Genomic DNA, 55,959 nt, shown 5'->3' on the forward strand with positions numbered 1-55,959 from the left:
GCGGTGGTGCCGAAGGTCACGGCGGTGGCTCCGGCGAGGTTGGTGCCGGTGACGGTGACGGCGGTGCCGCCGCTGACCGGGCCGGTCGCGGGGGCGATCGCGGTGACGGTCGGGCCGGTGTAGGTGAAGCGGTCGCCCGGGACGACGGGGGTGACGCCGTCGGGGGTGGTGACCCGGACGTCGACGGTGCCGATCGTGCCTGCGGGTGCGGTGGCGGTGCAGCTGGTGGCGGTGCAGGAGAGGGCGCTGGCTGCGGTGGTGCCGAAGGTCACGGCGGTGGCTCCGGCGAGGTTGGTGCCGGTGACGGTGACGGCGGTGCCGCCACTGGCCGGGCCGGTCGCGGGGGCGATCGCGGTGACGGTCGGGCCGGTGTAGGTGAAGCGGTCGTCCGGGACGACGGGGGTGACGCCGTCGGGGGTGGTGACCCGGACGTCGACGGTGCCGATCGTGCCTGCGGGTGCGGTGGCGGTGCAGCTGGTGGCGGTGCAGGAGAGGGCGCTGGCCGCGGTGGTGCCGAAGGTCACGGCGGTGGCTCCGGCGAGGTTGGTGCCGGTGACGGTGACGGCGGTGCCGCCACTGGCCGGGCCGGTCGCGGGGGCGATCGCGGTGACGGTCGGGGTGGGACGGGGGATGGTCAGCACGGTCACCGCGCCGGCGCCGAAGTCGGCCAGGTAGCCGCGCTTGCCGTCGGGGGTGATGGCCAGGCCGTACGGGTTGGCGCCGACCGGGAGGGTGGCGGTGACGGTGTTGTCGGCCGTCGCGACGACGCTCACCGTGTTGTCGTCGTAGTTGCTGACGAAAGCCTGCCGGCCGTCGGGGGAGACGGTGACGGCCAGCGGGTTGGCGCCCACGGCGACGGAACCGACGACGGCCCCGGCGGCGGTGTCGATCACCCCGATGCTGTGGTCGTCCCAGTTGGCGGTGTAGAGCCGGTTCCCGTCGGGCGTGACGGCCACGTCGAAGGGCGTGTTCGGGACGGTGATGGTGGCGGCGACGGTGTTGGTCGCGGTGTCGATGACCTGCACGGCCTTGTCACCGGGGTCGGCGACGTACAGCTTCTGGCCGTCGGGGGAGAGCGCCAGCCCGTGCGGCTCGGCGCCGACGGGGACGGTGGCGCTCACCGCGTTGGTGGCGGTGTCGATCACGCTGACGGTGTTGGCGTCGGCGTTGCTGACGTAGGCGTGCCCGCCGTCCGGGGCGACGACCACGTCGAAGGGGCCGGCGCCGACCGGGACGGTGGCGCCGACCGTGCGCTGGGCGGTGTCGACCACGCTGACGGTGTTCTCGGTCGCATGGGTGAGGTAGGCGTGCCGGCCGTCCGGGGCGACGGCGACCGCGTACGAGCCCGATCCGGTCTCCACGGTGGCGGCGACGGCGCCGGAGGCCGTGTCGATCACCTTGAGTGCGCCGGTGCTCTGGCTGGTGACGTACGCCTGGGTGCCGTCGGGCAGCACCGCGACCCCGGCGGGGTACGGGCCCACCTCGATGGTGCTGGTCACGGTGGGCGGTGCGTCCGCGAACGCCGTGCCGGCCGGGCACGTCACCAGCGCCCCCACGGTCAGTCCTGTCGCCAACAGGGCCGTCCAGGGTGTGCGGATCGAACGACGTGTCCTCACAGAAGCCTCCGGGGCTCATCACTTTCGGAATGGGCGGCTCCGACGGGAGGTGTGCGTCCCCCCGGAGCCGTGCACAGCGTAGGAGGTGCCCTGACGACGGGTCAGAACGTTGGGTGGATTGTCGTTTAATGATTGAAGTTGAAAAGTCCTGACATCTGCTGGCGGTGGCGAACGGGGCGCGGGCGGTCCGGACCGCACACTCCGCGCGCCCGACCCGGCCCGGGCGTGCGCCGGCGTCGCCCCGCCGCACCCGCTCGCGACAGCGCCGCGCCGGCCCCGCCCGCGGCAGCGCGCCGCACGGCCCGCCGAACCCGGCGGCCGTCGATCAGGATTCGAGAAGCGCCGGCCCCCGCGCCCCCGCTAGCGTGGCCGCCATGGGAAGCACCGCACCGGTGGACGGCGGACCGCCGCCGCGACCGCGCCGACTCGCAGGCACCGGGCGTGCTGCTCGACACTGGTCGGATCGATCCGGGCGAAGCCGAAGGGCACCGCGCAGGCGGCCCGCCCCACAGATGGAGACACGATGAGCAAGGCCACGAGGACCGGCGCGCAGTCGCCTTCGCCGCACACCGCCGACAGCCACGACCTGATCCGCGTGCACGGCGCGCGTGTGAACAACCTCAAGGACGTCAGCATCGAGATCCCGAAGCGCCGGCTGACGGTGTTCACCGGCGTCTCCGGCTCCGGCAAGAGCTCCCTGGTGTTCGGCACCATCGCCGCGGAGTCCCAGCGACTGATCAACGAGACCTACAGCGCCTTCGTCCAGGGGTTCATGCCGACGCTGGCGCGGCCCGAGGTCGACGTCCTCGAAGGGCTGACCACCGCGATCCTGGTCGACCAGCAGCGGATGGGCGCCGACCCCCGCTCCACCGTCGGCACCGCCACCGACGCCAACGCGATGCTGCGCATCCTCTTCAGCCGGCTCGGCAAGCCGCACATCGGCTCGCCCAAGGCGTTCTCCTTCAACGTCGCCTCGATCAGCGGGGCGGGCGCGGTCACCCTGGAACGCGGCGGACAGACCGTCAAGGAGCGGCGCAGCTTCAGCATCACCGGCGGCATGTGTCAGCGCTGCGAAGGCCGGGGCTCGGTCTCCGACATCGACCTCGGCCAGCTCTACGACGACTCCAAGTCGCTGTCCGAGGGCGCGATCACCGCCCCTGGCTACACCGGGGGCGGCTGGAACTCCCGGCTCTACGCCGAGTCCGGCTTCTTCGACCCGGACAAGCCGATCCGCCGGTTCACCAAGAAGGAGCTGCACGACTTCCTGTACCGCGAGCCCACCAGGATGAAGATCGCGGGCATCAACATGACGTACGAGGGGCTGGTCCCGCGGATCCAGAAGTCGATGCTGGCCAAGGACCGGGAGGGGATGCAGCCGCACATCCGGGAGTTCGTGGACCGGGCGGTCACCTTCACCACCTGCCCCGACTGCGACGGCACCCGGCTGAACGAGGGCGCCCGGTCCTCGAAGATCGGCGGGATCGGCATCGCCGACGCCTGCGCGATGCAGATCAGCGACCTGGCCGAGTGGGTCCGCGGCGTCGACGAGCCGTCGGTGGCGCCGCTGCTCGCCTCGCTGCAGCACACGCTCGACTCGTTCGCGGAGATCGGCCTCGGCTACCTCGCGCTCGACCGGCCCGCGGGCACCCTGTCGGGCGGCGAGGCGCAGCGCGTCAGGATGATCCGCCACCTCGGGTCCTCGCTCACCGACGTCACCTACGTCTTCGACGAGCCCACCATCGGGCTGCACCCCCACGACATCCAGCGGATGAACGGCCTGCTGCTGCGGCTGCGGGACAAGGGCAACACCGTGCTCGTGGTGGAGCACAAGCCGGAGACGATCGCGATCGCCGACCACGTCGTCGACCTCGGCCCCGGCGCGGGTACGGGCGGCGGCACGGTCTGCTTCGAGGGCACGTTCGACGAGCTGCGGGCCGCCGGCACCGTCACCGGCCGCCACCTCGACGACCGGGTGCTGCTCAAGGAGACGGTGCGCAAGCCCGACGGCGCGCTGGAGGTCCGCGGCGCGACGGCGAACAACCTGCGCGACGTCGACGTCGACATCCCGCTCGGGGTGCTCGCCGTCATCACCGGTGTCGCCGGATCCGGCAAGAGCTCGCTCGTGCACGGGTCGCTCGCACGGCTGTCCGGGGCCGCGGGCGAGGGGGTGGTCTCGGTCGACCAGGGCGCCATCCGCGGCTCGCGGCGGAGCAACCCGGCGACGTACAGCGGGCTGCTCGACCCGATCCGCAAGGCCTTCGCGAAGGCCAACGGGGTGAAGCCGGCGCTGTTCAGCGCCAACTCCGAGGGCGCGTGCCCCACCTGCAACGGCGCCGGCGTCGTCTACACCGACCTGGCGATGATGGCCGGCGTCGCCACCACCTGCGAGGACTGCGAGGGGAGGCGGTACGACGCGTCGGTGCTGGAGTACCGGCTCGGGGGCCGCGACATCAGCGAGGTGCTCGCGATGTCGGTGACCGAGGCCGAGGAGTTCTTCGGCGACGGTGAGGCGCGGACGCCGGCCGCGCACCGGATCCTCGACCGGCTCGCCGACGTCGGGCTCGGCTACCTCACGCTCGGCCAGCCGCTCACCACGCTGTCCGGTGGCGAGCGGCAGCGGCTCAAGCTGGCCACCCACATGGCGGACAAGGGCGGTGTGTACATCCTCGACGAGCCGACCACCGGGCTCCACCTCGCCGACGTCGAGCAGCTGCTGGGCCTGCTCGACCGGCTGGTCGACTCCGGCAAGTCGGTCATCGTCATCGAGCACCACCAGGCGGTCATGGCCCACGCCGACTGGATCATCGACCTCGGCCCCGGCGCCGGGCACGACGGCGGCCGGATCGTCTTCGAGGGCACGCCCGCCGACCTCGTCGCCGCCCGGTCCACCCTCACCGGCCAGCACCTCGCGCAGTACGTGGGCGCCTGACCCGGCCCGCCGGGCTCGGGGCCCGGGCCCGGCGGGTACCGGCCCCGGTACCCGCCGGCCCTACTCGTCGAGGGCCCGGCGGAGCAGCTCGGCCAGGTGCAGCGCGCGGCGGCCGTCCGCCAGCTGGTCGATCTGCGTCCGGCAGCTGAAACCGTCGGCGAGCAGCACCGTCCCGGGGGCCGCGGCCCGGACCTCGGGCAGCAGCACACGCTCCGCCACCGCGACCGAGACCTCGTAGTGGCCGCGCTCGAAACCGAAGTTCCCGGCCAGTCCGCAGCAGCCCGAGTCCAGCACCCGGTTCGCCAGCCCGATCCGGGCGTCGATCCGGCGGTCGGCCTCGGTGCCCAGGACGGCGTGCTGGTGGCAGTGCGTCTGGGTGATCGCCGTCCCGCCCACCTGCGGCAGCTCCAGGTCGGCCGCGAACTCGTCCAGGAACTCGGCGAAGGTCCGGGTGCGCCCGGCGACCGGCCGGCCCGCCGCGCCGAGCAGCTTGGGCAGTTCCTCGCGCAGGGTGGCGGTGCAGCTCGGGTCCAGGCCGACCACCGGGACGTCCGGGGGCAGGGCGCGCAGGCTGCGCCGCATCACCCGCCGGGCGGTGTCCAGCTGACCGGTGGAGATCCAGGTCAGGCCGCAGCAGACCGGCCCGGTCGGGAGCTCCACCGCGAAGCCCAGGTGCTCCAGCACCTCCACGGCCGCCCGGAGCACCTCGGGCTGGAGGTGCTCGGCGAAGGTGTCCGGCCAGAGCAGGACGCGCCGGCCGCCGGCCGGGGCGGGGCGCGCGGCGCGGTGGCGGCGGAACCAGCGGGTGAAGGTCTCCGGTGCGAACGCCGGGACGGCCCGGCGGCCGTCCACGCCGGCGAGCCGCTTGAGCGGCCCGGCGAGGGGCGAGCGGGCCAGCCGGTTGGCGAGGCCGGGCACCCGGGCGGTGCCGCGCAGCCAGAGCGGCAGCCAGCCCAGGGCGAGGTGGGGGGCGGGGCGCAGCCGGTGGCGGTAGTGCTGGTGGAGGAACTCGGCCTTGTAGGTCGCCATGTCGACATGGACCGGGCAGTCGCTCGCGCAGCCCTTGCAGCCCAGGCAGAGGTCCAGCGCCTCCCGGACCTCCTCCGAGCGCCAGCCGTCGGGCACCGCCTCGCCGCGCAGCATCTCCGCCAGCAGCCTGGCCCGGCCCCGGGTGGAGTGCCGCTCCTCGCCGGTGGCCATGTAGCTCGGGCACATCACCCCGGTACTGGTGTCCACGCACTTGGCCACCCCGACGCAGCGGTGCACCGCCTTGAGCAGGCTGCCGTCGTCCTGCTCGTACGGCAGCGCGAGCGGCAGGTCGCGCACCGGTCCGTCGAAGCGCAGGTCGGCGTCGAGCCGGCGCGGGTCGACCAGGTTGCCGGGGTTGAGCAGACCCGCCGGGTCCCAGATCCGCTTGAACCGGCCGAACAGGTCGATGACCGCCGGCGGGTACATCCGCGGCAGCAGCTCGGCCCTGGCCTGGCCGTCGCCGTGCTCGCCGGAGAGCGATCCGCCGTACCCGACCACCAGGTCGGCCGCCTGCTCCATGAAGTCCCGGAACACGCCGCCGCCGCGCGGCACGGTCAGCGGGAAGTCGATCCGCAGGTGCACGCACCCCTCGCCGAAGTGCCCGTACGGGACGCCGCGCAGCCCGTGCCGGCGCAGCAGCGAGCGCAGGTCGCGCAGGTAGTCGCCGAGCCGCTCGGGCGGGACGGCGGAGTCCTCCCAGCCGGGCCAGGCCTCGCCGCCGCCGGGGAGGCGGGTGACGATCCCGGCGCCGGCCTCCCGTACGCCCCAGAGCTGGCGCTGCTCGCCGGGGTCGGTGACCACGGCGGCGGTGGCGCCGCGCTCGCGGCCGACGGCCGCCGCGAGGGCGCGGGCGGCCTCCAGCGCCTCGGCCGCGGTCGCGCCACCGGTCTCCATGAACAGCCAGCAGTCGCCGGCCGGCAGCCGGTCCAGTGCCTGCGGGCGGCGGCCGGAGGCGACCAGGGCGGCGATCAGGTCGCTCGCCATGCCCTCCACGGTGAGCGGGCGCAGCGGCAGCAGCGCGGGCACGGCGTCGGCGGCGGCCGTCTCGTCCGGGTAGCCGGCCACCACCAGCGCGCGGGCCGCGGGCGGTTCCACCAGTCGGACGGTGGCGCCGAGCAGCAGCGCGCAGGTGCCCTCGGTGCCGGTGAGCGCGCGGGCGAGGTCGTAGCCGCGTTCGGGCAGCAGGGCGTCCAGCGCGTAGCCGGAGGTGCGGCGCGGCAGGTCGGGCATGCCCTGGCGCAGGGTGGCCAGGTTCTGCTCGGCGAGGTCCTGGAGGGCGCGGTGCAGGGCGCCCGCCGGGCCGGGCAGCGCGCGCAGCCGCCCGCGCTCCGCGGGGGAGAGCGGCCCGCCGACGGTCAGCTCGGTGCCGTCGGCGAGCAGCAGGTCCAGGGACTCCACGTTGTCGCTGGTGCGCCCCCAGACCACCGAGTGGGCGCCGCAGGAGTCGTTGCCGATCATGCCGCCGAGGGTGCACCGGCTGTGGGTGGACGGGTCCGGGCCGAAGCGCAGCCCGTACGGGCGGGCGGCGGCCTGAAGGTCGTCCAGCACCGTGCCGGGCTCCACCCGGGCGGTCCGGCGGTCCGGATCGACGGACCGCACCCGGTGGAGGTGGCGGCGGAAGTCGAGCACCACCGCGCCGGGGCCGACGGCCTGGCCGCCGACGCTGGTGCCGGCGCCGCGGGCGACCACCGGCACGCCGTGCTCCCGGCAGAGCGCGAGCGCGGCGCGGACGTCGTCGGCGTCGGCGGGTTTGACCACGCCGAGCGGCAGCTGCCGGTAGTTGGAGGCGTCGTGGCTGTACACCGTGCGCTCGGCCGCACCGAAGCGGACCTCGCCGCGCAGCGCGGCGGTCAGCTTGCGGGCGAGTTCGGCGCCGGCGGGCTGCTCGGTCACGGAGTGCCTCCCTGGCGGACGGGACCGCCCGCCGGGTGCCGGTCGGCTCCGGGGCGGTCATGTCGCCGATGATCCCAGCCGCCGGGCCCGGGCGCGGCCGGCCACCCCGGTGGAGAGCCGACGGTGCGTCATGCGGCACGCTACACGGCCGTGATCGCCGACAAGTCCGGTCGTCGGGGTGACACCGGGACCACCGCCCCCGGCCCGTACGTCGAGCGGCTCCGGGCACCGGCGGCCGAGCGGGCCGGGCGGTGACCGCCGGGCCGAGCCTCAGCGGGCGGGCTCCGGCGTCCCGCGCAGGCCGGCCCGGCCGGTCACCGCGGTGCGGGCGATGTGGGACAGCTTCGCCAGCTCGAACGCCGGGTACGAGCCGCCCGCCAGCAGGGCGAACTTCATCCCCTCCCGCCCGGCCGGTCGCCGGTGGCCGGCCGGCAGGAAGCGGCGGTGGTGTTCGGCGGCGCGCTGGAAGAACTGGGGGCGCTCGGCCCGTGCCACGCACCCGGCGAGCTCCAGGACGAACAGGTACTGCCGGATCATCCGGGTGAACAGGTGGGGGCGGACGGCTTCGAGCTCCGGACGGGCGTCCAGCAGCTCGAAGCTGCGCTCGTACTGGGCGAAGACGTCGAAGTGGCTGCTGCCGGGCGAGCCGGTGGGGTGCAGCGTGTGGCGGCGGCGCAGCTGCACGCACTCGCGGGGGAGCACGGCGATCCGCCGGGCGTCCAGCAGGGCCTGGTGCACCACCGGGACCTCCTGGTAGTGGCCGTCGGGGAAGGCCGACGCCCGGTCGGTCCAGCGGGTGCGGTTCAGCAGCTTGTCCCAGACGACCGGCGGGGCACCGAACAGCTCGGGGCGCTCCTGCGGCCCGAGGACGGCGGGGGTGGCCGTGTCCAGCAGGTGCTGCGCGCCGCCGGGCCAGTCCCGGCCGCCGTGCCGGCGGGTGTGTCCGAACTGCAGGACGTCGACCTCCCCGGTCTCCTCCAGGCGCTCGGCCAGCGAGTGGAAGGCGTCCGGCGGCATGGTGTGGTCGCTGTCCAGGAACAGCAGGTAGCGGCCGTGGGCCAGGGCGGCCCCGGCGTTGCGGGCGCGGCCGACCCCCACGGCGGCGCTGAGGTGCAGGACGGAGACGTCGGCGTGCCGGGCGGCGTAGGCGTCGGCGAGGTCCGCGGCGGTCTCGCGGGAGCGGTCCGCGACCAGGATGACCTCGAAGTCGTGCAGGGACTGGGACAGGAGCGATTCGAGGCAGTCCGACAGCTGTTTCTGCTGGTCGTAGGCCGGGAGCACGACGCTGATCAGGGGGGAGGGCATGCGCTGGAGGGTAGGAGCGGCGGCCCCGGCAGGCAACGGCCGCCGGCCGGGTGAACCTGACCAATCAGTGTCAATCGGACAGCGCGCGCGATATCTTCACGCCGCCTGCCGAGGGCGCGCACCCGGGCCGCGCGCCGGGCGCACGGATCGGCCTGCCGGGGACCGGTCGTGGAGCCGCCGGCAGGCGTGTGACCAGCGCCGATCCGGTCGGACGGTGGGGGCGCCGCCCCAGGGCGACGTCCCGGTGCCGGCACCGGCCGGGCCCGACGGGCCGACCGCGCGCCGATCAGTAGGCGTGGTGGACCTGCCAGAACTTCCACGCACCGCACGGGCTGCCGTACGTGGCGTTCATGTAGCTCAGGCCCCACTTGATCTGGGTGGCCGGGTTGGTCCGCCAGTCCGCGCCGGCCGCCGCCATCTTGGAGCCGGGCAGGGCCTGCACCAGGCCGTACGCGCCGGAGCTGGGGTTGGTGGCGGTCACCTTCCAGTTGCTCTCGCGCTCGATGATGTTGGTGAAGCACTTGAGCTGCCCGGCGGGCACGATCTGCGCCGCGATCTGCTGAGGGGTGCCGGTGACGGCGGAGCCGCCGTTCAGCGCCGGGCGCTGCTGGGAGCGTGAGGCCGCCGCGGCGGCGTCCGCCTTCGCCTTGGCCTCGGCCTGGGCCTTCGCCTGGGCCGCCGCGTCCGCCGCGGCCTGGGCCTGCGCCTGGGCTGCCGCGTCCGCCTGGGCCTGCGCCTCGGCCTGAGCCTGGGCCTGGGCCCCGTCGGCGGTCGGTGCCGCCGGGAGTGCGTCCGCGGAGACGGTGGTCGGGGCCGCGGCCGGCTCGGCGACCGCGCTGTCCTGGGGCAGGGCGAGCGAGAGGGTGGCGGCTCCGGCCAGGACGACGGTGGTCACGCCGGTGATCACGGAGTTGCGGCGGGCATGGCTGAGCGGCATGGAGCGGACATCCTCTTCCGTCGAGCGTGGGGCCGCGCCGGAGCGCACGGCGCCACGAGGCCCGTTCGGTGAGCGGGCCCGCTGCCGTGCGGGACGGCGGTGACACCCCGGCTGTCGGGACGGGGCGGGCGGGTCGCGCGGCGGTGGGACGCCCCGCGGCCCGGCGGCCTGCACATTCTTCGCAGAGTGCCGCGGCGGCGGCAACGAGCTCCGCTACTACGGTCGGTAGGAGCGACGGCCGCGTCCGGTCGTGGCCGGGGGTGCCGGTCCCGGTCACCCGCAGTAGGCGCAGGCGGACCGTTCGGGGCCCGGCGGCCGGGCCGTCCAGGGTCGGAAGTCACCAGCCGGCCGGGCTTCCGACGCCCCGGGCGCCGCAGCGGGCCCGGCCCGACCCGGGGGCCGGGCCCGATCGCGGGCGCCGCGGGGGCCGACGACTACCGACGGTAGTAGGGCGGCGGCGGCCTGTGGCAGGCCTCACAGCGCCCGGCCGCCGCCCCGGCGGCGGCCGGACGCGTGCCGGGTGCGCTACGGCGCGGAACGGTACGGGTTCTCGACGGACTGGCCACCGGGGTACGGGCCGCCGCCGTACGGGTTGCCCGGTCGGCCGGCGTCCCGGTGTCCGGCGTCCTCCCGGTACCCGTGGCCGGCGGCCGGATCGGGCCGACCGTCGGGTCCCTCGCCCTCCTGGTGGCCCTCGTCGCCACCGTCGCCCTCGGTCTCCTCGACCGGCACCAGGTCGCGGGCCAGCAGGGTCGCGCCCGCGACCGCGCCCGGCATCGCCAGCACCGTCAGCAGCGGGACCAGGAAGAGCAGGATCAGCGGGACGCCGAATCCGAGCGCCAGCGGCAGTCGCCGGCGCAGCAGCCGGATCCGCTCGGGCTGCGGCACGCCGCGCCGCTGCAGGGCCACCGCGGAGAGCTCCACGACCAGGAAGAACCCGGACACGCAGAAGCCGGCGACCGGCACCACGGTCTGGCCGACCACCGGGATGAACCCGCAGGCGAACAGCAGGATCCCGAAGGCGAGCACCCGGACCAGTACGTACAGGCTGTCCCGGGCGGAGATCAGCAGCTCGCGCCAGAGCGGGATCTCGGGCTTGGCGGGTGCGCCGCCCTCGGTCTCGTCCACCTTCTCGCAGAGGGACTCGTAGAAGGGCTGGCCGACCAGCAGGGTCACCGCGGTGAAGGTGACCAGGGCGATCAGCAGGCCGCCGCCGAAGGCGATCGCGGCGAGCGCGCCGCGCAGCAGGGTCTGCCAGGGGGAGCCCCAGCCGTCGGCGAACGGGGTGGCCCAGGCGGCCAGGTCGTCGGCCCGGGTGCTGAGCACCACCAGCGCCACCACGTACCCGACCAGGGTGATCAGCGCGGGGATCATCCCGAACCCCCACCAGCGCCCGTGCCGCGCCACCCACTTCTGGCCCTTGGCCAGGTACCCCATCCCCGCCACAAGATCTCGCATAGGGGGAAGGGTAGGGGACGCCGTCGGGCCGGTCACCCCCGGTCCGGCAGCGGGGGCCCGGGCCCGGTGGGGTGCCGGCCGGTCGCTCCGGACCGCCCGACGAACCGCCGGGCAGCCGGCCTGACGACACGTCCGGCCGCCCGCCCGGGGTGCGGGGCGGGCGGCCGGATCGGTGGGACCGGGCTTCGGCGGGTCCGGCTCGGCCCGGTCGGACGGGCGGGTGCTAGCCGGCAGCGGTGACCGCGGCCGCGGCCCGGCGCCGGCGGTCCACGACCGCGGCCGCCACCAGGACGACGGCCGCCGCGACCAGCGAGAGGTACATCTGGGTCCGGCCCTCGTGGTCGGTGAACATGTAGACCACGACGAACCCGATCAAGCCGATGGTGGCCCAGGTGAGGTACGGGTAGAGCCACATCCGGACGGTCAGGCGCTCGGGCGTCTCACGCTCGATGATCTTGCGCATCCGCAGCTGGGAGAAGCAGATCACCAGCCAGACGAAGAGCGCCACGGCGCCGGAGGAGTTGATCAGGAACTTGAAGACGGTGTTCGGCGACGTGTAGTTGAAGAACACCGCCAGGAAGCCGAAGACCACCGAGGACAGGATGGCCACCCGCGGCACACCGCGCGGGCTCACCCGGGCGAAGGCCTTCGGCGCGTCCCCGCGCCGGCCGAGCGAGAAGGCCATCCGGGAGGCGGTGTAGAGGCCGGAGTTGAGGCAGGACAGCACGGCGGTCAGCACGATCACGTCCATCACCCGGGCCGCGCCGGGGATGCCCACGTGCTCCAGCACCGCGACGTACGGGCTGCCCTTGACCGAGGCGTCGTTCCACGGCAGCAGGGTCACCACGATCGCGATCGAGCCCAGGTAGAAGACGCCGATCCGCCAGATCACGCTGTTGGTGGCCCGGCTGACGGCCTTCTCCGGGTCCGCGGACTCGCCGGCCGCCAGGGTGACGATCTCGCTGCCCATGAAGGCGAACACCACGGTCAGCATGCCGGTGAAGACCGCGCCGACGCCGTGCGGCAGGAACCCGCCGTTGCCCGTCAGGTTGGCCGTGCCGACGGCGCTGGTGCCGGGCAGCAGGCCGAGGACGGCCAGCGCGCCGATCACGATGAAGGCGATGATCGCCACCACCTTGATGCCGGCGAACCAGAACTCGAACTCGCCGTACGAGGCGACCGAGAACAGGTTGGTCGCGGTCAGCACGGCCATCACCAGCAGGGCGAACGCCCACTGCGGCACACCCGGCACCCAGGTGTTGAGGATCTTGGCACCCGCGGTGGCCTCCACGGCCAGCACCACGACCCAGAAGAACCAGTACAGCCAGCCGATGCTGAAGCCGGCCCACCGGCCGAGCGCCCGGTCCGCGTACGCGGAGAACGAGCCGCTCTGCGGGTCGGCGGCGGCCATCTCGCCGAGCATCCGCATCACCATCACCACCAGCACGCCGGCCAGGGTGTACGAGAGCAGGATGCCGGGGCCGGTGGAGGCGATGCCCGCGCCGGAGCCGACGAACAGGCCGGCGCCGATCACGCCGCCGATGGCGATCATGGACAGGTGCCGGTTCTTCAGTCCGGCCTTCAGGTGGCCGCCGTCCTGGCCGCCGCCCTGGGCGTCCGGAGGTCCCGCGGTCCGGGTGGTGGTTTCCGCACTCATCTGGAGGGTGCCTGTGCCTTCCCGCGCGGTCGGCCCCTTCGGCCTGTGGTGCCGGAGGGTGGGGGACGGATCCGCGCAATGCGACGCAACCTAACTTCTACTTCCGAGTATCGGAACAGCGCACCGCGGAACGTCCGCTCAGCGGACGCGTAAAGGCCAGGTCAGAGGCTGTTTACGAGTTGTCCGCGAAAGCTCAAATCTGACGCATTATCAGGCGAACCGGCATGATCCGGGCGTGATCCCACGGCCGGTCCGGGCGCGACCCCCGCCCGGCCCGGGTGTGATCCGGGCGGGCGCTCGGAGGCGCTGCGGAGGTCGTCCGGAGCCCGGGTCGGAGGTTGTCCGGGGGCCGGTCGGGAGGCGTCCGGCGGGGTGCCCATACTGTGGGGGTGAAGATCAGCGGAACGGATTCCGGGTCGGTGGCGGCGTGATCGTGGTCGTGGTGCTCGCCCTCCTGGTCGCGCTGGCCGTCCTCGGCCTCGTGCACTGGTACCTCTGGCGCCGCCTGGTGCGCGACGTCAGCGCCCCCGGCGGGCTCTGGCGGCGGACCGGCACGGTGCTGGCCGTCCTGCTGCCGGTGCTCGGGATCGCCGCGATCGTCGGCGGGCTGCCGATGGCCGTGGAGCGCTGGATCGCCTGGCCCGGGTTCCTGTGGCTGGCCGTACTGATCTACCTCCTGCTCGCCCTGCTGGTCGGCGAGGCCCTCCGGCCGCTGCTGCTGCGCCTGCCGGTCCGCCGGGGAGGCGCGCGACCCGTGCCGGCGGCCGGCCCCGCCGCCGGGGCCCCCGATCCCTCCGATGCTGCCGCCGTCGGTGCCTCCGGGGCCGCCGGTCCCTCCGAGCCGGCGGACGGCCCCGGAGCGGCAGCCGCAGCCGCCGGCCCCGCCTCGCCCGAGCGGCGCCTGTTCGTCGCCCGCACGGTTGCGATCGGCGCCGCCGGCGCCGCCGCGGCCGTGGTCGGCAACGGGACCTACGGTGTGCTGCGCGGCCCGCACCTCAAGCAGGTGACCGTGCCGCTCGCCAAGCTCCCGGCCCGGGCGGACGGCTACCGGATCGCCGTGGTCAGCGACATCCACCTCGGTCCGATCCTCGGCCGCGCCCACACCCAGCGGATCGTCGACACCATCAACGGAGCCCGGCCCGACCTGGTCGCCATCGTGGGCGACCTGGTGGACGGCAGCGTGCCCGAACTCGGCCGGGACGCCGAACCGCTGGCCCGCCTCCGGGCCAGGGACGGCTCCTACTTCGTCACCGGCAACCACGAGTACTTCTCCGGGGCGGCGCCGTGGGTGGACTTCGTCCGCTCACTCGGCGTCCACCCCCTGCAGAACGCCCGGGTCGAACTCCCCGGCTTCGACCTCGCCGGCGTCAACGACCTGGCCGGCACCTCCGAGGGCGAGGGCCCCGACTTCGACCGGGCGCTCGGCGACCGGGACCTCACCCGTACCTCCGTCCTGCTCTCCCACCAACCCGTCACCGTGCACGACGCCGTCCGGCACGGGGTGGACCTCCAGCTCTCGGGGCACACCCACGGCGGTCAGCTCTGGCCGGGCAACTACCTCGCCGCACTGGCCAATCCGACCGTCGCCGGACTGGAGCGCTACGGCGACACCCAGCTCTACGTCACCCGCGGCGCCGGGGCCTGGGGGCCGCCGGTCCGGGTCGGCGCCCCCTCGGACATCACCATCGTCACGCTGAGGTCGCTGCAGGCCTGAGTCCGGGTCCGGGTCCGGGGCCGCGGCAGGCCCGGACCGTGGGCGCCGTCGGCCGGGGTGCGCCCCCGCCTACAGCGCGCGCAGGCCGACCAGCGTGATCCGCCCGCGGTCGGCGGGCCGGCCGGTGAGGCGGGCGGCGACGAGCGCCGGGATGTCACTCTCCTGCGAGTAGCCCGGCAGGAGGGTCACGTCCGTCCACCGGACCCCGGGGGCGCCCGCCACCGTGTACGTCACCCGGTACGTGGTCCGCTCCGGGGGTGGGGCGCAGGCGCTCGGCGCATGCTCGTCCATCGGCGCCGACCTCTTCTCGACCGCGGTTCCCGGGACCCCTGCGGCCATTCTCGTCCGGTCGCCGCCCGCTGTCCTGGCCGGCGGCGCCGGGAGGGCCCCGGTGGCTCCCCGGCAGCCGCTCCCGCCCGACGGGGGCGCAGCCGCCACCGCTCCGCCGGCCGGCGAACTCACGGACCGCCCCGCGTTAGATCCGTCCGGGACCGGGCACCACGCCTGTAGGACCCGCCGCCGGCACGATCGGGAGGCGGCGGGCATCGAACGGACCCGGACCGACCTGGCGAGTGCGCCGGGGTCTGGAGGCGAACGTGATGGATCCGCAGATGACCGGGGGAGTGGCCGCAGGCCCCCCGAAGCAGCCGCACGGCCACTGGCTCAAGCGCGCCTGGAAGGCGGACGTCGGGCTGACCCCGACGGCGGCGGTGTTCCTGGTGGCACTGTCCCTGGGCCTGGTCCTGGTGGCCGTCCAGATGTCGTACACACCGCTGCTGGTGGTGTTCGCCGTGGTGTGGGCCGTGACCGTGATGGTCCTGTTCGGGGCGATCTCCCGCTGGATCAGCAACAGCCAGGGCCCCGGGCGACACCGGAAGGTGGCCACCGGGCACTGACCCGGCCGCGTCCCCGCCCGAAGATCCTCCGGACCGAACAGTCTCCGGAGGATCTTCGGGCGCGGCCGACCCGGGCCGGCCTCAGGAGGCGGGCGGCCCCATCCACACCGTGGTGATGTTGCAGAACTCCCGGATGCCGTGGCCCGACAGCTCCCGGCCGAAGCCCGAGCGCTTGACCCCACCGAACGGCAGGGCCGGGTGCGAGGCGGTCATCCCGTTGAAGAAGACGCCGCCGGCCTCCACGTCCCGTACGAAGCGCTGCTGCTCCGCGCCGTCCGTCGTCCACACGTTGGAGCTGAGGCCGAACGGCGAGTCGTTGGCCAGGTCGACCGCCTCGTCCAGGCTCGACACCCGGTAGACGGTGGCCACCGGGCCGAAGGTCTCCTCCAGGTGGATCCGCATCCGCGGGGTGATCCCGGACAGCACCGTCGGTTCGTAGAACCACCCGGCCGCCAGCGCTGCGTCCAGGCCGGCCGGGCGCCGGCCGCCGCACTCCACCCGGGCGCCGTGCGTGCGGGCGTCCTCGACGAGCTCCTCCAGGTCGGTGCGGCCCTGCTCGCTGGCCAGCGGGCCCACGTCGGTGCCCTCCGCCATCGGGTCGCCGACCCGCAGGCCCCGCATGGCCTCGGTGAACGCCGCCAGGAACGGCTCGTACACCTCCTCGTGCACGATGAACCGCTTGGCCGCGATGCAGGACTGCCCGTTGTTCTGGACCCGTGCCCTCACCGCCGTGGCGACCGCGGCCGGCAGGTCGGCGCTCGGCATCACCACGTACGGGTCGCTGCCGCCCAGCTCCAGCACCGCCTTCTTGACCTCGTCCGCCGCCGTCGCCGCGACCGCGCGCCCGGCCGGCTCGCTGCCGGTCAGGGTCACGGCCGCGACCCTGCGGTCCCGGATCACGCCCTCCACCGCCGCCGACCCGATCAGCAGGGTCTGGAAGCACCCCTCGGGGAACCCGGCCCGGCGGAACAGGTCCTCCAGCGCGACCGCCGTCCGGGGAACGTTCGAGGCGTGCTTGAGCAGGCCCACGTTGCCCGCCATCAGCGCGGGCGCGGCGAACCGGATCACCTGCCAGAACGGGAAGTTCCACGGCATCACGGCCAGGACCGCGCCGATCGGACGGTAGCGCACGTAGGCGTCGGCGGCGCCGGCGTCCGCGATGTCCTCCCGGCGCGGGACCTCGTCCGCCAGCAGGTCCGGCGCCCGGTCGGCGTACCAGCGCAGTGCCTTGACGCACTTGGCGGCCTCGGCCCGGGCGGCCGCCAGCGGCTTGCCCATCTCCTCGGTCATGGTGCGGGCGACGGCCTCCTGGTCCGCCTCCAGCAAATCGGCGGCGCGGTGCACCAGCGCCGCGCGCTGCTCGAAGGTGGTGGTGCGGTACTGCCGGAAGGCCGACTCGGCCCGGGACAGGCGCAGCTCGATCGCCGCGTCGTCCAGGGCTTCGAAGGTCTCCAGGATCTCGCCGGTCGCGGGGTTCACGCTGGCGATGGGCATGGCGGGCTCCCTGACGGGGTGGGTGACGGGGTGGGCGACGTGATGGCTGACGGGCGGTGCGGCGCGCGGCCCGCGCGGCCGGCTGCACGGTGCCGCGCCGCGGTCACTCGGGGATGGCCTCGGCTCGCGCGGCGGCCTCCCGGGTGCGGGCGCCCGATCGCGTGCGTGCCGCGGTGACCTGCCGGTTCGGGAACCGGTGCAGGTACTCCGCCTCCAGCTGGGCGGTGCGCGCCGTGTGATGGGCCAGCGCGTCGTCCGAGCCGTACAGGAAGGTCTCGTGCCTGGTGCGGTGCAGCTGCTCCAGCTCGTGCAGCAGCACCCCGTTGTCCAGGGCGTGCGGGGAGATCCCCTCGGGCTTGGCCCGGGGGCCGTCCGGGTGCCGCATGTCCGTACCTCCTCGGCGGTTGAACCTCCTTCTACCTTCTACCCGGGGCCCTCACTCCGCCGCCGGTGACCGGGCGGCGGGCTGGGCCGATCGGGTGTGATCCGGCGCGGGCCGCCCGCGGCGGGCGATCAGCGGGTATCGCACAGCGTGGTGGCGGCACGCCGCCGTCACCCTGCCGGGTACCTCTCCCGTCCGCCGACCGGACTCCCGACCCGACTCCCGACCCGACTCCTGATGTCCCGACTCCCGATTCCCCGACGCCGGACGGTGGGCAGTGATCCGAAGACTTCTCGCCCGGCTGGAACTCGCCTCGGTGCTGGAGCGGCACGACCCCAGCCTGGTGCTGGCCTCCTACTCGGCGGTCAACGCCGGCATCTCGCTGGCGGTGATGGCGGCACTGGCGCACTTCAGCCACGCGCCGTTCCTCTTCCCCTCGCTCGGGCCGACCGCGTTCCTGCTCTTCTACACGCCCACCGTGCCCAGTGCCTCGCCGCGCAACAGCGTCTACGGACACCTGATCGGTGTGCTGGCCGGCTACTTCGCGCTCACCGTCACCGGCCTGCGGGACACCCCGCCCGACCTGACCGACATCACCTGGGCCCGGCTGTGGGCGTCCGCGGTCGCGCTCGGGCTGACCTGCGGGCTGATGCCGCTGTTCGGGGTCGCCCACCCGCCCGCCGCCGCGACCACGCTGATCGTCGCGCTCGGCCTGCTGCGCACACCGCTGCAGCTCACCGTGGTGATGATCGCCGTGGTCCTGCTGGTCGCGCAGGGCCTGCTGGTCAACCGCCTCGCCGGCGTGGCCTACCCGTGGTGGCGGCCCCCGCCACCGGCCGCCCCGCTGCCCGCGCCGGCGTCGGGCGGGGTACGCGGCAGCGGGTCGTAGGATGGTTGCTTCCCTGCATCGCATCCCCGAGACCCGAATCGATCCACCATGCCGCTGCCCAAGGCCGAACTCCACCTTCATATCGAAGGGACCCTGGAGCCCGAGCTCGCCTTCGCCCTCGCCGCCCGCAACGGTGTCACGCTGCCCTTCGCGGACACCGAGGAGCTGCGGCGCGCCTACTCCTTCAGCGACCTGCAGTCCTTCCTCGACCTCTACTACGCGCTGATGGCGGTGCTGCGCACCGAGGACGACTTCGCCGACCTCGCCGACGCCTACCTGGCCCGCGCCGCCGAGCAGGGCGTCCGGCACGCGGAGATCTTCTTCGACCCGCAGGCGCACACCGCGCGCGGCGTGCCGATCGGCACCGTCGTCGAGGGCCTCTCGCGGGCGCTGGAGCGCGGTGAGGAGCGGTACGGCGTCAGCACCCGGTTGATCATGTGCTTCCTGCGCGACGAGTCGGCGGCCTCGGCACTGGAGACCTTCGAGGCGGCGCGGCCCCACCTGCACCGGATCGCCGGCGTCGGCCTGGACTCCGCCGAGGTCGGCAACCCGCCGGCGAAGTTCCGCGAGGTGTACGAGCTGGCCGCCGCCGCCGGCCTGCGGCGGGTCGCGCACGCGGGGGAGGAGGGGCCGGCCGAGTACATCCGCGAGGCCCTGGACGTGCTCGGCGTCGAGCGGATCGACCACGGTCTGCGCTGCCTGGAGGATCCGGAGCTGGTCGAGCGGCTGGTCCGCGAGCAGATCCCGCTGACCCTCTGCCCGCTCTCCAACGTCCGGCTGCGCTGCATCGACGCGCTCACCGACCACCCGCTGGGCCGGATGCTGGACGCCGGGCTGCTGGTCACCGTCAACTCCGACGACCCCGCGTACTTCGGCGGCTACGTGGAGGACAACTTCACCGCGCTGCGCGAGGCGCTGGCGCTGGACCGCGAGACCCTGCGCACGCTGGCGGCCAACTCCTTCAAGGCGGCCTTCCTGGACGAGCCGCGGCGCCGCGAACTGCTCGCCGAGGTGGCCGCGTACGAGTTCACCGACTGATCGGCCTCCCGGCGCGTACGGCGGCCCGGTGGTCGCCCTGCGCCGGGCCGCCGAGGCCCGTCGGCGGCGCTCAGGAGCCCGGGCGGGCGGCGAGCCTGGCCCAGACCGACTTGCCGCCGGGGAACGTGCGGACGCCCCAGGCCAGACTGAGCCGGGCGAGCAGGTGCATCCCGAAGCCGCCGTCCGCGCCGGGCTCCCGCCGGACCGGCGGGCACGGCGAGGAGTCGCCGACCAGCACGGTGATCCCGCCCGGCTCCGGGCGCAGTTCGAGCTCGGCCGGGCCGCCGGCGTGCCGGTGGACGTTCGTCACCAGCTCGGACACCAGCAGGACGGCGTGCGCGTACTCCTCGGCCGGGTAGCCCCAGTCCCGCAGGCAGTCCCGGGCGAGCGCCCGGGCGCGGGCGAGGGCGCCCTCCTCGGGCGGGATCCGCCAACTGCGGCCGGTGCCGGTGCCGGTGCCGGGTTCGGAGTGGGCGTCGGGGACGGTCTCGGTGCCGGGGCCGGCCCGGTTCGCGGTGGTGTCGGTCATGGCCGGGAGCCCTCTGCGAGCCCTGGTGACGCGGCGCGCGGGTTCGCTGGCCGCGGCCTTTCGCATCCGGGGGTCCGGCCGGCCGCACCGCGTGCCGCCGCCGCTCCCGGGCGCGGCGTCCGGGCCGTCCGTGCATCGTTCTCTGGCCGCCTCATCTCCGCCGTACCTCCTCGTTCGGTCCGTTCACAGGTGCGGACCGCCTACCCGCGCCGGACGCGCCGCACGCGCCCGAAAGTCCCTTTTGTCGGTCGGCGGCGAGGGACTCGCGGATCGGATCGGTTCCCGGTCGGAGAGGCGACGAGGGCGTGGCGGGCGCGTCCGTATTCCCCGCTTCGCCCGGACAATTCCACGAATAGCCCCCTCGGGCCCGGGCAGGCGGACGCCGACACCGATTGGGAGGTTCTCACCATGGTTCCGCTTCTTCTCGTACTTCTTCTGGCCCTGCTGCTCTTCGGCGCCGGGTTCGCACTCAAGGCGCTGTGGTGGGTCGCCATCATCGTCCTGGTGGTGTGGCTGGTCGGGTTCGTCGCCCGTGGGACGCACGCCTCCGGCAGCCGTCACCGCTGGTACCGCTGGTGAACCACCGGGAGGGTACGGCCCGGTAGGCGGGTCGGACGGCGAGCACGACGAGTACGGCAGTCCGGCCGGCAGGTGACGGCGGGCGGTGACGCGAGCGGGGCGCACCCGCCCGCGGGGGGCGCCCCCCGCCGCGGGGGGGGCGCGGCCCGCCGCCCCGCCCGTGGCCGCCCGCCGCCCGGCCGGGGGCGGGGGGGGGGCCCGCGGGCCGGGGCCCCGCCCGGGGGGGCCCCCCCGCTCGCGTCATGTCCGGCGTCGGCCGGGCTCGCCGTACTCGGCCGGGTACGGAGTGGGCTGGGGGGCAGAACTACGCAAACGTCACATAAGCCGCATACATGGTGAGTTTTGATTCTCGGTGCATGCCCCGCAGAACACGGGGTAGCCGCGGTCCAGGAGCGTTGTGCCCACCCGTGGCCCGCGTTCGACCCGAACCGGAAGAGGGATACCCATGGCAGTCCTTCAGGACACAGCACCCGTCGTCACTTCGGACCCGGCCACCGCGACGTCCGTCGAGGCCCCCGCCGGCCCCGCGCCGCGGATCGAGGACCCGGGTGCGGTCGCCCCCGCGGACGCCCGGGTGCTCTCCAAGGACCTCTTCCTCCGGTTGCGTGACCTGGAGGAGGGCACCCGTGAGTACTCCTACGTCCGCGGCACCCTGATCGAGCTGAACATGACGCTCGTGAAGTTCGCCGCCCGCCGCTTCAGCAACCGCAGCGAGCCGATGGACGACATCATCCAGGTCGGCACGATCGGCCTGATCAAGGCGATCGACCGGTTCGACCCGACGCGTGAGTTCGAGTTCGCCACCTTCGCGCTGCCCACCATCACCGGCGAGATGAAGCGGTTCTTCCGCGACACCAGCTGGATGGTGCACGTCCCCCGGGGGATGCAGGAACTGCGGCTGGCCCTGGCGAAGGGCTCCGACGAGCTGGAGCAGGTCCTCGACCGGCTGCCGACCACGGCCGAGCTGGCCGAGCACCTGTCGCTGACCGAGCGTGAGGTGATCGAGGGAATGAAGGCCGCCAACGCGTACAGCGCGCACTCCCTGGACGCCCCCTCGGAGAACGACGACTCCGGTTCGGGTTCCGGTGCCGGGCTCGGTGCCCGGTTCGCCGTGGAGGAGGCCGGCTTCGAGGCGGTGCTGCACCTGGAGACCCTCAAGCCGCTGATCGCGGCCCTGCCCGAGCGCGACCGCGCGATCCTCTCGATGCGCTTCGGCGCCGAGATGACCCAGGGCCAGATCGGCCAGGAGCTCGGCCTCTCGCAGATGCACATCTCCCGGCTGCTGGCCCGCATCCTCGGCAACCTGCGGACCGCGCTGCTGGCCGAGGGCTAGGAAGGGCACCCGTCCGGTCCGGGGCCCGTGGGCTCGGTGACCGGACGGTACGGGGGCCGGTGACGCCAGCGGCACCGGCGGAACGTGTGGAACGAGTCGAACGAGTGGAATCGACGGGTTCGGTGGAACCCGTGGTACCGCCCCGGACCGGGGCCGGGCCGGTCTCAGGCCGTACCGGCACCCGGTCCGCGGGCTGCCCGGTGCCGGAGGTGTGCAGCACGTGCCCCGGCGCCGCGCGATTGTATGGTCAGGCGGGAGAGTCGGTGCGTTGCCGACGACGAGGAACTGAGGGTGGACATGAACGATCCGGCGAACTCCGCCGCGACTGCGGCCCCCGGCGGGCCGGGAGCAGAGGTCCGGCGCACCGACGCCGGCGCGCTGGTCTGCTCGCTGGCGGGTGAACTGGACCTGGACGGTGTCCTCGCCGTCGGGCCGACCCTGGAGGAGGCGGTCCGTGCGGGCGCGCCCCTGATGGTCGTCGACCTCTCACGGGTCGGATTCTGCGACTCCTCCGGCCTCAACCTGCTGCTGCGCACCCGTACCGACGCGGACAGCGCCGGTACGGCACTGCGGCTGGCGGCCGCGCCCGACCAGCTGCTGCGCCTGCTGGAGATCACCGGCGCGGACCGGGTGTTCGCACTCGACCCCACGCTTGAGCTCGCGCTCGCGGCCCGTTGAGCGGGCCCGGGGCGCGTACGGCGGCCCTGGCCGTCCTCGGGGCGCCACCGAGGCCCGCGGCAGCCGACCGGGCGCCCGGGCAGACCTGCCCGAGTGGGACGCCTGGTGTTCTCCGGGCCGCAGCGGGCAGGCGTGACGGAGTACGGATCGGGCGGCGAGCCGCCGTACCGGCGCACTCCGCCGGATGCCGGGCCCGTGACCTCCCGATCCACCGACAGCGCCGAACCGCGGGGTGAGAACGTAGTGACATCCATCGACCCAGGGGCCGGCGGGCCGCAACGGGCGGGCCTGCCGAAGGCCGGCCAGCGCCGCCGCCTCGCCCTGGCAGCCGTTCCGGGCCCGGTCGGCCGCGGCCGGCACTTCGCCCGGCAGGCCCTGGAGGACTGGGGGTGGGCCGAGGCCGACACCCTGACCGACGACATCCTGCTGATCGTCTCCGAACTGCTCGCCAACGCGTGCATCCACGGCGGCGGGCCCCGCGAGCTCGTCCTGACCGCCTCCCAGGAGGGGCTGCGGGTCGAGGTGCTGGACCACGAGCGGGAGCTGCCGGTGCCGCGCCCGCCGCACCTCACCACCGCTCCCGGCGGGCACGGCCTGCACATCGTGGAGCGGCTCTCCGAGCGCTGGGGCGCCGACGTCCACCCGGACGGCAAGAGCGTCTGGGCCGAACTCGACGGGGCCCGCCTGCGCAGCCGCGAGCCCGCGGGCGCCGCCGGCGCGGACCCCGCCCGGGCGACCGTGCCCGGCCTCACCGGCCGGGGGGTCGACCGGGGCTCCATGCCCGCGGTCTGAGCCTCCGGAGCCGTGGGTCGGGTGCCGGGTGCCGGGTGTCGGGTGCCGGCACCCGGGGCTGCCGTGCCCTGCGCGGGCGCGGCGGAGTTCGGCGGGCCGAACCGGGATGCATGCGGAGGGCGGAGCCGGGCAGGCGGGATGGTGCGGCGGGGCGGTGTCGTCCCAGGTCCGGGACCGGCGGGTCCGGGACGGTCGGGAGTCAGGACCGGTACCGCCCCGCCGTCCCCGTACCCGTTCGCCCGCCGCCCGCCGCCGTCCGCGCGGCTGAGCCGCAGTCCCCACCGTCCGTCCCCGCGGCGCACCCCCGTCGGTGCGTCCCGTCGATCGCCGAGGTCCGATGATCCACCCTTACTCCGTGCTCCCCGGCTCCCCGGCCGGGCACCGCCCGAGCGCCCGGGGCGCGGATCCGCGCCGCTCGCCGCTTCGCTCCCGCCCGCGAGGTCGCCGTGACTAGCGCGCGGGAGCTGCCCGGGGAGCGCCCGGGAATGTCCGGGCGCCCGGTACCCCCTGCCGCACGAGTCGAGGCCGTACGAGCCGAGGCCGTGCCCGGTGTGCCGCGCCCCGGCGGGCGGGCGGCCGCGCGGGAGCGTGAGCTGCTCGCGGCCGTGGAGGAGTCCCGGGCCCGCTGCCGGGAGTTGCGGCGCCGCAACGCGCACCTGCGGGCGGAGAACCGCGACATGACGGCGCGCTACGCGGTGCTGTCGGCCGAGTTGGAGGAGACCAACCGGGGCGTGGTGGCGCTGTTCAGCGAGGAGCACCAGTTCGCCCTCAGCCTCCAGCGCACGTTCCTGCCGGCGGGCCTCCCCGAGTGGCCGGGGGTGGATCTGGCGGTGCGCTACCTCCCCGCGGCGGCGGAGAACGAGATCGGCGGGGACTTCTACGAGGCCGTCGCCACCCCCGACGGGCTGCTGATGGCGGTCGGCGACGTGGCCGGCCACAACCTCCAGGCGGCCATGGTGATGGGCGAGTTGCGGCACGCGCTGCGGGCCTACGCGAACGAGGGGCATCCGGCCGACGTGCTGTTGGAGCGGCTGGACGCCCTGCTCGGACGGCACCGGCCGGGGTGGACCGCGACGGTCTGCGTGGCCCTGCTGGAGTCCGCCACGGGCCTGCTGCACCTGGCCAACGCGGGCCACCTCCCGCCGTTGCTGCTCGGCGCGGACGGCCGGGCCCGCTACGTCCACGACCACGGTCCGCTGCTGGGGCTCGGCCTGCCCCAGCCGCCCGCGACCCGGCACGAGGTCGGCCCCGGCGACCGGCTGGTGATGGTCACTGACGGGTTGGTGGAGACCCGCGGGGTGGGCCTCGACGACTCGCTGGAGGAGTTCCGCCGGGCGGCCGCCGCCGGACCGCAGGACCCGGAGGCGCTCTGCGACCTCCTGTTGGAGGGCTTCGGGACCCACCAGGAGGACGACACCGTGGTCTTCGCCGCCCGGCTGACCGGCGGGTGACCCGGCTGGACCCGCCTGGATCGGGCCCCTGGACCTGCCCGTACCCGCCCGGACCCTTCCGCGGGTCGGGGCGGGCGGCCGGGAGCGGTCCGACGGAGCCGGGGGCGGGATTCAGTCGAGGGGCAGGTGGGCCCGGACGCGCTTGCCGCCCGCGTGCCGCTCGATGTCGTAGCGGCGGCACACCGCGAGGACGATCTCCAGGCCGTGCTGGCCGATCCGCGCCGGGTCCGGGGAGCGCGGCGCGGGGAGGCGGGCCTCGGTGTCCCAGACGGTCACCCGGATGTCGTCGACGGTGAGCTCCAGGTCGAGCAGGCAGGGGCCGGGCGCGTACTTGACCGCGTTGGTCACCAGCTCGCTGACGACCAGCCGCACCAGGCCGGCGAGCGCCGCGGTCACCGGGACCCCGTACCTCGTCTGGGCCTCGGCGAGGAAGCCGTCGGCGAAGGCGCGGGCCGCCGCCGCGGTGCCCGGCGCGCCGTCGTAGGTGGCGCCGGCCCGGAAGGCGAGGTCCGCCCCGGCATGCTCCGACACTGTTCCGAGTTCCGACACCGGCCACCGTCCCCGTTCGTCGCCCGGTGCACTCGCCGCCGGGCCTGCGCCATCGCCTACCCCGGATCGGCGAGGTCATTCCCCGGCCCTGCCCGGAGCGGCTCCGCCCGCTTTGTCCCCGCCCCTCCGGACCCGGGCCCTCGCGGTCAGGGCCGGTTGAGGACGGCGGCCGTCTCCAGGTAGAAGTTGTCGATGCTCTGGACGGCGCGGGTGAAGTCGTCGAGGTTGACGGGCTTGGTGACGTAGGCGTTGGCGTGCCGGTGGTAGGCGCCGCTGACGTCCTCGGGCGCGGCCGAGGTGGTGAGGACGACGATGGGGATCAGCTTGAGCTGCTCGTCGGCCTTGAGGACCTCCAGCAGTTCGCGGCCGTTCATCCGCGGCATGTTGAGGTCGAGGATGATCAGGTCGGGCAGCCGGGTGACGGACTCCCGGAGGTAGTCGAGGGCGGCGACGCCGTCCTCCGCCTTGACGATGGTGCGGGCCGTGCCCTGCTCGAACAGGGCCTCCTCGATCAGCATGGCGTCGGCGAGGTCGTCCTCGACGAGCAGGACGCTGTACGAGCGGGCTTGCGTGAGGGCGGCCATCAGGTGCTCCGGTTCTCGGGGGTGTGACGTGCGGCGGGGTTCGGGGGCACCAGTCCGGGCCAGCGCTGGCGGGCCGCCTGGCGGCTGATGGCGCAGGCCTGCCCGAGCTGCGGGTAGCCGGCCCCCGCGTCGGCGGCCTCGCGGGCCGCCTGGTCGGCGAGTCGCTCGGCGGCCTTCCGCAGGTGCATCAGGGCGTGCAGCCGGGTCAGCGCGTCGTGCTGCGGGTCGGTCTCCCAGGGCTCGCCGGGCTGTGGGCCGCCCGGGCTGTCGGCGGGCAGGGGCCGGAACGCCCGCGCGGCGAGGCGGCCGGCGAGTTCCCCGAGCGTCGCGTCCGCGAGGGCCGCGAGCTGGTCCTCGCCCATCAGGGTGGCGAAGCGGTCGGCTGGCATGTCAGCCACCATAGGTGACCGCCCGTCGGGCGACAACCAAAGTTGTCGGGCGGCGTGTAGGGTATGGCTGCCGCGAGCGACCTGCCGCAGGCGCGCTCGGACGAGGCGCACCCGCCGGTGGGTGCAGGATGAAGGACCCCATGGCCAGCCAGACCCCGGCGGGACCCCGCCCCGCCGCGACGGCGGCGCCGCACCGGCCGGGACCGGCCGTCGCGGCCGGAGCCGGCTGGAGCACCCGGCGGTGGCTGCGCGTCGGGGTGAGCGCCGCCATGGCGACACTCGTCCTCCTCGGGGCCCTGGGCATGTGGGTGTTCGCCCACTCCTCGGCGGTCAACAACCGGCTGGTCGACGTCAGCTCGCCGGCCCTGATCGCGGCCGTCCGGCTGGAGTCCGGCCTGGTCAACCAGGAGACCGGCGTCCGCGGCTACGGCCTCACCGGGCAGTCGGACTTCCTCGCCCCCTACCAGCAGGGCCTGGCCCAGCAGCGCGAGGCCGTCACCACCCTGCGGAAGCTGGCCACCGGCGACCGGGCCCGCGCCGACCTCGACCTCGTGCTGGAGCGCGCCGAGGCCTGGCAGGCCGAGGTCGCCCGCCCGGTCGCGGCGGCGCCCCCGGGCGCCGCCGTGCCCACCGCGGGCGAGCGGACCGCCGCCGGCAAGGCCTCCTTCGACGCGCTGCGCGCCGCGATGGCGAGCCAGCAGGAGCACCTGCAGGCCGAGCGGGCCGACGGCCGGGCGGCGCTGCAGTCCGTCCGCTCCCTGCGCAACGTCGTGTTCAGCGCCATCGCGGTGATCATCCTGGCGCTCGCCGTGCTGGTCTTCGAGGGGCTGCGCCGTGGCGTCACCCGGCCGCTGGAGCACCTGGCGGCCGACGCCGGGCGGGTGGCGAACGGCGACTTCAGCCACCCGATCACTCCGACCGGCCCCTCCGACCTGCGGGAACTCGCCTCGGTGGTGGAGGCGATGCGCCGCCGGCTGGCCCACGAGCTGGTCGCCAAGGAGGAGGCCCGGGAGGTGCTCGACGCCCAGGCGGCCGATCTGCGGCGCTCCAACGCCGAACTGGAGCAGTTCGCCTACGTGGCCTCGCACGACCTCCAGGAGCCGCTGCGCAAGGTGGCCAGCTTCTGCCAGCTGCTCCAGCGCCGCTACGGCGGCCAGCTCGACGCCCGGGCCGACCAGTACATCGATTTCGCGGTCGACGGCGCCAACCGGATGCAGACCCTGATCAACGACCTGCTCGCGTTCTCCCGGGTCGGCCGGCTGCACGCCAGCTACACCCCGGTCGACCTGGAGCAGGTCTTCACCCGGACCACCGACTCGCTCAGCATCGCCATCGAGGACAGCGGCGCCCTGATCACCCACGACCCGCTGCCCCGCATCAACGGCGACGCCACCCAGCTCGGCATGCTGCTGCAGAACCTGCTCAGCAACGCCGTGAAGTTCCGCAGCCCCGACCGGCCGCCGCTCATCCACCTGGAGGCGGTGCGCGACGGCGACCTGTGGCGCTGCGCGGTCACCGACAACGGGATCGGCATCGACGGCGACTTCGTGGACAAGGTCTTCGTCATCTTCCAGCGCCTGCACACCCGTGACGCCTACCCGGGCAACGGCATCGGCCTGGCCATGTGCAAGAAGATCGTCGAGTTCCACGGCGGCACCATCGCCGTCGACCTCACCCACACCCCGGGCACCCGCCTGACCTTCACCCTGCCGGCCGCGGCGCCGGCGCAGCAGCCGGACACCGCGCCCGAGGCGCAGGCCACCGCCGCGCCCGCGTCGCCGGACGCCCCCGCGGTGGACGGGAGCCCCGCCGAGGCCGGCGCCGCGGTGGCCCGGACGGAAGCGGGACGCTCGTGATCCCGGGGCAGCACAACAGGCCCGTTCCGCCGGCCACCGCTCATTCCGCCACCGCTCATTCCGCCACCGTGCCGGCGACCACCGTGCCGTCCGCCGCCGCTCTCCCCACCGGCGCGGAACCGGCCGGGCTGCGCGTGCTGCTGCTGGAGGACGACGCGGGCGACGCCCTGCTCGTCGAGGAACTGCTCGCCGACACCGACCTCGACCACACCCTGCGCTGGACGCCGACCCTCGCCCAGGCCGTCGCCGAGCTCCGGCGGGAGCCCGCGGACTGCGTCCTGGTCGACCTCCACCTGCCGGACGGCTCCGGCGTGGGCCTGGTCGCGGCCGTCCAGCAGGCCTGCCCCCGGGCGGCCGTGATCGTCCTCACCGGCCTGGCGGACTCCGGCGCGGGCGGTGCGCAGGCCGTCGCGGTCGGTGCCCAGGACTACCTGGTCAAGGGCCAGGTCGACGAGCACCTGCTGCAGCGCGCCCTGCGCTACGCCGTCAACCGCAAGCAGGCCGAACAGGCCGGCGCCGAGCTGCGCGAGGACCGGATCCGGGCCCTGGAGAACGCCCGGCTGGAACGCGGACTGCTGCCGACACCGCTGCTGCGCGGCACCACGGCCACCGCCACCACCCGCTACCTCCCCGGGCGCGAGCGGGCCCTGCTGGGCGGTGACTTCCTCGACGTGGTGGAGACGCCCGACGGCGCCGTGCACGCCGTCATCGGCGACGTCAGCGGCCACGGCCCCGACGAGGCGGCGCTCGGCGTCTGCCTGCGGATCGGCTGGCGGGCCCTGGTGCTGGCCGGCCACCGCGGGGTCGAACTGCTCGACCTGCTGGAACAGATCCTGGTCGCCGAGCGCAACCGCTCCGACATGTTCGCCACCTGCTCCCTGGTGACCCTCGCGCCCGACCGGTCCACCGCGACCCTGCACCTGGCCGGCCACCACGAGCCGCTGCTCACCGTCCCCGGCGAGGCGGACGACGGCCGCCCGCCGCGTACGCAGGAGGTGGCCGCGGCCCACGGCATCGCGCTCGGCATCGCACCGGGGCTGCGGCACTGGCCCGTCACCGGGCTGAAGCTGCCGCCGGCCGGCGCGCTGCTCCTGTACACCGACGGGCTGACCGAGGGCCACTGCGGCCCCGGTGCCGACCGGCTCGGCGCCGAGGGCCTGCTGGAGCTGATCGCGGCCGCGCCGCCCTCGGAGACCCCGGTCTTCCTGGACCACCTGGTCGACACCGTCCGCAGGCTCAACTCGGGACGGCACGCGGACGACCTCGCCATCCTGCACCTGGCGTGGACCGCCGGGGCGGAGCGCGCGGAGCCCGTCCGGCGCAGCGGCCCCGACCCGGTCGTACCCCGGGCCGCGGTCCGGTCCGGTCGTGGTGATCCGGGGGAGTAGAGGCCCCGGGAGCGGGGCAGGCGAGGAGGGTCCTTCGTGGTCTGGACCTTTTCGCCCGTAGCATGGCGCGGACCGGTCGCCGGCCGCGAAACGCGGGTCCGGACAGCCGGACATCGTTTTGACGAGGGAGTTTTCGGTGGCAGAACGTCAGGAATCCGAGCGACTGGTGAAGCAGCTCTCGCAGCAGGGCGACGCCTTCGTCGGCCGGTGGATCGAGAGTGTGTCCCACACGCTGCGCGGGCGACTGAGTGTCACGGAGCTGGACCGGGAGTTGCGCGAGCTCTACGCCGCGCTCGTCGAGGGCCTGCGGACCGGCGGGCTTGACTGGCGCGGCGAGGCCTTCTCGGAGGTGCGGGCCCTGCTCACCGAGCTGTCCCGGAACCGCGCCCGGCAGGGGTTCACCCCGACCGAGACCGCCACCGCCGTCTTCGCCCTGAAGGACCTGCTGGTCCCCGACGTGGACAGTTCGCAGGACGACATCGCCGCCTATCTGGCGATGAACCGGCTGGTCGACGCGCTGGGACTGTTCACCGTCGAGACCTACTCCCGGACCAGGGAGGAGATCATCGGCGCCCAGGCCGAGCAGCTCCTGGAGCTCTCCACCCCGGTGGTCAAGCTCTGGGACGGCGTGGTGGCCGTGCCGCTCGTCGGCACGCTCGACTCGGCCCGCACCCAGGTGGTGATGGAGAAGCTGCTGCAGACGCTGGTGGACACCGGCTCCGAGCAGGCGATCATCGACATCACCGGAGTCCCGGCGGTCGACACCGAGGTCGCCCAGCACCTGCTGAAGACCGTCGTCGCGGCCCGGCTGATGGGCGCCGAGTGCACGATCTCCGGTATCCGCCCGCAGATCGCGCAGACCATCGTCGCCCTCGGCATCCAGTTCGGCGACATCGTCACCAAGGCCACCCTGGCCGACGCGCTCAAGCACGCCCTGCGACAGATCGGCACCTCTCCGCAGGACGCCGCCGCCACCCTGCGGGGTGCGCGATGAGCGAGCGGGTGCCGGTGCTGCGGATCGGCGACGTCCTGCTGGTGTCCATCCAGACGGACCTGGAGGACCAGTCCGTCCTGGACCTCCAGGAGGACCTGGCGGCCCGGATCGTGGAGACCGGTGCGCACGGAGTGGTGATCGACATCACCGCGCTGGAGATCGTCGACTCCTTCGTCGGCCGGATGCTCGCCACCACCGCCGCGATCTCCCGGATCCTGGACGCCGAGACCGTCCTGGTCGGCATGCGGCCCGCGGTGGCCATCACCCTGGTCGAGCTGGGCCTGTCGCTGGGCGGCGTCCGCACGGCACTCAGCCTCGAACGCGGCCTGGCGTTGCTGGGCCGCACCGGCGGCGTCGGCGCGGGGCGGGCGTGACCGCGGGCGACGCGGGACCGGAGGGCGAGCAGCAGACCCTGCCGATCGCCTCCAACGACGACGTGGTGCGGGCCCGCCAGCTCGTCCGCACCCTGGCCCAGCAGTGCCGGCTCTCGCTCGTCGACCAGACCAAGCTGGTCACCGCGGCCAGCGAGCTGGCCCGCAACACGCTCGTCCACGGCCGCGGCGGCTCGATGCGGGTCGGGCTCGTCGACAAGGGCGGCCGCCGGGGCGTCAGCGCGGTGTTCCAGGACTCCGGGCCGGGCATCCCCGACCTGGAGCTGGCCCTGACCGACGGCTGGACCTCAGCCGGCGGCATGGGGCTCGGCCTCAGCGGGGCGCGGCGGCTGACCGACGAGTTCACCATCGACACGGAGGTCGGCCGCGGCACCGTCGTGACCGTCGTCAAGTGGACCAGGTGAGCCCCCCGATGCCGCCGGAGGCCCAGGACGTCGCGTGGTTCCGGGACTCCGAGTCCCTGCCCACCGCGGCCCGCGGCGCCGCCACGGCGCTGGCCCGCCGCGCCGGGCTGGGCGACCAGCGGGCCCACGAGGTGGGCCTGGCCGTGACGGAGGCCGCCACCAACCTCCGCCGGCACGCCGTCGACGGCTCCCTGCTGCTGCGGATCCTGCGGACCGAGCGCCACGCCGCGGTGGAGTTCGTCACCCTGGACAGCGGCCCCGGCATGCCCGACGTGCCGTACGCGATGACCGACGGCACGTCCTCGGCCGGCACCCTGGGCATCGGGCTGGGAGCCATCGCCCGGCTCGCCGACACCTTCGACGTGCACTCCCTCCCCGGGACGGGCACCGTGCTGGCCGCCCGCTTCTGGGGCCGCGGCGCCGCGCCCAGTACTCCGGAGGGGGCCACCCTCGTCGGCGGCCTGACCCGCCCGATCAGCGGCGAGGAGTCCTGCGGGGACGCCTGGGCGGCCCGCCCGGTCGACCCCGCCGACCCGTGGGGCGCGGTGCTCGTGATGTTCTTCGACGGACTGGGCCACGGTCCGCTCGCCGCCGTCGCCGCCGAGCAGGCCGTGGCCGTCTTCCAGGCCTCGGCGGCCGACCGGCCCGCCGAGATCCTGACCGGGCTCCACCGCGCGCTCAACGGCACCCGGGGCGGGGCGGCCGCGGTGGCCCGGATCGAGCCGGCCGCCGGGCGGGTGCTGTTCTGCGGCGTCGGCAACGTCAGCGGGTTCGCCGTCGACCAGGAGCGGCGGCACGCCCTGCTGTCGTCCCCCGGCATCGTCGGCCACCAGTTGCCCACCCTGCGCACCCACGAGCAGGCCCTGCCCCGGGGCGGCGCCGTCGTCCTGCACTCCGACGGGCTCACCGAGCGCTGGCAGCCCTCCGCGATGCCCGGGCTGCTGCGCCACATCCCGCTGGTCACGGCCGGCATCCTGCTGCGGGCCGCGGGAGTGCGCCGCGACGACGCCGGGGTCGTCGTGGTCAAGGGGAGCTGGTGACCACCCCGCCGGGCCTGCCGCTGCTGACCACCACGGTCGGCACCGAACAGGACATCTTCGCGCTGCGCCGCAGCGGGCGCACCGTCGCCCAGGCCCTCGGTCTGGACAACCAGGCCCAGGTGCGGCTGGCCACCGCGCTCAGCGAGCTCGGCCGCGACCTGCTCGGCGCCCGCGGGCTCGGCGCCTCCTTCACCCTGGCCGTGCGCACGGTACCGACCCTGGTCGTCACGCTCCGCTGGGAGGACGGGCGACGCCGGCCGGGCGAGGAGACCCTCGAAGCGGTCGGGCGGCTGCTGCCCGGCGGGATCGCGCCGTCGGAGCCGCCCGGTCGCCTGGTGATCGAGCAGCCGCTGCCCGCCGGCTCGCCGCCCCCGGTCGTGCTGGCCGAGCGGACCGAGCAGGTGCTGAGCGCCCAGCCGGCCGCCAACCCGATGGAGGAGCTCCGGGCGCAGAACCGGGACCTGATCGCGGCCCTGGAGGACTCCCGGGCCCAGCGCGAGGAGTTGCAGCGCCTCAACGAGGAGCTGGAGGCGACCAACCAGGGCGTGGTCGCGCTGTACTCGGAACTGTCCCAGGAGTTGGAGGACACCAACCGGGGCGTGGTGGCGCTCTACGCCGAACTCGACGACAAGTCGCGCCGGTTGCGGGCGGCGAGCGACGCGAAGACCCGGTTCTGGGCCAACGTCAGCCACGAACTGCGCAGCCCCGCCACCTCGGTGATCGGGCTGGCCAGGCTCCTGCTGGACACCGACGCGGACGAGGGCCGGCCGGCCGAGGAGCGACGCCACCAGCTGGCCCTGATCGGCGCCTCCGGGAGCACGCTGCTGGCGCTGGTGGACGAACTCCTCGACGTGGCCAAGGCCGAGTCCGGCCGGCTGGAGCCGCACTGGGCCCCGGTCGACCTGCGGATCCTGCTGGGACAGCTCCGCGGCACCATGCGCGGTCTCGTCCAGGGGCCCGGCGTGACCCTGGTGATCCCCGATCCCCACCGGCCGCCGGACCTGGTCAGTGACGACGTGATGCTGACCCGGATCCTGCGCAACCTCCTCTCCAACTCCCTGAAGTTCACCGAGCGGGGCGAGGTGCGGCTGGAGGTCGGCGCCGACCGGGCCGCGGACGGCACCGAGCGGGTCGTGCTGACCGTCACCGACACCGGTGTCGGCATCCCGGCGGAGGAGCAGGACCGGATCTTCGAGGAGTTCTACCAGGTCCGCGGGCCCCACCAGCGGGGGCACTCCGGTACCGGGCTGGGGCTGCCCTACGCCCGGCGGGTGTCCGAACTGCTCGGCGGCGGCCTCACCCTGGTGAGCGCGCCGGGCGCGGGCACCACGGTGACGCTGCGACTGCCGACCGCGCCGGCCGCCGACCGGCACGCGCCCGGCCGGCCCGCGGTCGGCGCCCGACTGGCCGTCCTGGTGACCGTCGACGACGATCCCGCCTTCCGGGCCGGTGTGCGCCCGCTGCTCGGCGAGATCGCCGAGCGCGTGGTCGAAGTCCCCCGCAGCGCGGACGCCCTGGCCGCCGTCCGGCGGGAGCGTCCCGACGCGCTGCTGCTCGACCTCTACATGCCCGACCTCGACGGTTACCAGCTGCTCGCGGAACTCGCCGCCGACCCCGAACTGCGGGACATCCCCGCCGTGCTCCTCACCTCGGCCCGGAGCGCGGACCTGGACCACGAACGCCTGGTCCACGCGCACGCGGTGGTCGAGAAGGCCGGACTCACCGCGGGGCGGCTGGCCCGCGCGCTGGCACCGCGCGACCCGGCCCGGAGCACGGCCGGGCCCGAGCCCGCCGCCCCGGCGGACCCGGTTCCCGGGCTACCGCCCGCCGCCACCCCGCCGCCCCCGACCGAACCGGGAACCGATCGATGACCGAGCAGTCGAACCCCGACAGTGCGGCCGCCAGTGTCCTGGTGGTCGACGACGACGACACCAGCCGCTACATCCTGGCGAGCTGGCTGCGGCGGGACGGCCACCGGGTGTCCGAGGCGGCGGACGGCGCCCAGGGCCTGGCACTGCTCGCCGCGGCGAGCGGCGCCGACCGGCCCGAGCTGGCCGTCGTCGACGTCAACCTGCCGGACATGAGCGGCTTCCAGGTCTGCGAGCGGATCAAGGCCGACCCGCTCACCGCCCACCTGCCGGTCATCCACGTCTCGGCCACCGCGATCGAGGTGAGAGACCGCGCGCAGGGCCTCTACCGCGGCGCCGACGCGTACCTCACCGAGCCGATCGCCCCCACCGAGTTCCTGGCCACCGTGACCGCCGCCCTGCGCTACGCCCGGGCCCGGCGCCGGGCCGAGCACCTGGCGGAGCGCATCGCCGTCCTCAACCGGGTCACCCTCGACGTGTACGGCGCGCACGACGCGTCGTCCCTCGCGGCCCTGACGGCCGCCGGCGCGGCCACCCTGATGTCCGCCCCCGCCGCCGTCCTGGTGCTCGACGCCGACGGCCGGGAGGCGCGGGCCGCGACCGCGGGGCCCGGTGCCGGGCCCCGCGCCTTCGGCGGGGCGGCCGCCCAGCTCGGCACCCTGCCCGAGGCCGCCGCCCTCCCGCAGGACGCCGGGACGACGACCTCCTTGCTGACCGCCGCCCACTGGGCCCGGCTCACCTCCTGCGAGGTCTTCGCGGGTGAGGGCGAGGTCGCCGTGATCATGGCGCGGACCTCCCCGGAGCGTCCGCCGGCGGTGCTGGCGGTGCCCGCCCGGGTGCTCGCGGACGGCGACGACCGCGACCTGTCCACCCAGCTCGCCCGGACCTGCGCCGTGGCCGTGGAGGCCCGGCGCGGCCTGCGCGAGGCGCAGGACCGCGCGCTCGCCCTGCAGCGCGTCCTGCTGCCGGGGCAGTTGCCGTCGGTGCCCGGAGTGCAGCTGACGGTCCGCCGTGTCCCGGTCGGCTCCGGAGCCGGGGCCGGGATCGGCGGCGACTTCCACGAGGCGATCGACACCCCGGCCGGGCTGCTGCTGGCCGTCGGCGACGTCGTCGGGAACCCGCCGGACGCGGTCGTCGTCATGGGCGCACTGCGGCACGCGCTGCGCGCCTACGCCATCGAGGGCCACGGGCCGCAGGCCCTCCTGGAGCGTCTGGACGCCTTCCTGACCCGCTTCCACCCCGGCTTCACCGCGACCGGGTGCCTCGCCCTGGTCGAGCCCGGCCGCCGCGCCGTCCGGATCGCCGACGCGGGGCACCTGCCGCCGATCCTGTGCGACCCCGACGGGACGGCCCGCCGGCTCGTCGCTCGGGGTACGGCCCTCGGGCTCGGCGCGGCCCACGGGCCGGCGGCGGTCCACCCGACGCCCGCCGGGACCACGCTGCTGCTCCTCACCGGCGGGTCGGTCGCCGATGGGTCGGTCGCCGACGGGTCGGGGGACGTTCCGGGCGAGCGGTTCGGTGACGCCCCCGACGCCCCGGGCCGGGAGGTCGCGAGCGGTCCTGACGGCCTGGAGCAGCTCGGCGACCGCCTGCTCGAACGGTTCGGGCGGGGCCGGCCCGACGGCGTCGCCCTGCTCGCCGCCCGCCTGGACTGACGCGCGGCGCCCGCGTGCCGTTCCCCCCGGTGCGCCGGGCCGGGCGGCGGATCAGTGGCCCTCGTGCGGCGGCAGTGCCACCGTGTCGAGGTAGAACGCGTCGATGCTCTGGGCGGCCCGGGTGAACTCGTCGAGGTTGACGGGCTTCGTCACGTAGGCGTTCGCGTGGTGCCGGTAGGAGCTGCTGATGTCCTCCGGGGCGGCGGAGGTGGTGAGCACCACGACGGGGATGTGCTGCAGGTGCTGATCCGTCTTCAGGACGTGCAGCAGCTCACGGCCGTTCAGGCGCGGCATGTTGAGGTCGAGGATGATCAGGTCGGGCAGCCGGCGCAGGTCGTCGCGCAGGTACTCCAGCGCCGCCACGCCGTCCTCGGCGCGGGTGATCGTCCGAGTGGTGCCCCGCTCGAACAGGGCCTCCTCGATCAGCATCGCGTCGGCGGCGTCGTCCTCCACGAGCAGGACGCTGAGCGGACGGGCCGGCAGGGGGACGGTCATCGGGGGCTCCGCTCGGTCGAGGGTCGAGGGTCGAGGGTCGGTGGGCGTCGGCGGAGGAGGACACGCCGGCGACGGGACATGCGCCCACCCTACTGGTCGGTTCCGGTGGTCGGGTCCGGCCCGGCGACAGCCGGTCGAGCAGTGCCCCGTGCTCAGCCGGCCGAGAACCCGCACACCAGGATCCGCCCGTCCACCGTGCCGACGAGCAGCCGCCCGGCTCCCGCCAGCGCGAGGGAGAGCGGGACGGTCGGAGCGCCGTCGACCGTCAGGCGGGTCCGCCAGTGCGGCGTGCCGTCCGCCGCGTCGAGGGCGACGACCTCGCCGGAGGTGAGGGCGGCGAAGACGGTCGCGCCGTCGGTGTCCAGCGCGGTGACGGTGTGGTCGGCGGTGAACACCCACTGCGCTGCGCCGTCCGGGAAGCCGCGCCGGACCACGAACGCGTACCCGGGCCGTCGGCCGTGGGGGTGGTGCAGCTCACCGGCGTGCACCAGGGCGCCCGCCGGGCCCGCGCCCGCGGTGAGCCGAACGGCCGGACCGCCGGTGAGGTGACCGCCGCGGTCGGTGTCCCATCCGAGGGGGAACAGCCGGCGGACCTCCGGCTCACCGCCGTCCGCCGCCGGTACGACGGACACCACCCACTTGTCCTTCCAGTACTTCTTCTTCCTGCCCTGGAGGAAGAGCAGTTCCGGGCTGTGCCGGACCGGGAAGTACTGGTTGGAGGAGTCGTAGCCCCCGACGACCGCGGCGGCGGGCTCCCGGTCGCCGGGGGTGAGCAGCAGGACCGGGGACTTCGGCCTGTCGTGGCGCGTGTCCCGGAGCGCGATGCGGCCGTCGAGGTCGGCCGTGAGGAAGGCGGGGAAGGGCACCTCGGCGGTGTCCAGGGTGCTGCCGTCGGCGAGCGAGAGCCGCTCGACGGTACTGGGGCGATCCTCCCAGGCCGAGCCTTTCCAGCGGGGTGGGCGGGACACGTTCACCCAGGCGGACTCCTCGCCGGGGCAGAGGTACAGCTGATGGCCGCCGTCGGGGTCGGGCACCGACCACTCGGCCTCCCCCGAGGGCAGCCGGCTCTCCAGCTTCACGCCCTCCAGAGCGGCCAGCACCCGGCCGTCGGCCGTCGCCTCCACCGCCCAGACCTGGCGCCGCGGGGACCAGCGCCGGCCCCGGGCGGCGCAGAGTGCGGCGAGCTCCGCCCGGGCCGCCTCCTGCGTGGGGTTCCGCTCCGCACCGTCGGGGTCGTGGCCGGCCCTGGCCCGTGGCCCGCCGAGCTCGCGGTACGTGACGCTCCCGGGGGCGACCCGGCTCCAGTCCTCGCGTTCGAGGACGGCGGCGAAGCCGTGGGTGAACGGATCCTCCGTCGCGTCCTCGTCGGGCGGGGCCACGACCAGTTCGAGGGCGCGGCCGTCGGCCCGCCAGTGCACCCGGCGTACTTCGCGACGGTGGTCGAGCGCGGAGACCACGCTCCCGTCCGTCAGGTCGACGAGCAGCAGTTCACCCTCGAACTGGTAGCCGCCGTCGTAGGCGCCGGTGCCGACGGCCAGCAGCGGCAGGCTCGGGTGGAAGTCGACCGAGTTCACCGGCCAGCGGGTGACGACGACCTGTCGACAGTCCAGCTCCGGCAGTCCGTAGACGCCGACCCGATGGCCGTCCCAGCCGCCGACCTGGCGGCCGGACCAGAAGAGGTCCCCGAGGTGGCCGCCGACGGCGATCTCTCCCCTCGCCTCGCAGCGCACGGTCACCAGCGGCTCGCCGACCTCGGCGAAGGGGACGCCGCCGAGAACGCGGTGGACGGACAGCGGCTCGGGCATCGGCGCTCGCATCGGCTCGGGTGTCGGACGGCCTCCGGACGGATCACCGGCATCCTCGCACGCCGGCTCCGCCCGTCCGGCGGCCGGAGGGGTGCGGACGGGCCCCGGCGTGCGGGGAGCGTGCGCGAACGGTGCGGACCGCGCGCAGGTCGCCCGCCGGCGGAGTGCCGGCGCCGGCCGGGGGTAGCCGCGCACCGGTGGCCCGCGCCGGCGTTCCACGCCGGCTCGACCATGCCCCGCGCGGTCGTGGGTCCGGGTCGCCTCCGCCTCGCCGGCCGCCTCCGGGCGGGCGGCGCACTTCCCGAGGGAGCGTCCGGATGACCAACCTCTCGCGCCTGCCCGGCGCCTTCGACCACCACTGGGACTGGCAGCTGCACGCGGCCTGCCGGGGGCTCGACAGCAGCGTGTTCTTCCACCCGCCCGGCGAGCGCGGCGGCGCCCACGACGCGCGGGAGGAGGCGGCCCGGCGGATCTGCGTGGGCTGCCCCGTCCGGGAGTCGTGCCTGCGGCACGCGCTGGCCGTCCGCGAGCCGTACGGCGTGTGGGGCGGTCTGACCGAGGACGAACGCCACGCCCTGCTGCGCCGGAGCGGCCGGGCCAGCCGGTCGGCCGCCTGACGCCGCACTCCTCGGCGGAGCCGGCCGGTCCGGGGCGCACGGCCGACGGCCGGCCCGGCCCCGAGGAGTCGGGGCGGGCCGGCCGCCGGCCGCGGACCGCCGCCGGGCGGTGGCGGCGCCGGGTCAGATCAGGGTCCGCCAGTAGTACCAGAACCGGTTCAGGATCAGCAGCACGATCACCGCGTACCAGAGCACCGGCACCAGCCAGTGGTAGCGCGCCGCCTCCCGGACGGCCGGGCGCAGCCGCGCGGACACCGGGATCACGCCGTTCCTGAGGTTCTGCAGGGTGGTGTACCAGAACAGCGGGATCACCGCGGCCCAGACCAGCATGCAGTAGGGGCAGAGCGCCCCGATCCGGTACAGCGTCTGGGTCATCAGCCAGGTCGCGAAACCGACCCCGAAGACCGTGCCGGCCTGCAGGCCGAGCCAGAACCACCGCCGGTAGCGGGCTCCGGCGAGCAGTCCGGCGCCGACGGTGATCACCACGGCGAAGCCGGCCAGGCCGATCAGCGAGTTGGGGAAGCCGAACGCCTCCGCCTGGTCGCTGCCCATCACCGAGCCGCAGCTGATGATCGGATTGATGTTGCAGTTCGGGACGTACGACGGGTCCTGGAGCAGGCGGATCTTGTCGATGGTCAGGACGACCGAGGCGGTCAGGCCGAGCGCGCCGGTGACGACCAGCAGCCAGGCGAAGGCCCTGCCGGCACCGATCGGCCCGCTGCCCGCACGGGTGGCGTCGCCGGTCGCCGGGCCGGCGGCGGTCATCCGATCGCCTGCTTCACCAGGGCGGTGTACTGGTCCGGGGTGACCGCGGCGCCGTTGCTGAAGACCTCCAGCTTCTTGCCGTCCAGCTTCACCGTCGGGGTGCCGGTGACACCGCTCTTGTCGAAGGCCTTGGACACCTCGGAGGCCCAGGGGGCGTAGGTGCCGTCCTGGACGGCCTTGACGAAGGCGTCGGTCTTCAGGCCCGGCACCTTGCCGGCCAGGTCCAGCAGGTGGTCGGTGTCGGCGAAGGCGTCGTCCCGCTCGTCCGGCTGGTTGGCGTAGAGCACGTCGTGGAACTGCTTGAACTTGTCGACGCCCTCGTTGAGCGCCGCGCCGGCGGCGGCGAGCGCGGTGCGCGAGCCCTTGCCGCCGAGGCCCTTGTCGAGGAAGGTCGCCAGGTGGTACTCGATCTTGTACGTGCCGCTGTCCGCGAGCGCCTGCATGGTCGGCCCGTCGGTGGTCTCCAGCTGCTCGCAGTAGGGGCAGCGGAAGTCCTCGTAGACCTCCAGCGTGTGCGCGGCGTCCGCCTTGCCGTACGTCACCACGGTGCCGTCGGCGCTGGTGGCGTTCGCCGGTACGACCAGCGGGCCGGCCTGCGCGCCGCCGTCGGAGCCGCCCACGGCGAAGGCGACGCCCGCCGCCAGCGCCAGGACGGCCGCCGAGGCGGCCCCGACGATCGTGCGCCGGCGGATCTTCGCGGACCGCTCGGCGCGCTGCCGCTCCTGGCGCAGCCGCTCGGTGGCGGCCCGGCCGCCGGGCTTGGGGGTGCCGTTGCGGCCGTTGTCCTTGGTGCTGTTCTTGCTCATGGGGAGGTTCGTCCTGTGCTCGTTCGGAGGTCGGCTGGCGCGCGGGCGGCCCGCGGGGGTGCGGGCGGGCCGGGCGCGGCGGGGCGACCGCTGAGCGCGAGGGGTCTCAGCAGGCCGGTGCGAACACCGGCGGGCCGCGACGGACGGCCGGGCCGAGCAGCACGTCGACGGCGGGTACGTACGCCCGGCTCGCCGGCGGGAAGGGCACCCGCGCCACCGGACGGGCCGGCACCGGCGCGGCGAGCAGCCGCAGCAGGCGGCCGGCGGTGGCCGTCGCCCGGTGCTGCAGGAAGTCGCGCAGGGTGCGCAGCGACTCGGCGAGGCCGGTGAGCGCCGCGTCCGCGCGCCGCAGCCAGAACGCCGCGATCAGGGCGATCAGGGTGTGCACCAGCAGGAGCAGCAGCCCGCCGACGGCCGTCGGGACGCCGGCGCCGGGCCCGCCGGTGCCCAGCGGGCCTCCCTGGCCGGTGCTCCCGACCAGGAAGGCGCCGACCGAACCGCCGCGGCAGACCAGTGGCTCGAAGACGTGCGGCCCGGCGCCGCCGGCCCCGGGGCGGCAGGTCGCCTGCGCGAGGTCGAAGAGGACGGACAGGGTGAGCTGGAGCGGCAGGAAGACGCCCGCGATCGCGGCGAACCCGCGGATCCGGCCGCCCAGGGCCAGGGCCACCGCGAACACCGCCCCGCCCGCCAGGGCGAGGACGGTGACCGGCAGCGGCCGGCCGGTGACCAGCACCTGGCCGAGCGCGGCGAGCAGCACGACCAGCGCGGCGAATACCGCCGCGCGGAGCGTCCTGGTGGCCGGCCTGCTGTCCATTTGTCCGAGTCTGCCACAGGGTGGGATGCGAACCACCGGCCCTGTGAAGATCCTCACGGCGCTGCCGCCACCCCGCCCGGCCGGGGCTCCCGGGCCGGCGGGCTGCGCGGGCGGGGCGGCTGCGGGAGACTTTCCCCATGCCGGAGCTGCCGGAAGTCGAGGCCCTGAGCGCGTTCCTGGGCGAGCACCTGGCCGGCCGTACGGTCGGCAGGATCCACCCGGTCGCGGTGAGCGCGCTCAAGACGTACGCGCCGCCGCTGTCCGAACTGGAGGGCCGCACCGTCGACGCGGTGACCCGGCACGGCAAGTTCCTGGACGTCACGGCCGGCGACCTGCACCTGGTCGTGCACCTGGCGCGGGCCGGCTGGCTGCGCTGGCGGGAGAACCTGCCGCCCGAGCCGCCGCACCCCGGCAAGGGGCCGCTGGCCCTGCGGCTCCACCTCGCCGATCCGGCCTCCACCGGGTTCGACCTCACCGAGGCGGGCACCCAGAAGCGCCTGGCGGTGTACTGCGTGCACGATCCCGCCGAGGTGCCCGGGATCGCCCGGCTCGGCCCGGACCCGCTGGACCCGTCCTTCACCCGGGAGGTCCTCGCCGGACTGCTGAGCGGTGAGCGGCGCCGGCTGAAGGGCGTCCTGCGCGACCAGGGGGTGATCGCCGGGGTGGGCAACGCCTACTCGGACGAGGTGCTGCACGCGGCCCGGATGTCGCCGTACAAGCTGGCGGCGAGCCTCTCGGAGGAGGAGGTGACCGTGCTGTACGAGGCGCTCGGCGGCACCCTGCGGGAGGCGGTGGAGCGCTCGCGGGGGCTGGCCGCCGGCCGGCTGAAGGCGGAGAAGAAGAGCGGTCTGCGGGTGCACGGGCGGGCCGGGCAGTCGTGCCCGGTCTGCGGCGACACGATCCGGGAGGTGTCGTTCAGCGACTCGGCACTGCAGTACTGCCCCACCTGTCAGACCGGCGGCAAGCCGCTCGCGGACCGCAGGATGTCGAAGCTGCTGAAGTAGCCGGCGGGCCCGGCGGCCGGTGCGCCGGGCCCGGGTGGCCGGCGGGCCCGGCGCGCCGGCCGCGGGGTGGCTACTTCTTCCGGGCCACGCCCGACCAGTAGTAGGCGCTCTCCGGTTCGGCGGCGGGTTCGCCGTCGGGGAGCCAGGCCAGGACGGGCGCGACGCCGGGCTCCAGCAGCTCCCAGCCGTCGAAGAAGCGCGCCACCTGCTCGCGGGTCCGCGGGACGAGGGTCATCCCGCCCTGCCGGGCGGACTCCTCGACCCGGCGGACGGCCTCGGGGTCGAAGTCCTGGGTGGGGTGGGTCAGGGCGATGCAGCTGCCGGAGGGGAGGGCGTCGCGCAGGGCGGCGACCTTGCCCCACGGGTCGTCCTCGTCGGCGATCAGCATCAGCACGGCGATCAGCAGCAGGCCGACCGGCTGCTCCAGGTCCAGCGTCGAGGTCAGCGCCGGATCGGCGAGCAGTTCCTCGGCCCGGCCCAGGTCGGCGTGGATGTAGCTGGTGCGTCCGGACGGGTCGCCGACCATCAGCGCGCGGGCGTGTGCCAGGACGATCGGGTCGTTGTCGACGTAGACGACCCGGGCCTCCGGGACGATCGCCTGGGCGATGTCGTGCGTGTTGGGGGAGGTGGGGATGCCCGTGCCGAGGTCGAGGAACTGGCGGATGCCGTGCTCCCGCACCAGGTGGCGCACCGCGCGGCCCTGGAAGGCGCGGTTCTCCTTGGCCATGGTCCGGATGCCGGGGATGGCCTGCTCGATGGCTTCGCCCATGGCCCGGTCGGGGGCGAAGTTGGTCTTCCCGCCCAGCCAGTAGTCGTAGATCCGCGCGGAGTGCGGCTTGCTGGTGTCGACGCCGTAGCGCTCCCAGTCGCTCACCTCGCCGCGGTCGCCGTCGTCCGCCTGCGCCAAAGCCTGACTTGTCGTCATCACTACATCCTCTGAGGGCAGATCATCACACTGCGGGTCAGGGTAGCGGTCTTGGCTGGACCCGGGGGTTGATTGAGCCGTCCGGGTGGTGAATTGCCCGCCGTGATCCGCATGGCGGGAGGGAGGGGCGGCGACTGGGCAGAGATTCGGAATGTTGTCCGATCGTCAGATTTACACGCGAAGAGTGCTGTTGGCTGCGGCCGGTGCGGCCCTGTTGTCGGTGAGCGGGTGCGGTCGCCCGCCGTCCGACCAGGGCGACAGCACCGCGTGGCCCGATTCCGGGGCCTTCGGCGCGGGTCTGGACACCGGCGCCGTTCCGGCCGGCGCCGCCGGCGGGCCGCTGGGAGCGGCTCCGGATCCGGTACCGAACCGCGCGTCCGCCCCCGACGCCGTGTCAGCACCGGCGTCCGGGCCGGCGTCCGCGTCCGGACCGGCGTCCGCGTCCGGGTCCGGCCCGGGGGCCGGGTCCAGCCCCTCCCGTGGTTCGGGGGCGAGCCCGCATCCGGGCCAGAGTGCGAGTGCGGGTGCGGGTGCGACCGCGGGTGCGGGTGGGAGTGCGAGCGCGACCGCGGGTCCGAGTGCGAGTAGCGGTCCCTCGCCGACCGCGCCCGCCCCGGCCCCGGCGCGGCGGGCGCTGGACCAGGCGCAGAACCGGCCGGTCAGCGAGTTGTCGCCGGACCGACGCGTGGTCGCGATCACCGTGGACGACGGGCCCGACCCCCGGTACACCCCGGCGGTGCTGGCGCTGCTGCGGCAGTACCGGATCAGGGCCACCTTCTTCGTGATCGGGCAGAACGCCGCCGCGTACCCCTCGCTGATCCGGGCCATCGCCGAGGACGGCCACCACCTGGCGAACCACACCTGGTCCCACCCCGAGCTCCGGCGGCTGTCCGAGGCCAAGGTGCGCTCCGAACTCCAGCGCACCTCGGACCTGCTGGAGCAGGCCACCGGCCGGCCCACCACCTGGTTCCGGGCGCCGGGCGGGGACTGGTCCCCGGTTGCGTTGAAGGTCTGCTCGGAGCTGGGGCTGCGTCCGATGAGCTGGTCGGTCGACCCGGTGGACTGGGCGCGCCCCGGCACGTCGGCCATCACCTCGCGGGTGCTGGGCGGGGTGCGCCCAGGCGCGATCGTCCTCAACCACGACGGCGGGGGAGACCGGTCGCAGACCGTGGCGGCCCTGCGGGCCTACCTGCCGGCGCTGATCGACAAGGGGTACGCCTTCACCGCGCCGTCCTGACCGGGCCCCGGCCCGGCCCTGACCCTGGCCCGGGTCCGGGGGCCGGCCGGCGACGGTGTCAGCGGGAGGCGGCCGCGATCGCGCCGAGGAGTTCCGCCCACGGCGTCGGCTCCAGGCCGAAGGTCTCCCGGGCGGCCGTGGAGTCCATCACGAACGGGGCCCGCAGCTGGTACGCGGTCTCCTTGAGGGCCCGCACGGTCGGGTTGAACAGGCCGACCGCGGTGAGCACGGCGTCGGGCAGGCGGTTGACCTCGACCGGCGGCAGGCCGGCGGCCCGGCAGAAGTCGGCGACCACCTCGCGCTGGGTCCGGGGCTCGTTGGTCGGCACGTGCCACGGCCGGCCCCAGGCGCGCTCGTCGCCCCCGACGGTCACCAGCAGCCGGGCGGTGTCCTCGGTGTACGTCCAGCTGTGGGTGGTGTCGGGATCGCGCATCACCTGCACGGCCCGGCCGGCCAGGGCCCGGTCGAAGACCCGGGCGTCGATGGCGCTCAGGGCGCCGGGGCCGAGGTAGTCGGAGCTGCGCACCTCGGTGGTGCGGATCCGGCCCGCCTCGTGCAGGGCGTGGGCGTCCTGCCACATCCGGGCCCGGATCCGGCCCTTCACGGAGTTCGGGTTCAGCGGGGTCTGCTCGGTCATCGGGCCGGTGACCGCGCCGTAGCCGTAGAGGTTGCCGACCGAGGCCAGCACGGCGCCCGAACGCTCCGCGGCGACCAGCAGGGCGGCGGCCAGCGGCGGCCAGTCGGTGGCCCAGCGGTGGTAGGCGGGGCCGGCGCAGTTGTAGAGCACGGCCGCGCCGGCCGCCGCCTCGGTGAGCGCGGTCGCGTCGGAGGCGTCCAGCCGTATCCGCCGGACCCCGGGCAGCGGGACCGTACCCGCGCCGGAGCGGGTCGCCACCGTGACCTCCTCGCCGCGGGCGGCCAGCAGGCGGGCGGCGGCGGTGCCGACAGGGCCGGCGCCGACGATCAGGTGCTTGCTCACGGATGACTCCTCGGTTGGTGGTGACCGGCCCGACGGCCGGTGGGTGACGGCTGTCGGGTGACCGCCGGCGGCTTCGGCGAGAACACTGTTCTCGCTCGATGACGAGAGTGGCGGACGGCGGGCACACGTGTCAAGAACACTGTGCTCGTTCATCAACGGTGTTCTTCTTCGGATACGACGTTCTCCGATGTTGCGGGTGTTCTCGTCGACTGCCAGGATGGGCGCATGCCCACCGCCCCCAGAACCCTCACCGCCCGTGAGCGGGCCCGCATCGAGTTCACCCGGGACATCAAGGAGGCGGCCCGCCGGCAGCTCGCCGAGCACGGGCCCGCGGGAATCTCGCTGCGCGGGGTCGCCCGCGACATCGGACTGGTGTCGGCCTCCGCGCTGTACCGGTACTTCCCCGGGCGGGACGCCCTGCTCACCGCGCTCATCGCGGACGGCTACGACTCGCTCGGTGACGCCGCCGACGCGGCCGCCGAGGCCGCGGACGCGCAGGGCCACCTCGACCGGTGGGTGGCCGTCTGCCACGCCGTGCGCGACTGGGCCCTCGCCCATCCGCACGAGTACGCGCTGATCCACGGCTCGCCGGTGCCCGGTTACACCGCGCCCGAGGACACCAGGGAGCCGGGCACCCGTGTGCCGTTCCTGATCGGCGGCCTCTTCGCCCGGGCCGCGCAGGACGGCGCCTACCACCCCCTCGACGGTCTCCCCGTGCCGGCGGACGCGCACCGGGCGCTGGCCCCGCTGCTCGGCCGGCTGCCCGAGGGGATCCCCGACGACCTGGTGATCGCCGGTCTGACGGCCTGGACGTACCTCTTCGGCGCCGTCTCCTTCGAGGTCTTCGGGCACCGCGCCGCGATCGTCGCGGACCACCGGGCCTACTACGACCACGAGGTGCGGCGGCTGGGCATCCTCGTCGGGCTCGGCCCGGCGCCCGCGGCCGGGGCGCGGCCGACGACGACCGGGGCCGGGGCGGACGGCGCTGCGCCCCCGCCGGCGCAGGACGCGACGGGCTGACCGGGCAGCGGCCCCGGAGACGGTGGCCGCTCCGTCGGCACTCGGCACTCGGCATTCGGCGGACGCGGGCCGGCACTCAGGTCGGGGGTGGACCGGACCCGCCGTCAGAGAGCCCTTGTGCGGGCGGCATTCCAGGATCGACCGCTGCGGTCGACAGGTACGGGAATTGCAGCTAAACCACCCGAAATGGTGAAAGAGAAGAACCGTTTCGCCAGAATTCCGGCACCTAGGGTGAATCTGCACCGCACCACTGCGAAAAGGACCACCTCTCATGCGTCTCCGCAACGCCGCGATCGCCGCCGCCAGCGCCGTCACCCTCGTGCTGGCCGTCCCGGGCTCCGCGACCGCCAGCTTCGGCGAGTTCCGCTACACCTACCGCGACGCCGGCGACCAGCGGAGCGGACGGCTGGTCGGCCCGCCGAGCGGAGTCTGCGTCAACCTGCCGGAGGCCAGCGACGAGGAACCGGCCTACGCGCCGGGCAACCGGACGGTCTCGACCGCCACGGCCTTCCTCGACTTCGACTGCGCGGGCGAGCGCTCCCACGTGCTCAGGCCGGGTGCCGGTGCCCCGGAGCGGCTCGCGGTCCGCTCGGTGATCTTCTCCTGACCGCGGGGCGCGTACTGCTCGCGCCGCGCACGACGGCCCCGGCCGCTCCCGGCTCGGCGGGGGAGCGCGACCGGGGGCGCGGATCCGGGGGAGGGCCGCCGAGCGGTCGCCTCCGCACAGGTTCCGCACATTTTCCACCGACCGGCGCACAGCCGACGTGCGGACTGCGACACTGTCGAAACCCGGGGCGGCCCCGGGTGCCATGGCAGCGGGAGTGTTCGTGCGGATCGGGCGGGCGCAGCTCAGCTCCCGGAACAGTCGGGTCGTCCTCGTCGTTGCGGTGCTGGCCCTGGTGGCGGCCGGTCTCGGCATCCAGCGCGCACTCGGCGACGACCCGGGCGGGCCGGGCGCGGGTGCCGGGAGCGCCCGCCCGACCGGCCACCGGCTGGTCGTCCCCGCGCCGTTGACCGCCACCGACGGAACCGGCGCCGGCTACACCCTCACCGTGCGGACCACCGTCCGTACGGCGGAGGGGGCCCCCGAGGTCCGGCGGATCGCCGAGCAGCTCGCGGCCGGCCTGCGCCGCTCCACCGGGCTGCCGCTGCCGGTCGGCGCGGCCGACGGCGCCCGCGGCGGCATCGAACTGGCGCTGGACCCGCAACTGCCCGCGGAGACCGGCCCCGAGGGCTACCGGCTCTGGGCCGACGGCGAGGGCGTGCGGATCACCGCCCGGACGGAGGAGGGGCTCTACCGGGGCACCCAGACGCTCCGCCAGCTGCTCCCGGCCGCGGTCGAGAGCCGCGCCCCGGCCACCGCCGACTGGACGGTCGCGCCGGTCACCGTCACCGACCGCCCGCGCTACCCCTACCGCGGCGCGATGCTCGACGTGGCCCGGCACTTCTTCTCCGTGGACGAGGTCAAGGCGTACGTGGACCGGCTGTCCCTGTACAAGTTCAACCACCTGCACCTGCACCTGACCGACGACCAGGGCTGGCGCCTGGCCGTGCCCGGCCGGCCGGCGCTGACGGCGATCGGCGCGGCCACCGAGATCGGGGGCACCCCCGGCGGCTTCTACACCGAGACCGACTACCGGGAGATCGTCCGTTACGCGCAGGAGCGCTACCTGACGGTCGTCCCCGAGGTCGACCTGCCCGGCCACACCAACGCGGCCCTCACCGCCTACCCCGAACTCGACTGCTCGGGCGGGCCCGCGCCGCAGCCCTACTTCGGCAACGCGGTCGGCTTCAGCCTGATCTGCCCCACCGACGAGCGCACCTACGCCTTCACCGGCGAGGTGATCGCCTACCTGGCCTCGATCACCCCCGGGCCGTACCTGCACATCGGCGGCGACGAGGTGAAGACCCTCGCGCCGGCCGGCTACCAGGAGTTCGTCCGCCGGGTGGCGGCGCAGGTCCGGGCCGCGGGCAAGGTCCCGTTCGGCTGGAACCAGGCGGCCCCGGTCGGCGGCCGGGAGGGCGTGGGGCTGCTGGAGTTCTGGAGTACGGACGGAGCGAGCGCGGCCGAGATGGCGGCGGCCGTGGGGCGCGGCGCGCAGGTGGTCATGGCGCCCGCGGGCCGGGCCTACCTCGACATGAAGTACGACAGCGCCACCGCACTGGGGGTGCGCTGGGCGGGCACCGTGAGCGTGAGCAACGCCTACTCGTGGGACCCGGACACCGAGCTGGCGCTCCCGGCCGGCGCGGTCGCCGGGATCGAGGCACCGCTCTGGACCGAGACCCTGCCCGGCCTGGCCGAGGTCGACCTGATGGCCCTGCCCCGGCTGCCCGCGCTCGCCGAGATCGGCTGGTCGGCGCAGTCCGCGCGCGACTGGGAGGGCTTCCGGCTCCGGCTGGCCGGCCAGGGCCCGCGCTGGGAGGCGGCCGGCTTCGGCTTCTCCCGGCGCCCGGAGATCCCCTGGCCGTAGCGGTGGCCGTGGGTGTGGTCGCGGCTACGGTCCCCGTCTCCCCCGCCTCCCCCGTCTCCCGAGCCTCCCGGCCCCCGGCTCCCCGGCTCCCGGCCTCCCGGCCTCCCGCGCCGGCGGGCCGGGCCCCTCGGCGTCGGCGTAGCGTGGTCGGGAGAGAGAAAAGCCGGATCGACGCTCCGCCGAGCCTGCCCCCGGGTGGCCGCAGGACCCGCCTCCCCCTCGCGGCCCGACGGCTCGGGCCGGTCGGTCCTAGGAGGAGCGATGACCGTACGGGAGCTGGACCAGGCGAAGCAGGAGGCCTTCGCGGGACGGATGGTGCAGGTGCTGAACGACGCCTGCCTGGCCCTGATGTGCAGCCTGGGCCATCAGGGCGGGCTGTTCGACACCATGGCGGGCCTACCGCCGTCCACCTCGGAGGAGATCGCGGCCGCTACCGGGCTGCAGGAGCGCTACGTACGGGAGTGGCTGGGCGCCATGGTGGTCGGCGCCATGGTGGAGTACGAGCCCGGGGCCCGGACGTACCGGCTGCCGGCCGAGCACGCGGCCTCGCTCACCCGGGCGGCGGGGCCGGACAACCTGGCCGCTCTGATGCAGGACTTCGCGATGATGGGCGAGGTGGAGCAGCGGGTGCTGGACGCGTTCCGCAACGGCGGCGGAGTGCCGTACTCCGCGTACCCGAAGTTCCAGGAGCTGCAGGCGGAGGAGTCCTCCCGGGTCTACGACGTGGCGCTGGTGGAGAGCATCGTCCCGGTGGTGCCCGGGCTGTCCGAGCGGCTGGTGGAGGGCATCGACGCGATCGACATCGGGACGGGCCAGGGCCATGCGGTCAACGTCCTCGCCAAGGCCTATCCAGGGAGCCGGTTCCGCGGGCTGGACATCTCGGAGGAGGGCGTCGCGGCCGGCCGGGCGGAGGCGGCCGCGCTGGGCCTGCACAACGCCTCCTTCGAGGTCGGCGACTCGGCGGAGCTGTCCGGTGCCTACGACCTGATCACCGCCTTCGACGTGATCCACGACCTGGCCCGGCCGACCCGCACGCTCGCCGCCGTCTCGGCCGCGCTGCGCCCGGGCGGGGTGTTCCTGATGGGGGACGTCGCGGCCTCCAGCAAGCTGGAGGAGAACATCGAGAACCCGTTGGCACCCACCCTCTACACCTTCTCGGTCTTCTACTGCATGACCGTCTCGCTGGCCCAGGGCGGCGAGGGGCTGGGGACGGTCTGGGGTGAGCAGACGGCGCGGCGGATGCTCGCCGAGGCGGGGTTCACCCGGGTGGACACCCAGCAGGTGGAGGGCGACATCCTGAACATCTACTACGTGGCGCGGCGCGATGACGCGGCATGACGGACCATGGCAGCACATGGTGGCGCGTGACAGGGCATGACGGGGCATGACGGCGCAATAATTATCATGAACATTTCATAGCGGGCGAATGGAGTGCTGCCCGCCGGGACAGGACGGAAGGCAGACCTGACGTCAGGTCACCCCGTCCCAGCGATCCTGGAGGACACACGTGCGCAAGAGGCTGATCGTCTCTGCCGCCGGCGCCGCCGCCCTGCTGCTCGCCGTACCCGCCGCCGCCGCGCCGGCCGCCCCCGGCGCGCCCGGCATCGGCGACCCGTACTACCCGACGTACGGGAACGGCGGCTACGACGTGTCGCACTACGACATCCGGCTGACCTACCAGCCGGCCACCGACCGGCTGGAGGGCACCACCACCATCCTGGCCACCGCCACCCAGGACCTCACCCGCTTCAACCTCGACTTCGCCCTGGACGTCAGCCAGGTGCTCGTCAACGGCCGCCCGGCCGCCTACGCCGCCACCGGCGAGCAGGAGCTGGAGATCACCCCGGCCGTGCCGCTCGCCAAGGGCGCGGCGGCCACCGTCGTCGTCCGGTACGCCGGCACGCCGTCGCAGGAGTCCCGGTACGGGTTCACCGCCTGGCTGCGCACCCCGGACGGCGGGATCGCCGCGGGGGAGCCGGAGTCGGCCTGGTGGTGGTTCCCGAGCAACGACCACCCCGCCGACAAGGCCACCTTCGACGTCTCCGTCCAAGTCCCGGACGGCACCCAGGCGATCAGCAACGGCACCCTCGTCTCGCAGACCTCCCGGCTCGGCTGGACGCGCTACAACTGGCGCCAGAACAAGCCCCAGGCGACCTACCTGACCACCCTCGCCGTCGGCCGGTTCGAGCTCAGCACCGACACCACGCCCGGCGGTCTGCCCGTGCTCAACGCCTACAGCAAGGACCTCGGCGACAACGCCGGCGCCGCCCGCGCCAGCGTCCAGCGCACCGGCGAGGTGGTCGACTGGCTGAGCGGCTGGTTCGGCCCGTACCCGTTCGGTTCGGCCGGCGGCTACGTCCCCAACGTCACCACCGGGTACGCGCTGGAGACCCAGGGGCGGGTCTTCTACAGCCCCCGGCAGTTCGCCGCCGGGTCCAACACCTCCGTGGTCGTCCACGAGCTGGCCCACCAGTGGTACGGCGACAGCGTCTCGCTGGAGCGGTGGAGCGACATCTGGCTCAACGAGGGCTTCGCCCGCTACGCGCAGTGGCTCTGGTCCGAGCACGAGAACGAGGGCACGGCCCAGGAGATCGCCGACTACGTCTACGCCCTGCACCCCGCCGGCGACGCCTTCTGGAACGTCAAGCCCGGTGACCCGGGCCCGGACCGGCAGTTCGACGCCGCCGTCTACGACCGGGGCGCGCTCACCGTCCAGGCGCTGCGCAACGCCGTCGGGGAGGACGCCTTCCGGCGGATCCTGCGGGACTGGCCGACCGAGCACCGGTACGGCAACGCGACCATCGCGGAGTTCCAGCGGTTCGCCGAGCGGATCGCCGGGAAGCCGCTGGGGGACCTGCTGAACACCTGGCTCTACACGGCGGGCCGGCCGGCCGCCGCGCCGTCGCCCGCGCCGTCTACCTCGCCGGCGCAGGCGGGCGCGGTGCCGCCCGCCGCGGGTGCTCCGAGTGCCGGGGGTGGTGCGTCCGCCGCCGCGGCCCGGCCCTCGGCGGACGGGGTGCCGGAGCCGCGGTCCTGGAAGCAGATCCGGGCCACCGACGGAGTCCACGACCACGCGGAGCGGCACACCCGATAGACGCTCCCGGCCGCCCGGTGACGGTCCGTCGACTCGGCGGCCCGCCACGGCCGAGCGGCCCGCCGCTCACGCCGTGGCGGGCCGCTCGGCCGTCACCAGGTAGTAGTCGAGCAGCCCCTCCCGCCAGGCGGCCAGGAAGTTGCGGGCCCAGTGCCCCGGCGGCACCGCGCCGCCCGCGAGGTAGCGGTCGAAGCCGGGCCAGACCGCCGGGCCGATCGAGCGTACGGCGGGGGCGGCGAACCCGGCGGCCTCCAGGGCCGTGGCGAAGCCCGTGATCGGGTGCGGTACGTCCAGCCCGTCGGCGAAGCTGGCCAGCAGTTCGCGCAGCGGGCCGGCCGCGGCGGGCCCGCTGGTGAAGAAGGTCGTCACCACCAGCCGCCCGCCCGGCCGGAGCACCCGGGCCGCCTCGCGGGCGAAGCCCGGCAGTTCGGGGAAGTGCTGGGCCGCCTCCACCGAGTACACGCCGTCCAGGGCGCCGTCCGCGAACGGCAGCCGGTCGGCGGCGCCGATCGTGTAACCGAGGCGGTCCGGCGAGGCCGCGAGCGCCCCGGCGTTGGCCTCCCGCGCCCGGGCCACCTGCTCGGGGTGGATGTCGACGCCCGTGACGGCCGCGAAGTCCAGTTCTCCCACCGCGAGCGCGCAGCCCAGCCCGCGCCCGCAGCCCACCTCGGCCAGCCGGCTCGCCGGCGGGTGCGGGAACTCGGCCAGCACCCGCCGGTACAGCGCCTGCTGGCTGCGCACCCGGTCGGCCCGGGTCGGCGTGCCGGCCGCATCGAAGCCGCTCCAGTCCCCGAAGTTGATGTACCCACCGGCGAAGGAGGCCGCCGTGCTGAGGTCCTCCGGCCCGTAGACCCGTCGCACCGCCGGCGGAATCGCGTCCTGGCTCACCCGTACTCCGATCCTCGTCACCGCTCGGGCCCCTAGCCCGTCCGAGAGGAGTACGTACCCGTCCGGACACTCCCGCGACACCACCCCGGGCGAGCCTTCACCGGCGGGCGGCAGCGGCCCGGCCGGTCCGCGGGGGTCGCGGCGCCGGTGGCGCCGGGGCGGGGGCGGCCCGGCGGCCCGGCGAGGCGGGCGGGAGCGCGGCCCGGCCGGGCGGGGTGCCGCGCCGGCCGGGGAGCGGCGGGGTGTCAGTTCCAGGCGGAGACGGACAGGCGCAGGCGGGCGTCCGGGCCCAGGATCGGGCAGGTGGTGGACGGCAGCCGGATGTGTGCCAGCCAGGCGCCGGCCGCCGGGTCCTCGTCGCCGATCGGCGCACCGGTGGGCCGGTGGTCCCGGATCGCGCCCCGGCTGACGGAGTTCCAGGCGGCCCAGGTCGCCGGGCGGCCGGCGTCGTCGGTCCCGACGTCGATGATCAGGATGTCGTCGAAGTCGGCGGCCTGCTCCAGGTGGTCCAGGAACCGGAACAGCCCGTGGTGCTGGCGCAGCGAGAGCAGGCGCAGGTGCAGCGCGTAGCGCAGAGTGTCGGCGCCCTCCGGCCGGGACAGCCCGGTGGACAGGAAGGTGCTGGTCAGCGGGACGTCCACGGTGGCGCCCCCGGCGGTGGGCGGCAGCTGGATCGGGCACCAGTGGGCGGCCACCTGCTCGTGGGTCACCACCACCAGCCCGCGGACCGACAGCTTCACCTCCGCCTGCCAGCGGACGTCCTCCTCGGCGGTCACGTCGAGTCCGGTCAGGGCGGCGTCGACCCTGAGGTCGCCGAACAGGAAGCGGCGCAGGTTCTGGTACCCCTCCTCGGAGTTGACCAGACCGTAGCGGCCGCTGTGGCTGCGGTGCACGTAGGCGCGGTGGGCCCCGGGCACCTGGGCGTTCTCGATCCGGACGAGGCCGTCGCTGCTCGCCCCGACCGCTGCGGCGGACAGGCCGTGGGCGACGTCGTAGTCCGTCGGGTCGGTCCCCACCAGGCAGAAGACCCGCTCGCGGGGGAACGCGTCGGGGCCGTCCGGCATCTCCCGGGCGTGCCAGTCCTCCCCGGGTCCGTCCGGGTCGAGCTGCGCCCGGGGGGTGAGGTACTCGTACATCCGGTGCGGGCCGAAGACGTCGGACCCGTCCACCCCGAGGGTGTCCCGGACCTTCTCGAAGAGTCCGAGGCCGACGTCGAAGGTGATCCCGCCGTGCGGCGTGCCGTAGGTGAAGAGCTTGTCGACGTAGTCGCCGGGCCGGCGGCCGGGCCGCTCGTCCGGAATGGTCTTCTGCAGCAGGCAGCGGGCGATCAGGCCGCCCATCGAGTGCGCCACCAGGTGCACCCGTGGCGCCCCCGTCCGCTCCTGGAGCTTCTCGATGAGTGCCAGCAGGTCGAGGGCGGCGGCCTCCAGCCGGTACTGCTGCGGCTTGTCGCCCCAGGTCCCCGAGGAGGTGTCGTAGAAGCGGTGGATCCAGATGCTCTCCGGCGGGATGTCGTGGTGGCTGTCGAGGTAGGCCATCTGACCGCCGTCCACCAGGATCTGGTAGCCCTCGTCCAGGTGCAGGCGCAGCAGCGGACTCTCGAACTGGTAGAAGACCGGGGCGTCGTCGAAGCCGACCCGGACGTGGGTCGAGCCCTCGTTGAACCCGTAGAACGGGTCGGTCACGGCCTGCTCGATGCCGGAGGTGCCCCCGGCGTAGCCGCGGATGTACACGATGGGGAGCCTGGCGCCGGGCATGGTCAGGACCCCCCGTCGCGCGGCCCGCCGCCGGTCGGGCCGGTGCCCGTGGGCGCGGCGGTCGGCTGCTCGGTCGGCCGCTGCGGCGCGGGTAAGACGGTGCCGGCGCCGGGACTGCGAGACTCGGCGCGGGCGGCCGGGACCGCCGCCGGATTCGGTGCGACTCGCCGTTCCATGGCGTGCCTTCTCTCCGCGGCCGGCCCGCCGGGGCGCCCGCCGCTCCGCGTTGGCGTTCGCTCCCTTCCAGTGTGGGAGTGCGGCCACGGCTTGTCGCGCGCAGCGTGGTGTGTGGTGCGCGCAGCGTGGCGTGTGGCGTGTGGCGTGTGGCGTGTGGCGTGTGGCGTGTGGCGTGTGGTGCGTGGGTTGTGGCGTGTGGCGTGTCGTGTGTGGAGGTCCGCGCACTGGGGGAAAGGTCACACCCACGCCGTTCGCCCGCCGGCACACCGCCGGAGGGGAGAGGATTCCCGGGGCGCGGCGGGCTCCGACGGTCGGCCGCGCAGGCGGGACGGCGCCGCATCCACGGGGCCGGGCGGGCCCGGCCCCCGGGAAGGGTGACCGATCCCGGCGTGCCGGGCCGAACCAGGGAGCGACGCCGATGACCGCGTACCCGGACCAGCACCCGACAGCGCGGCCGGCGCCGACCCCGGGCCGACGCGCGGCCGGCGGCGACGAGCGCCCCCGGCTGCGTGCGGTACCGGGCCGGCGCCTCTCCGGGCTGCCCCAACTGGCGAACGCCGGCCAGGAACTGAGGGACCAGCTGGACGTCGTCGCCGCCGTGCTGCCGTTCAAGGTGAACACCTACGTGGTCGAACAGCTCATCGACTGGAGCCGGGTGCCGGACGATCCGCTCTACCGGCTGACCTTCCCGCACCGGGACATGCTCCCCGCCGCCGTGTTCGACACCGTCGCCCGGCTGATCGCCCAGCGGGCGCCGAAGGACAGGATGGCCGCCGCCGTCACCGCGGCCCGCCGAGCGCTCAATCCCCACCCCGGAGAGCAGTTGTCGGCCAACGTCCCGACCCTGGAGGGTCGACCCGTCGACGGGCTGCAGCACAAGTACCGCGAGACGGTGCTGCTCTTCCCGGCCCAGGGCCAGACCTGCCACGCCTACTGCGGATACTGCTTCCGCTGGGCCCAGTTCGTCGGCGACGGCGACCTCAGGCAGTCACTGGCCGGGCCGGACCGCGCCGTCGCCTACCTCAAGGGTCGGCCCGAGGTCTCGGACGTGCTGTTCACCGGCGGCGACCCGATGATCATGTCGACCGCCCGGCTCGCCGAGTACGTGGACCCCCTGCTCGCGCCGGAGTTGGGGCACCTGCGGTCCATCCGCTTCGGCACCAAGGCGCTCGCGTACTGGCCCTACCGCTTCACCACCGACCCGGACGCCGACGACCTGCTACGGCTGCTCGAACGCTGCGTCCGTGCCGGCCGGCACGTGGCCGTGATGGCACACGTCAGCCACGTCCGCGAACTGGAGACCGACGCCGCCCGGGCGGCCGTCGCCCGGATCCGCGCCACCGGAGCCGTGATCCGCGCCCAGGCGCCCCTGGTGCGGCACGTCAAC

At 74.8% G+C, this 55,959-nt stretch carries 50 protein-coding genes (1 of these 50 only partly in view); 28 read left to right on the top strand and 22 right to left on the bottom strand.

Annotated elements, in window-relative coordinates:
• The coding region (locus tag ACFTWP_RS31045; RefSeq protein WP_380268272.1) for an IPT/TIG domain-containing protein at positions 1-1,616 on the bottom strand (1,616 nt) is incomplete at its 3' end.
• Positions 1,617-2,139: 523 nt separating this feature from the next.
• On the opposite strand from ACFTWP_RS31045, the gene ACFTWP_RS31050 reads away from it, so the two are divergent.
• On the top strand, positions 2,140-4,545 hold the full coding sequence (locus ACFTWP_RS31050; RefSeq protein WP_380268273.1) for an ATP-binding cassette domain-containing protein: 2,406 nt from the start codon (positions 2,140-2,142) through the stop codon (positions 4,543-4,545).
• Between the two features lie 60 nt (positions 4,546-4,605).
• Here ACFTWP_RS31050 and ACFTWP_RS31055 read toward each other — a convergent pair whose 3' ends face one another.
• The gene (locus tag ACFTWP_RS31055) at positions 4,606-7,467 is read right to left on the bottom strand and encodes an FAD-binding and (Fe-S)-binding domain-containing protein (RefSeq protein ID WP_380268274.1); all 2,862 of its coding nucleotides are present in this window, start codon (positions 7,465-7,467) and stop codon (positions 4,606-4,608) included.
• Between the two features lie 123 nt (positions 7,468-7,590).
• On the opposite strand from ACFTWP_RS31055, the gene ACFTWP_RS31060 reads away from it, so the two are divergent.
• Entirely contained in the window at positions 7,591-7,722 is a 132-nt protein-coding gene (locus tag ACFTWP_RS31060; protein WP_380268275.1) for a hypothetical protein, read from the top strand.
• Between the two features lie 15 nt (positions 7,723-7,737).
• Here the strand turns inward: ACFTWP_RS31060 and ACFTWP_RS31065 are convergent, their stop codons facing one another.
• From ACFTWP_RS31065 to ACFTWP_RS31080, 4 genes are all read right to left on the bottom strand, one after another.
• Positions 7,738-8,772 (bottom strand): glycosyltransferase family 2 protein, encoded by a 1,035-nt coding sequence (locus tag ACFTWP_RS31065; RefSeq protein WP_380268276.1) that lies wholly within the window; start codon positions 8,770-8,772, stop codon positions 7,738-7,740.
• A 286-nt stretch (positions 8,773-9,058) separates the two neighbouring features.
• Entirely contained in the window at positions 9,059-9,709 is a 651-nt protein-coding gene (locus ACFTWP_RS31070) for a lytic transglycosylase domain-containing protein (protein WP_380268277.1), read from the bottom strand.
• A gap of 525 nt (positions 9,710-10,234) precedes the next feature.
• The gene (locus tag ACFTWP_RS31075) at positions 10,235-11,167 is read right to left on the bottom strand and encodes an EI24 domain-containing protein (RefSeq protein WP_380268278.1); all 933 of its coding nucleotides are present in this window, start codon (positions 11,165-11,167) and stop codon (positions 10,235-10,237) included.
• Positions 11,168-11,390: 223 nt separating this feature from the next.
• Complete coding sequence (locus ACFTWP_RS31080) at positions 11,391-12,824, bottom strand: amino acid permease (RefSeq protein ID WP_380268279.1); 1,434 nt, start codon at positions 12,822-12,824, stop codon at positions 11,391-11,393.
• Between the two features lie 427 nt (positions 12,825-13,251).
• Between ACFTWP_RS31080 and ACFTWP_RS31085 the strand changes: the two genes are divergently transcribed.
• On the top strand, positions 13,252-14,538 hold the full coding sequence (locus ACFTWP_RS31085; protein WP_380268280.1) for a metallophosphoesterase: 1,287 nt from the start codon (positions 13,252-13,254) through the stop codon (positions 14,536-14,538).
• A gap of 69 nt (positions 14,539-14,607) precedes the next feature.
• On the opposite strand, the gene ACFTWP_RS31090 is transcribed toward ACFTWP_RS31085, so the two are convergent.
• Entirely contained in the window at positions 14,608-14,829 is a 222-nt protein-coding gene (locus ACFTWP_RS31090; protein WP_380268281.1) for a hypothetical protein, read from the bottom strand.
• A 320-nt stretch (positions 14,830-15,149) separates the two neighbouring features.
• Here ACFTWP_RS31090 and ACFTWP_RS31095 point away from each other — a divergent pair, with 320 nt between their 5' ends.
• Positions 15,150-15,434 (top strand): hypothetical protein, encoded by a 285-nt coding sequence (locus tag ACFTWP_RS31095; RefSeq protein WP_380268282.1) that lies wholly within the window; start codon positions 15,150-15,152, stop codon positions 15,432-15,434.
• A gap of 81 nt (positions 15,435-15,515) precedes the next feature.
• On the opposite strand, the gene ACFTWP_RS31100 is transcribed toward ACFTWP_RS31095, so the two are convergent.
• Both ACFTWP_RS31100 and ACFTWP_RS31105 read right to left on the bottom strand, forming a co-directional pair.
• A complete protein-coding gene (locus ACFTWP_RS31100) occupies positions 15,516-16,928 on the bottom strand; it encodes an NADP-dependent succinic semialdehyde dehydrogenase (RefSeq protein ID WP_380268283.1) in 1,413 nt (470 codons plus the stop codon).
• A gap of 103 nt (positions 16,929-17,031) precedes the next feature.
• Positions 17,032-17,313: a DUF6158 family protein gene (locus ACFTWP_RS31105; protein ID WP_380268284.1), complete on the bottom strand. Its 282-nt coding sequence runs from the start codon at positions 17,311-17,313 to the stop codon at positions 17,032-17,034.
• A 274-nt stretch (positions 17,314-17,587) separates the two neighbouring features.
• Between ACFTWP_RS31105 and ACFTWP_RS31110 the strand changes: the two genes are divergently transcribed.
• Entirely contained in the window at positions 17,588-18,199 is a 612-nt protein-coding gene (locus ACFTWP_RS31110; protein ID WP_380268285.1) for an HPP family protein, read from the top strand.
• Positions 18,200-18,247: 48 nt separating this feature from the next.
• Positions 18,248-19,237 carry an adenosine deaminase gene (locus tag ACFTWP_RS31115; protein WP_380268286.1) on the top strand — a complete coding sequence of 330 codons (990 nt, stop codon included), beginning with the start codon at positions 18,248-18,250 and terminating at the stop codon, positions 19,235-19,237.
• A 70-nt stretch (positions 19,238-19,307) separates the two neighbouring features.
• Here the strand turns inward: ACFTWP_RS31115 and ACFTWP_RS31120 are convergent, their stop codons facing one another.
• On the bottom strand, positions 19,308-19,766 hold the full coding sequence (locus tag ACFTWP_RS31120) for an ATP-binding protein (protein ID WP_380268287.1): 459 nt from the start codon (positions 19,764-19,766) through the stop codon (positions 19,308-19,310).
• 408 nt (positions 19,767-20,174) lie between these two features.
• On the opposite strand from ACFTWP_RS31120, the gene ACFTWP_RS31125 reads away from it, so the two are divergent.
• The 5 genes from ACFTWP_RS31125 to ACFTWP_RS31145 all read left to right on the top strand — a co-directional run bounded on the left by ACFTWP_RS31125 (position 20,175) and on the right by ACFTWP_RS31145 (position 24,599).
• On the top strand, positions 20,175-20,345 hold the full coding sequence (locus tag ACFTWP_RS31125; RefSeq protein ID WP_380268288.1) for a hydrophobic protein: 171 nt from the start codon (positions 20,175-20,177) through the stop codon (positions 20,343-20,345).
• 445 nt (positions 20,346-20,790) lie between these two features.
• The gene (locus ACFTWP_RS31130; RefSeq protein ID WP_380268289.1) at positions 20,791-21,678 is read left to right on the top strand and encodes a SigB/SigF/SigG family RNA polymerase sigma factor; all 888 of its coding nucleotides are present in this window, start codon (positions 20,791-20,793) and stop codon (positions 21,676-21,678) included.
• 297 nt (positions 21,679-21,975) lie between these two features.
• Complete coding sequence (locus tag ACFTWP_RS31135; RefSeq protein WP_380268290.1) at positions 21,976-22,356, top strand: STAS domain-containing protein; 381 nt, start codon at positions 21,976-21,978, stop codon at positions 22,354-22,356.
• 243 nt (positions 22,357-22,599) lie between these two features.
• Positions 22,600-23,148: an ATP-binding protein gene (locus ACFTWP_RS31140; RefSeq protein ID WP_380268291.1), complete on the top strand. Its 549-nt coding sequence runs from the start codon at positions 22,600-22,602 to the stop codon at positions 23,146-23,148.
• Between the two features lie 542 nt (positions 23,149-23,690).
• Complete coding sequence (locus ACFTWP_RS31145) at positions 23,691-24,599, top strand: PP2C family protein-serine/threonine phosphatase (protein ID WP_380268292.1); 909 nt, start codon at positions 23,691-23,693, stop codon at positions 24,597-24,599.
• A gap of 111 nt (positions 24,600-24,710) precedes the next feature.
• Here the strand turns inward: ACFTWP_RS31145 and ACFTWP_RS31150 are convergent, their stop codons facing one another.
• The 3 genes from ACFTWP_RS31150 to ACFTWP_RS31160 form a co-directional block, all read right to left on the bottom strand.
• Positions 24,711-25,130: an ATP-binding protein gene (locus ACFTWP_RS31150; protein ID WP_380268293.1), complete on the bottom strand. Its 420-nt coding sequence runs from the start codon at positions 25,128-25,130 to the stop codon at positions 24,711-24,713.
• Between the two features lie 164 nt (positions 25,131-25,294).
• The gene (locus ACFTWP_RS31155; RefSeq protein ID WP_380268295.1) at positions 25,295-25,732 is read right to left on the bottom strand and encodes a response regulator; all 438 of its coding nucleotides are present in this window, start codon (positions 25,730-25,732) and stop codon (positions 25,295-25,297) included.
• Positions 25,732-26,121: a hypothetical protein gene (locus tag ACFTWP_RS31160; RefSeq protein WP_380268296.1), complete on the bottom strand. Its 390-nt coding sequence runs from the start codon at positions 26,119-26,121 to the stop codon at positions 25,732-25,734. The genes ACFTWP_RS31155 and ACFTWP_RS31160 overlap by 1 nt, the downstream gene beginning before the upstream one ends.
• A gap of 140 nt (positions 26,122-26,261) precedes the next feature.
• On the opposite strand from ACFTWP_RS31160, the gene ACFTWP_RS31165 reads away from it, so the two are divergent.
• The 8 genes from ACFTWP_RS31165 (at position 26,262) to ACFTWP_RS31200 (ending at position 35,718) form a co-directional block, all read left to right on the top strand.
• The gene (locus tag ACFTWP_RS31165; RefSeq protein WP_380268297.1) at positions 26,262-27,977 is read left to right on the top strand and encodes an ATP-binding protein; all 1,716 of its coding nucleotides are present in this window, start codon (positions 26,262-26,264) and stop codon (positions 27,975-27,977) included.
• A gap of 68 nt (positions 27,978-28,045) precedes the next feature.
• Positions 28,046-29,365 (top strand): PP2C family protein-serine/threonine phosphatase, encoded by a 1,320-nt coding sequence (locus tag ACFTWP_RS31170; protein ID WP_380268298.1) that lies wholly within the window; start codon positions 28,046-28,048, stop codon positions 29,363-29,365.
• A gap of 136 nt (positions 29,366-29,501) precedes the next feature.
• On the top strand, positions 29,502-30,359 hold the full coding sequence (locus ACFTWP_RS31175; protein ID WP_380268299.1) for an STAS domain-containing protein: 858 nt from the start codon (positions 29,502-29,504) through the stop codon (positions 30,357-30,359).
• Positions 30,356-30,733 (top strand): STAS domain-containing protein, encoded by a 378-nt coding sequence (locus tag ACFTWP_RS31180; RefSeq protein ID WP_380268300.1) that lies wholly within the window; start codon positions 30,356-30,358, stop codon positions 30,731-30,733. Before ACFTWP_RS31175 ends, ACFTWP_RS31180 begins: the two co-directional genes overlap by 4 nt.
• A complete protein-coding gene (locus tag ACFTWP_RS31185) occupies positions 30,730-31,155 on the top strand; it encodes an anti-sigma regulatory factor (protein WP_380268301.1) in 426 nt (141 codons plus the stop codon). Before ACFTWP_RS31180 ends, ACFTWP_RS31185 begins: the two co-directional genes overlap by 4 nt.
• A gap of 8 nt (positions 31,156-31,163) precedes the next feature.
• Complete coding sequence (locus ACFTWP_RS31190; protein ID WP_380268353.1) at positions 31,164-32,195, top strand: ATP-binding protein; 1,032 nt, start codon at positions 31,164-31,166, stop codon at positions 32,193-32,195.
• Positions 32,192-34,066 carry an ATP-binding protein gene (locus ACFTWP_RS31195; RefSeq protein WP_380268302.1) on the top strand — a complete coding sequence of 625 codons (1,875 nt, stop codon included), beginning with the start codon at positions 32,192-32,194 and terminating at the stop codon, positions 34,064-34,066. Before ACFTWP_RS31190 ends, ACFTWP_RS31195 begins: the two co-directional genes overlap by 4 nt.
• Positions 34,063-35,718, top strand: a complete 1,656-nt coding sequence (locus tag ACFTWP_RS31200; protein WP_380268303.1) for a SpoIIE family protein phosphatase — start codon at positions 34,063-34,065, stop codon at positions 35,716-35,718. Before ACFTWP_RS31195 ends, ACFTWP_RS31200 begins: the two co-directional genes overlap by 4 nt.
• A 51-nt stretch (positions 35,719-35,769) precedes the next feature.
• Here the strand turns inward: ACFTWP_RS31200 and ACFTWP_RS31205 are convergent, their stop codons facing one another.
• Positions 35,770-36,213, bottom strand: coding sequence for a response regulator (locus ACFTWP_RS31205; protein WP_380268304.1), 444 nt, complete (start codon positions 36,211-36,213; stop codon positions 35,770-35,772).
• 152 nt (positions 36,214-36,365) lie between these two features.
• Positions 36,366-38,030 carry a hypothetical protein gene (locus tag ACFTWP_RS31210; protein WP_380268305.1) on the bottom strand — a complete coding sequence of 555 codons (1,665 nt, stop codon included), beginning with the start codon at positions 38,028-38,030 and terminating at the stop codon, positions 36,366-36,368.
• A gap of 305 nt (positions 38,031-38,335) precedes the next feature.
• Between ACFTWP_RS31210 and ACFTWP_RS31215 the strand changes: the two genes are divergently transcribed.
• Positions 38,336-38,635 (top strand): WhiB family transcriptional regulator, encoded by a 300-nt coding sequence (locus tag ACFTWP_RS31215; protein ID WP_380268306.1) that lies wholly within the window; start codon positions 38,336-38,338, stop codon positions 38,633-38,635.
• Positions 38,636-38,758: 123 nt separating this feature from the next.
• Here the strand turns inward: ACFTWP_RS31215 and ACFTWP_RS31220 are convergent, their stop codons facing one another.
• The 3 genes from ACFTWP_RS31220 to ACFTWP_RS31230 all read right to left on the bottom strand — a co-directional run bounded on the left by ACFTWP_RS31220 (position 38,759) and on the right by ACFTWP_RS31230 (position 41,020).
• Entirely contained in the window at positions 38,759-39,400 is a 642-nt protein-coding gene (locus ACFTWP_RS31220) for a vitamin K epoxide reductase family protein (RefSeq protein ID WP_380268307.1), read from the bottom strand.
• Entirely contained in the window at positions 39,397-40,206 is an 810-nt protein-coding gene (locus tag ACFTWP_RS31225; RefSeq protein WP_380268308.1) for a DsbA family protein, read from the bottom strand. The genes ACFTWP_RS31220 and ACFTWP_RS31225 overlap by 4 nt, the downstream gene beginning before the upstream one ends.
• A gap of 106 nt (positions 40,207-40,312) precedes the next feature.
• A complete protein-coding gene (locus ACFTWP_RS31230; protein ID WP_380268309.1) occupies positions 40,313-41,020 on the bottom strand; it encodes a hypothetical protein in 708 nt (235 codons plus the stop codon).
• Between the two features lie 137 nt (positions 41,021-41,157).
• Here ACFTWP_RS31230 and ACFTWP_RS31235 point away from each other — a divergent pair, with 137 nt between their 5' ends.
• Complete coding sequence (locus ACFTWP_RS31235) at positions 41,158-42,024, top strand: Fpg/Nei family DNA glycosylase (protein WP_380268310.1); 867 nt, start codon at positions 41,158-41,160, stop codon at positions 42,022-42,024.
• Between the two features lie 70 nt (positions 42,025-42,094).
• Here ACFTWP_RS31235 and ACFTWP_RS31240 read toward each other — a convergent pair whose 3' ends face one another.
• Positions 42,095-42,949, bottom strand: a complete 855-nt coding sequence (locus tag ACFTWP_RS31240) for an SAM-dependent methyltransferase (protein ID WP_380268311.1) — start codon at positions 42,947-42,949, stop codon at positions 42,095-42,097.
• Positions 42,950-43,634: 685 nt separating this feature from the next.
• Here ACFTWP_RS31240 and ACFTWP_RS31245 point away from each other — a divergent pair.
• Complete coding sequence (locus ACFTWP_RS31245) at positions 43,635-44,186, top strand: polysaccharide deacetylase family protein (RefSeq protein WP_380268312.1); 552 nt, start codon at positions 43,635-43,637, stop codon at positions 44,184-44,186.
• Positions 44,187-44,244: 58 nt separating this feature from the next.
• Here the strand turns inward: ACFTWP_RS31245 and ACFTWP_RS31250 are convergent, their stop codons facing one another.
• On the bottom strand, positions 44,245-45,165 hold the full coding sequence (locus ACFTWP_RS31250) for an NAD-dependent epimerase/dehydratase family protein (protein WP_380268313.1): 921 nt from the start codon (positions 45,163-45,165) through the stop codon (positions 44,245-44,247).
• Positions 45,166-45,390: 225 nt separating this feature from the next.
• Between ACFTWP_RS31250 and ACFTWP_RS31255 the strand changes: the two genes are divergently transcribed.
• From ACFTWP_RS31255 to ACFTWP_RS31275, 5 genes are all read left to right on the top strand, one after another.
• The gene (locus ACFTWP_RS31255) at positions 45,391-46,185 is read left to right on the top strand and encodes a TetR/AcrR family transcriptional regulator (RefSeq protein ID WP_380268314.1); all 795 of its coding nucleotides are present in this window, start codon (positions 45,391-45,393) and stop codon (positions 46,183-46,185) included.
• A gap of 271 nt (positions 46,186-46,456) precedes the next feature.
• On the top strand, positions 46,457-46,792 hold the full coding sequence (locus ACFTWP_RS31260; protein ID WP_380268315.1) for a hypothetical protein: 336 nt from the start codon (positions 46,457-46,459) through the stop codon (positions 46,790-46,792).
• A 202-nt stretch (positions 46,793-46,994) separates the two neighbouring features.
• On the top strand, positions 46,995-48,656 hold the full coding sequence (locus tag ACFTWP_RS31265; RefSeq protein ID WP_380268316.1) for a family 20 glycosylhydrolase: 1,662 nt from the start codon (positions 46,995-46,997) through the stop codon (positions 48,654-48,656).
• A gap of 261 nt (positions 48,657-48,917) precedes the next feature.
• Positions 48,918-49,994, top strand: coding sequence for a class I SAM-dependent methyltransferase (locus ACFTWP_RS31270; RefSeq protein ID WP_380268317.1), 1,077 nt, complete (start codon positions 48,918-48,920; stop codon positions 49,992-49,994).
• A 169-nt stretch (positions 49,995-50,163) separates the two neighbouring features.
• On the top strand, positions 50,164-51,750 hold the full coding sequence (locus ACFTWP_RS31275) for a M1 family metallopeptidase (RefSeq protein ID WP_380268318.1): 1,587 nt from the start codon (positions 50,164-50,166) through the stop codon (positions 51,748-51,750).
• 66 nt (positions 51,751-51,816) lie between these two features.
• On the opposite strand, the gene ACFTWP_RS31280 is transcribed toward ACFTWP_RS31275, so the two are convergent.
• Positions 51,817-52,638, bottom strand: coding sequence for a class I SAM-dependent methyltransferase (locus tag ACFTWP_RS31280; RefSeq protein WP_380268319.1), 822 nt, complete (start codon positions 52,636-52,638; stop codon positions 51,817-51,819).
• A gap of 245 nt (positions 52,639-52,883) precedes the next feature.
• Complete coding sequence (locus tag ACFTWP_RS31285) at positions 52,884-54,395, bottom strand: esterase/lipase family protein (protein WP_380268320.1); 1,512 nt, start codon at positions 54,393-54,395, stop codon at positions 52,884-52,886.
• Positions 54,396-54,990: 595 nt separating this feature from the next.
• Between ACFTWP_RS31285 and ACFTWP_RS31290 the strand changes: the two genes are divergently transcribed.
• A protein-coding gene (locus ACFTWP_RS31290; protein WP_380268321.1) for a KamA family radical SAM protein crosses the window boundary here: on the top strand, positions 54,991-55,959 show its 5' portion. It continues 453 nt past the right edge of the window; 969 of the gene's 1,422 nt are visible here — the first part of the coding sequence; its start codon is at positions 54,991-54,993; the stop codon falls past the right edge of the window.

This window comes from Kitasatospora sp. NPDC057015 (assembly GCF_042673745.1).
In the GTDB taxonomy this organism is placed as follows: Bacteria; Actinomycetota; Actinomycetes; order Streptomycetales; family Streptomycetaceae; genus Kitasatospora.

What these genes read in the sequence shown, in the direction of transcription:
- ACFTWP_RS31240 (WP_380268311.1), bottom strand. Translation starts at nt 42,949, where the DNA reads ATGACGACAAGTCAGGCTTTGGCGCAGGCGGACGACGGCGACCGCGGC.
- ACFTWP_RS31075 (WP_380268278.1), bottom strand. Translation starts at nt 11,167, where the DNA reads ATGCGAGATCTTGTGGCGGGGATGGGGTACCTGGCCAAGGGCCAGAAG.
- ACFTWP_RS31265 (WP_380268316.1), top strand. Translation starts at nt 46,995, where the DNA reads ATGGCAGCGGGAGTGTTCGTGCGGATCGGGCGGGCGCAGCTCAGCTCC.
- ACFTWP_RS31270 (WP_380268317.1), top strand. Translation starts at nt 48,918, where the DNA reads ATGACCGTACGGGAGCTGGACCAGGCGAAGCAGGAGGCCTTCGCGGGA.
- ACFTWP_RS31180 (WP_380268300.1), top strand. Translation starts at nt 30,356, where the DNA reads ATGAGCGAGCGGGTGCCGGTGCTGCGGATCGGCGACGTCCTGCTGGTG.
- ACFTWP_RS31160 (WP_380268296.1), bottom strand. Translation starts at nt 26,121, where the DNA reads ATGCCAGCCGACCGCTTCGCCACCCTGATGGGCGAGGACCAGCTCGCG.
- ACFTWP_RS31115 (WP_380268286.1), top strand. Translation starts at nt 18,248, where the DNA reads ATGCCGCTGCCCAAGGCCGAACTCCACCTTCATATCGAAGGGACCCTG.
- ACFTWP_RS31200 (WP_380268303.1), top strand. Translation starts at nt 34,063, where the DNA reads ATGACCGAGCAGTCGAACCCCGACAGTGCGGCCGCCAGTGTCCTGGTG.
- ACFTWP_RS31190 (WP_380268353.1), top strand. Translation starts at nt 31,164, where the DNA reads ATGCCGCCGGAGGCCCAGGACGTCGCGTGGTTCCGGGACTCCGAGTCC.
- ACFTWP_RS31225 (WP_380268308.1), bottom strand. Translation starts at nt 40,206, where the DNA reads ATGAGCAAGAACAGCACCAAGGACAACGGCCGCAACGGCACCCCCAAG.
- ACFTWP_RS31130 (WP_380268289.1), top strand. Translation starts at nt 20,791, where the DNA reads ATGGCAGTCCTTCAGGACACAGCACCCGTCGTCACTTCGGACCCGGCC.
- ACFTWP_RS31155 (WP_380268295.1), bottom strand. Translation starts at nt 25,732, where the DNA reads ATGGCCGCCCTCACGCAAGCCCGCTCGTACAGCGTCCTGCTCGTCGAG.
- ACFTWP_RS31095 (WP_380268282.1), top strand. Translation starts at nt 15,150, where the DNA reads ATGACCGGGGGAGTGGCCGCAGGCCCCCCGAAGCAGCCGCACGGCCAC.
- ACFTWP_RS31215 (WP_380268306.1), top strand. Translation starts at nt 38,336, where the DNA reads ATGACCAACCTCTCGCGCCTGCCCGGCGCCTTCGACCACCACTGGGAC.
- ACFTWP_RS31105 (WP_380268284.1), bottom strand. Translation starts at nt 17,313, where the DNA reads ATGCGGCACCCGGACGGCCCCCGGGCCAAGCCCGAGGGGATCTCCCCG.
- ACFTWP_RS31220 (WP_380268307.1), bottom strand. Translation starts at nt 39,400, where the DNA reads ATGACCGCCGCCGGCCCGGCGACCGGCGACGCCACCCGTGCGGGCAGC.
- ACFTWP_RS31255 (WP_380268314.1), top strand. Translation starts at nt 45,391, where the DNA reads ATGCCCACCGCCCCCAGAACCCTCACCGCCCGTGAGCGGGCCCGCATC.
- ACFTWP_RS31070 (WP_380268277.1), bottom strand. Translation starts at nt 9,709, where the DNA reads ATGCCGCTCAGCCATGCCCGCCGCAACTCCGTGATCACCGGCGTGACC.
- ACFTWP_RS31135 (WP_380268290.1), top strand. Translation starts at nt 21,976, where the DNA reads ATGAACGATCCGGCGAACTCCGCCGCGACTGCGGCCCCCGGCGGGCCG.
- ACFTWP_RS31260 (WP_380268315.1), top strand. Translation starts at nt 46,457, where the DNA reads ATGCGTCTCCGCAACGCCGCGATCGCCGCCGCCAGCGCCGTCACCCTC.
- ACFTWP_RS31235 (WP_380268310.1), top strand. Translation starts at nt 41,158, where the DNA reads ATGCCGGAGCTGCCGGAAGTCGAGGCCCTGAGCGCGTTCCTGGGCGAG.
- ACFTWP_RS31285 (WP_380268320.1), bottom strand. Translation starts at nt 54,395, where the DNA reads ATGCCCGGCGCCAGGCTCCCCATCGTGTACATCCGCGGCTACGCCGGG.
- ACFTWP_RS31065 (WP_380268276.1), bottom strand. Translation starts at nt 8,772, where the DNA reads ATGCCCTCCCCCCTGATCAGCGTCGTGCTCCCGGCCTACGACCAGCAG.
- ACFTWP_RS31125 (WP_380268288.1), top strand. Translation starts at nt 20,175, where the DNA reads ATGGTTCCGCTTCTTCTCGTACTTCTTCTGGCCCTGCTGCTCTTCGGC.
- ACFTWP_RS31205 (WP_380268304.1), bottom strand. Translation starts at nt 36,213, where the DNA reads ATGACCGTCCCCCTGCCGGCCCGTCCGCTCAGCGTCCTGCTCGTGGAG.
- ACFTWP_RS31230 (WP_380268309.1), bottom strand. Translation starts at nt 41,020, where the DNA reads ATGGACAGCAGGCCGGCCACCAGGACGCTCCGCGCGGCGGTATTCGCC.
- ACFTWP_RS31050 (WP_380268273.1), top strand. Translation starts at nt 2,140, where the DNA reads ATGAGCAAGGCCACGAGGACCGGCGCGCAGTCGCCTTCGCCGCACACC.
- ACFTWP_RS31080 (WP_380268279.1), bottom strand. Translation starts at nt 12,824, where the DNA reads ATGAGTGCGGAAACCACCACCCGGACCGCGGGACCTCCGGACGCCCAG.
- ACFTWP_RS31100 (WP_380268283.1), bottom strand. Translation starts at nt 16,928, where the DNA reads ATGCCCATCGCCAGCGTGAACCCCGCGACCGGCGAGATCCTGGAGACC.
- ACFTWP_RS31120 (WP_380268287.1), bottom strand. Translation starts at nt 19,766, where the DNA reads ATGACCGACACCACCGCGAACCGGGCCGGCCCCGGCACCGAGACCGTC.
- ACFTWP_RS31165 (WP_380268297.1), top strand. Translation starts at nt 26,262, where the DNA reads ATGGCCAGCCAGACCCCGGCGGGACCCCGCCCCGCCGCGACGGCGGCG.
- ACFTWP_RS31090 (WP_380268281.1), bottom strand. Translation starts at nt 14,829, where the DNA reads ATGGACGAGCATGCGCCGAGCGCCTGCGCCCCACCCCCGGAGCGGACC.
- ACFTWP_RS31210 (WP_380268305.1), bottom strand. Translation starts at nt 38,030, where the DNA reads ATGCGAGCGCCGATGCCCGAGCCGCTGTCCGTCCACCGCGTTCTCGGC.